This window comes from Rhizobium sp. Leaf306 (assembly GCF_001423425.1).
GTDB lineage: Bacteria > Pseudomonadota > Alphaproteobacteria > Rhizobiales > Rhizobiaceae > Neorhizobium > Neorhizobium soli.
On record NZ_LMNX01000001.1, the window covers coordinates 1,025,972 to 1,082,109 of the forward strand.

Below are 56,138 nucleotides of genomic sequence, written 5' to 3' on the forward strand. Positions count from 1 at the left end.
CGGCTTTCCCTCTGTGGGGACATGGCTAGAGACGAGAGGAAAGCGGGAAGAGTTTCAAAGGCTGGCGACGCGAAGACAGAAATCCGCTATGCCTTTGATTTAGCATCCCTTAATTAGAGATCCCGGATCTTTCCGACGGCGAGAACCGGCCCGGTCCGGTGACCGGTCGGCGAGCCGCCCAATGGTTCAAGGCTGACGGCGAAGGACGCGCCGTTCTCGACACGCTTGCGATGCCCGGCCGGCACTTCGATCGTGTCGCTGCCGCTTTCCGGCAGTATACCGAGCGAGATTGCCTCTTCACCGCTGCCGGGGACAAGCCACAGTTCGAGCGAGCGGCGTTCCGCCGTCGTTGCGGCAACGGGCGTCAGCTGCAAGCGACCGCTGGCACCGTCATACCGCGCCCTCAGGCCGAACGCATTGCCCTCGCCGCTCATCTCGGCGACCAGTTGCTTGCCCGGCGCAGAGCCACCCACAGGTCCGCCGATCCAGCCCGTTGACAAGGACGCGTATGTCACCAAAAGGGCAATCGAGGCGAATGACAGGCCGCGCCACAAAAGCAGCGAGTTCCACCATCCACCGCGTGCCAGCTCGTTTCCGAAACCGTTCTGGGCGAAGACGCGCTTTTCGATCCTGGCGTAAACGCCTTTCGGCGGACGTTCCTCGCCGTATTCCGCATCGAGGTCGGAAGACAGGTTGTCCTGCCAGCGCATCACCATGGCCGCAAAGGCCGCATCACGGACGATGCGATCCTCGACGCGGCGGCGCTGGTCAAGCGGCAGGACCCCGAGCACATATTCGCCAGCCAGAAGCTGGTCGCGGGAGCGATCGTTTTCGCTTTGGTCTGGTGTCGTCATCGGTCCAGGCACTCCCTCAGCTTGAGAAGGCTGCGCCTCAGCCAGGTTCGCATCGTATTCAGCGGCACGCCATGGCGTTCCGCCAGTTCCTGATAGGTCAGGCCTTCGACATAGGCGCTTTTGACCGCCCCTGCGCGGTCAGGATCGAGCTCCTGCATGCAGCTGTCAATGCGCCTTCCTTCACCGCGCATCACCGACGCCTCCTCCGGATCAGGACCGAGGTCGGCGATATCCGTCCTGTCTTCCAGAGCGTCCGTCACGGGCCGGCGGGCGCGAAGGCGGTCGATCGAATGGTTTCGGGCGATTGCGACGAGCCAACCGGCTGCGCTTGTTCCCGAAGGGGCAAACCGATCGGCTCTCTGCCATATCCGCACGAAAATCTCCTGCAGGGCATCTTCTGATTCGGCCCTATCCTTCAGGATACGCAGGCAGACTGCGAATAGTTTCGGCGAAACGCCGGAATAAAGCTTTGTGAATGCCGTCCGGTCGCGCAAACCTACGCGGCCGATCAATTCGGCAATCTCGCGATCACTCACCAAAACCAAAGCCTCCCCGTGCGGCACAAGACGCAACGCATCGCCGCCACATACACGCCTGACCGTAATTTTGCTCATGAATTATTTGATCTGTCAAAAACATGCGTTAAAAGGCCCCACACATTTCCCCAGAGGTATTTCCATGACGGCTTCGGAAAGCGAACTTCAGGCACAACTTCTGGCACAGGCGCTGCCCTATATGCAGCGCTACGAGAACAAGACGATCGTCGTCAAATACGGCGGCCATGCAATGGGCGATATGGCTCTGGGCAAGGCGTTTGCGGCCGATATCGCGCTTCTCAAGCAGTCCGGCGTCAACCCGATCGTCGTTCATGGCGGCGGCCCGCAGATCGGCGCGATGCTGACCAAGATGGGCATCGAATCGAAATTCGAGGGCGGGCTTCGCGTCACCGACGCAAAGACGGTCGAGATCGTCGAGATGGTCCTGGCCGGATCGATCAACAAGGAAATCGTCGCGCTGATCAATCAGACCGGCGAGTGGGCGATCGGTCTCTGCGGCAAGGACGGCAACATGGTGTTTGCCGAAAAGGCCAAAAAGACCATCATCGACCCCGACAGCCGCATCGAGCGCGTGCTCGACCTCGGCTTCGTCGGTGAGGTTGTCGAAGTCGACCGGACGCTGCTCGATCTGCTCGCCAAGTCCGAGATGATCCCGGTGATCGCCCCGGTCGCACCCGGCCGCGACGGCGCGACCTACAACATCAATGCCGATACGTTTGCTGGCGCCATTGCCGGCGCGCTGCATGCCACCCGCCTGCTGTTCCTCACGGACGTTCCGGGCGTTCTCGACCGCGACAAGAACCTGATCAAGGAACTGACCGTCGCGCAGGCGCAGGCGCTGATCAAGGACGGCACGATTTCCGGCGGCATGATCCCCAAGGTCGAAACCTGCATCGAGGCGATCCGCGCGGGCGTTCAGGGCGTCGTCATCCTCAATGGCAAGACCGCGCACTCGGTGCTGCTCGAGATCTTCACCGAACACGGTGCGGGCACGCTGATCGTTCCCTGATCAGCAGCAAGAGCTCGGCCTTCAGGACATCAGAAGGCCGAGGATACCGCAGACGATCAGCAGGCATCCCGACAGTTCCATGCGGTTCAGCCGTTCGTGGAACAAGAAATAGGACGAGGCGAAGGTGAAGATCAGCTCGATCTGTCCGAGCGCCTTCACATAGGCCACCTGCTGCAACGTCATCGCCGTGAACCAGCAGGCGGAGCCGACCACGCCAGCGAGCCCCACAAGCGCCGAGGAGCGCCAGGTGCGTACGACCTGGACGATTTCGCGTTTGTCCTTCCACAGCATCCAGATCAGCATGAAGACGGTCTGGAATATCGTGACGCAGGTCAGCGTGACGGCGGCCTGCATGATCGAATTGGGTCCGTTGAGCGACAGCGAGGCGGAGCGGAAGGAAATCGAGGCGATGGCAAAGAGGCCGCCCGAGGCCATGCCGATCAGAGCGATCCTGCCGACCATGGCGGTGCCGAGGTTGCGCCAGGAAATCGGGAGATTGGCCATCGAGATCAGCATCACCCCGACCACCCCGACGATGATCGCCACTATTCCGCCGCTGGTCAGTTTATCGCCCAGAATGATGAAGCCGAAGATTGCCGCCTGCACCGGCTCGGTCTTCGAATAGGCGGTGCCGACCGCAAAATTCCTCAGCGAAAACAGATAGACCAGAAGCATGGTCGCGAAAATCTGCGCGAGCCCGCCGAGCACGACCCAGAATACGAACTCGAGATCCGGGCTGGGCAATGCATAGCCCACACCGAAATGCAGAACGAGCACGTAGATGACGGCGAGCGGAAATCCGTAGCCGAAGCGCACGAAGCTTGCGCCGCGGGTGCCGAGCGAGCCTTGCAGATGCTTCTGAAGCGCTGACCGCAGGTTCTGGCAAAAGGCGGCAGCGATGGTGATGGGGATCCAAAGTTCCATCGCAAGGCGGTATCACGCGGCCCGATCATCGGCCAAGGTCGGCAAGGCCCGTAAATGTTCGTCGAAGCGGATTTTCTTCTCATCCAAACGCTGGCATAACACGGCGATGGACAAGACGCCGAAGACTGCCCCTGACGCCGCCGATTTCGCAGACATCCGTGACTGGGTTTTCGATCTCGACAACACGCTCTACCCGCATCACGTCAATCTGTTTTCGCAGATCGACAAGAACATGACGGCCTATGTGCAGGAACTGCTGCAGCTGGAGCATGACGAGGCCAAGCGGCTGCAGAAGCAGTATTATCACGAGCACGGCACGACGCTGCAGGGCCTGATGCTCAACCACGGCATCGATCCGGATGGGTTTCTCGACCGGGCGCATGCGATCGACTATTCGACACTGTCGCCGCATCCGGAACTGGGCGAGGCAATCCGGGCGCTTCCCGGCCGCAAGTTCATCTTTACCAATGGAAGCGTTCCTCATGCGCAGGCGGCTGCCCGCGCGCTTGGAATTCTCGACGATTTCGACGACATCTTCGATATCGTTGCCGCCGGTTACCTGCCCAAGCCCGCCGACGAAACCTACGACAAGTTTGCCAGCCTCCACACGGTCGACATGAAGAACGCTGTCATGTTCGAGGACTTGCCGCGCAACCTCGTCGTTCCGAAAGCGCTCGGCATGCGCACAGTACTGCTGGTGCCGCGCAATCTCGATACTGTCGTCATCGAGCGTTGGGAAAAGTTTTCAGACGAGGACGATCACATCGATTACGTCACCGACGATCTCACCGCATTCCTGTCAGGCCTCAAATTCGCGTAGGCCGCGCCTTACCAAAAGTTCATCTACATTACAGATGTTTAAGTGGTTTTGACCAGTTGCCGATCCTATCTTCAGGCTATCGAAGCAACCGGAAAGGACCACTCGATGATCGCGAAGAAGATAGTTTTGGCAAGCCTGAGCGCTGCTCTTATCGCTGGCGCAGCCATCCCCGCCTTCGCTGCACCAGGCCCTGACGGACCACGCCACCATGAAGGTCGACGCGGAGGCCCTGACGGCGGCCCGCATGGCGGTCCACGCGCTGCGATGATGCAGGATGTAATGTTCGTTCGCCTTCTCAAGCAGGCGGATACGAACAAGGACGGCAAGATTTCCAAGGAAGAGCTGACCGCTCGCCAGGAAGCGCTTTTCGCCGAGATCGACCTCAACAAGGACGGGTCCATCACCCGCGGTGAAATGGTTGATTTCCGTGACAACAAGATGGCCGAGTTCCGCAAGAACAACCCGCCGCCGACGCCTGAAGAGGCTGAGGACGAAGGCCCGGATGCAGACGGCCCGATGGCAGAAGGACCCGAGGGTGAAGGCCCTAAGGCTGAGGGCCCCAAGGCTGACGGACCACGTGCCGACCGCGAACAGGCCCGTGACCGCCACCACGACCGGCACGAGCGCCGGGAAGCTCGCCGAGATCGCGGTCCTAGGGGTGGACCTGGCGACGGTATGATGGGCCCCGGCATGTTCCGCATGATCGACGAGAACCGCGATCGCAAGATCAGCAAGGAAGAAGCCGCTGCTGCCACCGAAAAGCTGTTCGCCCGCATGGACACGAACAAGGACGGACAGATCACGATCGACGACCTGCCGGACCGCCCCCTCTAGTTCTACGCCCCCCTGAACTAGACCGGTAGTCGTCTGATGGACCCGCCTTCCCTTCCGGGAGGCGGGTCCAGTCGTTTCAACTGTCAGAAACGTGTCAGAGCCGCGCCTCAACGGCCGATACCTCAGGGATAGACGGCTGAGCGCCTCTCTGAAGGCATGCGAGCGAGCCCGCAACGGCTGCGCGCCGCAGGGCATCTGCAAAGCCTATCCCCTGATCGAGACTTGCAGCCAGATAGCCGCAGAACGTATCGCCGGCACCCACCGTGTCGACGGGCTCTATCTTCAGGCCCTTGGCCGACAGGATTTCACCATCAAGCATGGCAACGACCCCTTCGCCACCGAGCGTGACCACGAACGTCTGGCCGGTCTCACTGTGAAGGCGGCGCAAAACTTCTTCGCGCGCTTGGGCGTCGATGATCGTGCAACCTGCGAGCAACTCGAATTCGGTCTCGTTGGCGACTACGATATCGGCGAGGCCGGATAGTCGAACCGCATCTGCCGTCAGCGGCGCAGTGTTGATCATCGTCCGGATGCCCTTCGCCTTTGCTGCACGGAGTGCGGCCTCGACGGCTGCCGGCGGGATCTCGAGCTGCAGCATCAACGTGTCTGATGGAGACATGGCCTCCACCGCGCCCTGCGCCTGCGCCTCGCCGATCGTGCCATTGGCACCGGGCACGACGGCGATCATGTTCTCGCCGCTGTCATCGCCGACCAGGATCAGTGCTGTGCCGGTCGAAATGTTTGTCCGCGTGACCGCTGACAGGTCGGTTCCGGATGCCTGGAGCAAAGCCAGCGCCGGGTCTGCAAAACCGTCGTTTCCGACCGCGCCGACCATGCGCACGTCGCTGCCTGCGCGGCGGGCGGCCAGTGCCTGGTTCGCACCCTTGCCGCCGGAGGCCGTCGCAAAGGTCGAACCCACAACCGTTTCGCCCGGGCCCGGCAACCGCTCCGTCGTTGCGATAAGATCCATGTTGATGGAGCCGAAGACGGTGATCATGCTGTGCCTGCCTGTTTTGTGAAATGCGGGCTGACACTGCCCGAGAGGATCAGTCCTCGTCAACTACCCTCAAGCGCAGCGAACCGGTGCGGCTTTCGACTGCGCCGGATGCCGGAACTGCGGGGGTTGGTCCAGCGTGGGGTATCGGGGCGGCCACCGGTGCTTCCAGTTCGAGCGCTTCGATCCTTGCACCGCGCCGGCCGAGCTTTTCGGTCGACGTCACGATCTGCTCGACATCCTTCTGGGCTGCGAAGAAATGCGATTGCAGCTTGCGGGTCCGCTCGTCGAGGCGACCGAGATCCTCCATCAGCGAGGCCACCTCGCCCTGGATCAGATGCGCCTGCTCGCGCATGCGCTGGTCTTTCAGCACGGCCTGGATGACCTGGATTGACAGCATCAGCAGCGACGGCGAGACGATGACGATCCTCGCGCGCTGCGCCTTCTGGATCACGCCCTCGAAATGCTCGTGGATCTCGGCAAAAATCGATTCGGACGGCACGAAGAGAAAGGCGGTGTCCTGCGTTTCTCCGGCGATCAGGTATTTCTCCGAGACATCGCGGATATGGACTTCCATGTCGCGACGGAATTGCTGGGATGCGGCACGGCGTGCTTCGGGAGCAGCCGCTTCGCGAAACGCATTCCATGCCTCCAGCGGAAATTTCGCGTCGATGACGAGCGGTGGCAAGCTGTTCGGCATACGGATCACGCAGTCCGGTCTCGACCCGTTCGACAACGTCTTCTGGAATTCGAAGGCACCCATCGGCAGGCCGTCGGAAACGATCGCTTCCATCCGGCCCTGACCAAAGGCGCCGCGCGTCTGCTTGTTGGAGAGGATCGCCTGCAGTCCCACGACATCCTTGGCAAGGCTCTGAATGTTGTTCTGGGCAGCATCGATGACGGCCAGACGCTCCTGCAACTGGCGCAGGTTGTCATGGGTGGATCTGGTCTGTTCGGTGATGGTTGCGCCGATCCGGTGGGTCATGCCATCGAGCCGCTGGCCGACGACCTGGCTGAGTTCGACCTGGCGCGCGGCAAGCGTTTCGCCCATCGCCGAAAGCCTGCCCTGCATCTCACCCTGCATCCGCATCAGTTCCCCCATGCGGGCCTCGGCGTCTTCCGCCTGACGGCCGCTGCCTCCGGAAAGGCGCATGAGAAACAACATGAGAAGCATGCCGAAGACGCAGGAAGCGGCCATCAGCACCAGTGGGTGCTGGCTCTCCAGAAAACGGGAAATCTCGGGGAACAGGTCATTCATGGCGGCAAGCTAGCAGAAAACCGCGGATTGGAAAGATCAAAACGGGAACATTGATCGAAAACGGCGATCCGGGGCTGTTCCATCGGCGAAAAAGATAGGTTATGGGATCGCCATGACGATCAAGCCGCTTATCATTCTTCCAGATCCGCTCCTGCGTCAGGTGTCCAAGCCTTTCGAACGGGTGGATGACGCACTTTTGAAGCTCGCGGACGACATGCTGGAAACCATGTACGACGCTCCGGGCATCGGCCTTGCCGGGATCCAGATCGGCGTTGCCCGCCGCATTCTCGTGGTCGACGTGTCCCGCGAGGAGGACGAGAAGAACCCGATCGTCGTGATCAATCCGGAAATTATCCGCTCTTCGGATGAGCGATCGGTGTATGAGGAAGGTTGCCTCTCGATCCCGGAATACTATGCCGAGGTGGAGCGCCCGGCCTCCGTGACCGTCAAGCATCTCGGTCGCGACGGCAAGGAGCACGTGATCGAAGCAGATGGCCTGCTCGCGACCTGCCTACAGCACGAGATCGACCATCTGGACGGCGTGCTGTTCATCGACCATATATCGCGCCTGAAGCGCGAAATGGTGATCAAGAGGTTTACCAAGGCTGCCAAGGCGAAGGCGGTCTAGCGATCGTTTGCAGGCAATCTCGGTTTGAAGGCGCGTTCCTTGCGGGCGCGAAAAGGTCCATGTCTCTTCGCATCATCTTCATGGGCACGCCGGAATTTTCCGTGCCGACGCTGCAGAACCTGAAGCAGGCAGGCCACGAGATCGTCGCGGTCTATAGCCAGCCGCCGCGTCCGGGCGGGCGCCGCGGGCTCGATCTCGTCAAGTCGCCGGTGCATCAGGCCGCGGAACTTCTCGGCATTCCGGTCCTGACACCGCTCAATTTCAAAAGTGAGGACGACCGTGAGATCTTCAGGTCCTTCAAGGCGGATGTCGCCGTGGTCGTTGCCTATGGCCTGCTTCTGCCCGAAGCGATTCTGACCGGCACCCGGCTCGGCTGCTACAACGGCCACGCTTCGCTGCTGCCGCGCTGGCGCGGTGCTGCCCCGATCCAGCGCGCCATCATGGCTGGCGATGCAAAGACCGGCATGATGGTGATGCAGATGGAAAAGGGCCTCGATACCGGCCCGGTGGCGCTTACCAAGGAAGTCGAGATCGGCGAGGCCATGACCGCAGGCGAGCTGCACGACCGCCTGATGCTGACGGGCGCCCGCGCCATGGTCGAGGCGATGGAGAAGCTGGAAGCCGGCGACCTGCCGCTGACACCGCAATCTGAGGACGGCGTGCTCTACGCGTCGAAGATCGACAAAGGCGAAACGCGCATCGATTTCTCGAGGTCTGCGCGCGACGTTCACAACCATATTCGCGGGCTTTCCCCGTTTCCGGGCGCCTGGTTCGAGGCCGAGATCAACGGAAAGCCGGAACGGATCAAGGTTCTCTCGTCTGCCTTAGGCTCCGGACAGGGAGACGCCGGCACTGTTCTGGACGATCACTTGACGATCGCCTGCGGTGAAGGCGCCGTTTGTCTGAGGCGGCTGCAGAAGGCCGGCGGCAAGCCGCTCGATGCCGCCGATTTCCTGCGTGGCACGGCGATGACGGCCGGAATGCGGGTCGCCTGATGCCGCGTTACAAGATGATCGTTGAATATGACGGCACGTCCTATGTGGGCTGGCAGATGCAGGACAACGGTCATTCGGTGCAGGCCGCGCTGCAGAAAGCGATCCTGAAGCTGACCGGCGAGACGGTATCGGTCCGTGGCGCAGGGCGGACCGATTCAGGCGTGCATGCCTGGGGCCAGACGGTTCATACGGATCTTTCCCGCGAGTGGGTGCCTTACAAGCTGCGCAACGCCGTCAACGCCTATCTGATGACGGCATCGGAAAAGGTTTCGGTCATCGATGTCAGCCTCGTCGACGAGACCTTCGATGCGCGGTTCTCGGCCACCAAGCGGCACTATCTCTACCGCATTCTCAACCGGCCTTCTCCCTTAGCGCTCGAGGCGAACCGGGCGTGGTGGGTGTCAAAACCTCTCGATCATGAGGCGATGCATGCCGCAGCCCAGATGCTGGTCGGGCATCATGATTTTACCACCTTCCGCTCCACCCACTGTCAGGCGAAAAGCCCGGTCCGGACGCTCGACCGGCTGGACGTGACGCGCTCAGGCGATCTGATCGAGATCCGCGCTTCGGCTCAAAGCTTTCTGCACAACCAGATCCGCTCCTTTGCCGGAACGCTGAAGATCGCCGGACAAGGCAAGGTTACGCCTGAAGACGTTAGGGCAGCGCTCGAGGCACGCGACCGCAAGCAGTGCGGCCCGGTGGCCCCGCCGGATGGTCTTTATTTCATGAAGGTGGATTATCCCGACGACCGTCAGGACGGATAGACGCCCAGGAACCGCTGCAGCACCTCGGACAGAAGCATGTCCGGCACGATCAGCACCATCACCAGTGCCGTCACCAGCAGCGGCTGCGGGCCGCAAAGCATGTGCATCACTCGCGTCAGCGCGACGACGACGGCAACCAGCAGCGACAGATGTAGAAGCGCCAGAAATCCGGTCATGCCGATCGGCAGGATGAAGGCTGCCGCCAGAACTGCGTAGGCATAGGCAAACGGCACGGACAGCCAGTTGACCACGATCACCATCGTCGGGAATTTCTGGCCGAGCCCGAATAGCGCGCAGACGATGCCCACCAGAATGAGCGGCAGGATCCAGTCGATCGCCTCCAGCATGCCGAGCCGGAAGAAGAACAGGCCACCGGTCTTCGTCCCCGGCGGCATCGCCTGCAGAAACATCATCCGCCACCAGGCCCAGGTGACGAACATTGCCGGCAGACACCAGACAAAGGCCCAGAAGGAGCGCAGCAGGCCGCGGTCGGAGAGATCGAGCTGTTTGAACCCTTGCTCATCGCCCTTGATCAGCAGCCAGATGCCGGACACGTAAAACCGGACTTCAGCGTAGCTGGGCATCGGCACCTCTTGGATTGGGAATGCGGGAAGAATGTCCGCGGTGGGCAATCATGCGACCGTCACTCCAAGGCTTGTCTCCAGCCAGGACACGACGACCAGTTCGGTCAACACGGTGAACCCGAGCAGCGAAGCCCGCAACCATGGGGAACCGCCGACAACCGTCGTCAGGAGCCGCCAGTAGAGAAGAACTGCACCGACGAGAACGGCGAGCATGACGGCAAGCAATCCATATCGGTAAACGAGGCCCGCACCGAACAGGCTGCCCAGCGCAAGGCTGACCGGAAATGCCGTCACGTAAGACGCATAGACCAGTGGCACCGTGAACCAGTTGCGCGTCACGATCAGCGTGCGCAGCAGCGGTCGCAGTCCGAAGGCGACAGCGACGAGGCAGATGGCGAGAACCGGAACGATCCACTGCGCGATCTCCACCAGAAACATCTTTCCGGCGAATGCGAGGACACCGTCACCGCCCCTTGGATGCGCCTGCGCATATTCGGCACGCTTGAACATCCATCCCGCGACGATCGCGGGCAGGCACCACAGGATCGCGAGAAAGGACCGGGCAACGCCCTTGTCGGAAATGTCGAAGGCGCTGAGGCCGCGCGCATCGCCGCGGATCAGCAGCCAGAGACCGCTTAAGTGATGGCTGAGGTCATGAAACCGCAGCATCGCCGAACCAGCGGGAGAGGAAGGTTCCGTAGATCTGCGTCAGCGTTTCGAGGTCGGCAATCGCTACCCGCTCGTCCACCATGTGCATGGTCTGGCCGACGAGGCCGAACTCGACGACCGGGCAGTAATCCTTGATGAAACGCGCATCGGATGTGCCGCCGGTGGTCGACAGCGCGGGCACCCTGCCCGTCACCGCCTCGACGGCGCCCGAAAGCGAACTGATCAGAGCGTTGTTGCGGGTCAAAAAGACGTGGCTCGGTCGCTCGGCCCAGACGATTTCGTAACGGACTTTGTCGCGACCGGGACGCAGCGTCTGGTCGCCTGCGGCCGCATCGAGACGGCGCAGGATCTCGGCTTGGACGGTTTCGGCTGTCCAGGTGTCGTTGAACCGGATGTTGAAGGCGAAACTCGCCTTGGCCGGCACGACATTGGTTGCCGGGTTGCCGATATCAACCGTGGTGACTTCGAGGTTGGAGGCCGGGAATTCCGGTGTCCCTTCGTCGAAGGGCGGGTGCATCAGGGCATGCGCCAGGGGTAGCAGCCCGCGCACCGCGTTATCGGCGAGATGCGGATAGGCGGCGTGGCCCTGGATGCCATGGACCCTAACCTTGCCGGAGACGGAGCCGCGGCGGCCGATCTTGATCATGTCGCCCAGCACATCCGGATTGGTCGGTTCGCCGACCAGGCAGGCATCCCAGCGCTCGCCCTTGTCGGCTGCCCATTTCAGCAGCTTCTCGGTGCCGTTGACGGCCGGGCCTTCCTCGTCGCCAGTGATCAGGAAGGAGATAGAGCCCTGCGGTGCGCCGTGTTCTTCGATATGGCGGGCAACCGCTGCAGCAAAGCAGGCAATGCCGCCCTTCATGTCGACGGCGCCGCGGCCGAACATTTCTCCGCCCTCGATTTCGGCGGAAAACGGAGGATGGCTCCAGGATGCCTCGTCGCCGACCGGCACCACATCCGTGTGGCCGGCAAACATCAGATGCGGACCGGTCGTTCCAAGCCGCGCGTAGAGGTTCTCGATGTCGGGCATGCCGGGCTCGGTCGCCACCATCCGCTCGACGGTAAAGCCGAGCGGCGAAAGCATCGCCTCAAGCGCCGACAATGCGCCGCCTTCGGCGGGCGTGACGGACGGGCAGCGGATGAGGTCCCGCAGGTTTGCGATCGGATCGACAGCGGACATCGGGATTGCCTTCGGTTAGTCGCGCAGCAGTTCGTTGATACCGGTCTTGGAGCGGGTCTTTTCATCGACCGTCTTGACGATGACGGCGCAATAGAGATGCGGTGCGGCCAGGCCGTTCGGCATCGTGGCATTGCCTGACGGCATCGAGCCGGCAACGACGACCGAGTAAGGCGGCACTTCGCCGAACGAGACTTCGCCGGTGGCGCGATTGACGATCTTGGTCGACTTGCCGATGTAGACACCCATTCCGAGGACCGAGCCTTCGCGAATGATGCAGCCTTCGACGACTTCCGAACGGGCGCCGATAAAGCAGTTGTCCTCGATGATGGTCGGGCCGGCCTGCATCGGCTCCAGCACGCCGCCAATGCCGACGCCGCCGGACAGGTGCACGTTCTTGCCGATCTGTGCGCAGGAGCCGACGGTTGCCCAGGTATCGACCATCGTGCCTTCATCGACATAGGCGCCGAGATTGACGAAGGACGGCATCAGCACGACGTTCTTGCCGATATAGGCCGAGCGGCGCACGACGGCGTTCGGCACCGCGCGGAAACCGGCCGAACGGAACTGGTTCTCGCCCCAGCCTTCGAACTTCGAAGGAACCTTGTCCCACCAGGTGGAGGCGCCGGGGCCGCCCTTGACGACTTCCATGTCGTTGAGACGGAAGGACAGAAGAACCGCCTTCTTCAGCCACTGGTTGACGGTCCAGCTGCCATCCTCGCCGCGCACGGCCACACGGGCCTCGCCGGCATCGAGCAGGTTCAGCGACTGCTCAACGGCATCGCGGATCTCTCCCTTGGTCGAGATCGTCACAGTGTCGCGGTTGTCGAACGCGGTTTCGATCGTCTTTTCGAGGGAGGAGAGGTCTGCGCTGCTCATGGAGAATCCTTCGTCGTCGTCGATATCGTGATGGCCGCAAAGGCCCGGGACACAGCCGTGTGGCTGGCCAAATGGTGCCAATTGCTCTAAGCGACCGGCACTCAAGCGTCAATGCGAATTGGCGTCAACGCATATAAGCGAACGGCTCCGGAAGGGTTATTGCGATGGCACGGGTGAAGAATGACGGACCACGGCGGAAGGACGGGGTCTGGGATCCGCTGAAGGACAACAAGGCCGACAAAAGTGCCGCCGCAGTTCAGCCGAAAACACCGCAGACGCTGTCGCCGACCTATCGCCTTGCCTTTGCCGATGAGGATTTCCTGAGCCGCGAAGAATTGCGGCCGGTGCGGCTGCAGCTGGAACTCATGAAGGCCGAGATGATGCTCGCCGAGGCCGGGATCAAATCCACGGTCGTGCTGTTCGGCGGCGCCCGCATTCCGGCACCGGGCCAGGCGCCTTGGGCGGCTCACAACGAGACCCAGCGCAATAACCTGATCGCAGCCTCGGTTTTCTACGAAGAGGCCCGCAAGTTCGCGACGCTTTGTGGTGTGCATTCGGCAGCCTACGACCATCAGGAATATGTGGTCGTGACCGGTGGCGGACCGGGCGTGATGGAGGCCGGCAACCTTGGCGCGTCGGAGGTTGGCGCACCGAGCATCGGGCTCAACATCATGCTGCCGCACGAACAGGCGCCCAATCCTTACGTGACGCCGGAGCTCTCATTCAACTTCCACTATTTCGCGATTCGCAAGATGCACTTCCTGATGCGCGCCAAGGCCGTTGCCGTCTTCCCGGGCGGCTTCGGCACGCTCGATGAGATGTTCGAGGCGCTGACGCTGATCCAGACCAAGCGCATGGAGCGAATCCCGCTCATCCTGTTTTCAGAAAAGTTCTGGCGCGGCATCGTCAACTTCGAAGCGCTTGCCGATTTCGGCACGATCTCGCCGAAGGATCTTGAGCTGATCAGCTTTGTGGAAACCGCAGATCAGGCGTGGAAGATCATCGCGGATTTCTACGGGCTTTGATGGTGGGACGGTGCAGGTTCCTTACCCTCTCCCCGTGCGCGGGGAGAGGAAACAGGCCCTGATCGGGCAATGACCATTCAGCTTGCCGGTTGAGCTTGAGCCCTAGAGACGGCCGACGCGCTCGGTCAGCAGCTCGAAGAAACCATCCGCGTCGACATGGCGCATGAAGGTCGCATTGGCCGTGCGGCCGGTAACGCCCCACCAGTCGGCGACCGTCATGCCGACGGTGAGTTCCGATTCGGTCTCGATCTCGACATTGCAATGGCGGCCGGTAAAGAGGTCCGGCTTCAAGAGATAGGCGATGACCGACGGGTCATGCAGCGGGCCGCCGTCGGAGCCGTATTTCTCGATATCGAAGCGCTCGAAGAAGGCAAGCCATTCGACGAGAACCTGCGACGGGCGGTTGCCGAGTGCGGCGATCTTTTCGACCCGTGCCTTGGTGGTCAGCAGCTGATGCGTGACATCGAGCGGCATCATGACCACAGGGATACCGGCGCCGAACACGATCTTGGCCGCCTCCGGATCCACATAGATGTTGAATTCGGCTGCTGGCGTGATGTTGCCGCCTTCGAACAGGCCGCCACCCATCATCACCAGTTCCTGGACGCGCGAAGCAATGTCCGGCGCCTTGGTGAGCGCCATGGCGATGTTGGTGAGCGGACCGAGCGTGCAAAGCGTCACGGTGCCTTCCGGCTCGCGGCGCAGCGTCTCGATGATGAAGTCGATGGCGTTCTGTTCCTGCGCGACCATGGTCGGCTCAGGCAGTTCCGCTCCGTCGAGACCAGTCTTGCCGTGGACGTGTTCGGCGGTCACCTGCGGCCGGTTCAATGGCTTCAATGCACCTTCATAGACCTTGGCATCGGGCCTGCCGCAGAGCTCGCAGACGATCCTCAGGTTGCGGCTGGTAAACGACAGCGGCACGTTGCCGGCAACGGCAGTCAAACCCAGCACATCCAGCTCGTCGGGGCTCGCAAGGGCCAGCATGATGGCCGCTGCGTCGTCCTGACCGGGATCGGTGTCGATGATGATCTTTCTGCGTTGCATGTCTCTTCCCCTTGAACTTTACGGGTTTTTGAGCCGGGTTGCGGATCGTGTCAAGCGCTCGCCGGCGTCTTGCGCTGACTGCCGCAAATTCCCATATATTGACCCGTCGGCGGGCCTTATGGACGCCGGCACAGTCGCTGGATAAAAGCTGGGACGACCGATGAGCCGTATGACACCTTTCGCAAGCCCTCTCCTCCTGGGCTTCGACGCGATGGAAAAGACACTCGAGCGATTGGGCAAGGGAAGCGACGGCTACCCGCCCTACAATATCGAGCGCATCAAGAAGACAGCGGGTGACGAACCACGCGAGGACGAATGCGACCTGCTGCGCATCACGCTTGCGGTGGCCGGTTTTTCGGAGGCCGAGCTCGAGGTCATGACCGAAGAAAACCAGCTTATCATTCGCGGCCGGCAGGCCGAGCAGAACGAGCGCGACTACCTCTACCGCGGTATTGCGGCCCGCCAATTCCAGCGGATCTTCGTGCTGGCGGACGGGATGCAGGTGTCCGGCGCATCGTTGAAAAATGGTCTTCTTTCGATCGATCTGATCCGCCCCGAGCCGGAGCGTGTAGTGCGAAAAATTAACATTTCCGTCTCACAGTAGATCAATCAGCAATCGCTGATGCGTCCCCACTGTGGAGGCAGAAATGCTTATGAAAGAAGCGAATCCGAGCTTGACGGAGTCCGAACTCGCGCATCTCGGAAACGGCGAAGTCGGTTACATTCGCAAGATGAAGTCGGACGATGTGTCCCGCTGTTTTCCCGAGGCTCCGGACATCGATCCCAGCCTTGACCTTTGGGCCCTGTTCGGTGCGGACGGTACGCCGATCCTGCTCACCGACAACCGCTCCAGCACCTTTTTCAAGGCTGCCGAAGACGAGCTGAAGACCGTCACCCTGCACTGATCGGAATGAGCGTCAGACCTTGATGAATGTCAGGTAGGCGGATGACCGTCCTTCCCGGCGAGCCTTGTTCTCGTATCGCGTACCCGGCCAGCCGGCATAGGGCGTGAGCCAGTCCGAAGCCTGTTCTGCCTGCCAGGCAAAGCCGCCATGATCGCGGCAATGGATCAGCGTCCAGTTCACATAGGTATCGATGTCGGAGGCGAAGCAGAATGTTGCGCCCGGCTTCAGCACGCGGTGGAACCGCTCCAGGTTGACCTGCGACACGAAGCGGCGCTTCCAGTGCTTCCGCTTTGGCCACGGATCGGCGTAGAGAAGGTCGATCTGATCGATCGACGCATCCGGCAGCCAGTCCAGAACCTGGGTCGCATCGTCATCGTAAAGGCGGATATTGCGCAGACCCTGCTCTTCCACGCTGGCCAGAAGCTTCGCCATGGAATTGACGAAGGGCTCGACGCCGATAAAGCCGGTCGACGGATTTTCGGCGGCGCGGTGGATCAGATGCTCGCCGCCACCGAAACCGATCTCCAGCCGCATCCGCTCGACGGAGAAGTCGTAGAGGCTCTCGATCCTATCCGGTGCAGGGTTGGCGAGATCGAGCTTCAGTTGCGGCAAAAGCGTTGCCAGACCTTCCGCCTGCTTCTCGCGCAACGGCTTTCCCTTGCGGCGGCCGAAAAAGGCTTCCGTGGAACGGCTGGGATGCGGCTTGTCGGTCATGGATCGTATTCTCTCACGGTAAAAGCGGGCGCCTTCGGCAGAAGGCACCCGCTTTACTGTCTTACAGGCGTGCTCGTAAAGGGCGATCAGGCCGCTTCGAGCTGATCACCCTTGAGGGCGTCCTTCAAAGGCTTCACGAGATCGGTCTTTTCCCAGGAGAAGGAACCGTCGCGACCGGCCTTGCGACCGAAGTGGCCGTAGGCAGACGTCTTTGCATAGATCGGCTTGTTGAGATCGAGGTGGCGGCGAATGCCGGACGGCGAGAGGTCCATCGTCTTGCGGATTGCCGCTTCGATCTGGTCTTCCGTCACGTTCTTGCCGGTTCCATGCAGGTCGACATAGATCGACAGCGGCTGGGAAATGCCGATCGCGTAGGAAATCTGCAATGTGCAGCGTTCGGCAAAGCCGGCGGCCACGACATTCTTGGCAAGATAGCGGGCAGCATAGGCTGCGGAACGGTCGACCTTGGTCGTGTCCTTGCCGGAGAAAGCGCCGCCGCCATGGGGCGCTGCGCCGCCATAGGTGTCGACGATGATCTTGCGGCCGGTGAGGCCTGCATCGCCATCGGGACCGCCGATCACGAACTTACCGGTGGGGTTGATGTACCACTTGCAGTCGGCTGCGATCGGAAGTTCGCCGAGCGCTTCGCGGATATAGGGTTCGACGACGGAGCGAACCTTCTTCGAGTCCCAGCTGGGATCGATATGCTGTGTCGAGAGGACGATCGAGTCGACGGCGGCCGGCTTGCCGTTTTCGTAACGGACGGTCACCTGGCTCTTGGCATCGGGGCCGAGCTTGGCGGCTTCGCCCTCGCCCTTCTTGCGGGCCGTGGCAAGCAGCTGAAGGATCTTGTGCGAATAATAGATCGGCGCCGGCATCAGGTCCGGCGTTTCCTTGCAGGCGTAACCGAACATGATGCCCTGGTCGCCGGCACCTTCGTCGCCCTGACGGTCGCTTGCGTTATCGACGCCCTGCGCGATATCGGCGGACTGCGAATGGAGGAGGACGTCGATCTTGACCGTCTTCCAATTGAAGCCATCCTGTTCGTAGCCGATGTCGCGGATTGCCCGGCGCGCGGCCGACTTGAACTTCGACGGGTTGATCACGTCGTTGCCGTTCTTGTCCTTCTTCATCAGGCTCGGCGGCAGGCGGACTTCGCCCGCAATCACCACCCGGTTTGTCGTCGCCAGCGTTTCACAAGCGATGCGGACGCCCCAAGGATCAATCCCTGTCTTTGCGGCTTCGCGGTAGACGAGATCGACGATCTCATCGGAAATACGATCGCAGACCTTGTCCGGATGACCTTCTGCAACGGACTCACTCGTGAACAGATAACTGGCGCGCATAACGGGATTCCCCTCAAAGAACAGACATCGAATGTTTAGTAAGTTCGCCTGCCGAAAACAAGCGTACAACGACATAAATATATCTTTATGCGTCCAAGCGATTACCAATTCCTTGAGGTCACGGCATAAAAAAAGCGGCCCGGAGGCCGCCTTTCAAATAATGACCGGTCGACCGGTCATTCCGTCTCGGCATCGGCGGCAAGCGCCTTGACAAGATCCACCAAACGGCGGCGAACCTTGGGATCGGCGATCTTCACAAATGCGCGGTTCAACTGCAGCCCCTCAGAGGACGACAGGAAATCAACCACGTAGTTCGAGCTGGATGCTTCCGCCATACCGGACGCTCCACCCGCCTGATCGCCTGGCGCATCTTCGAAGAAGAAGGAGACCGGGACGTTCAAGATGGACGAAATGTTCTGCAGACGGCTGGCGCCAACGCGGTTCGTTCCCTTCTCGTATTTCTGAATCTGCTGGAATGTGATACCAAGGCTCTCCCCCAGCTTTTCCTGGCTCATGCCCAGCATTGTGCGGCGCAGACGAATCCGGCTCCCGACGTGAATATCAATCGGGTTCGGCTTCTTCTTGTTTTCAATCATAACGACGTCCTGACGAAGTTGCTGTCAATCTTCAACCCGGTCCGCGTGTGGGAGATACACTTTGGTGGCGCCGGTCACAACAAATCCGGCAAGCAAGGTGTATGGCGAGACGATAGGCCAAACCACTATGCAATTTTAGGGGTTTTGGGTCAATTCTTCCAGAATTTAAAACTTGTACGGGAAATAAGTGCAATCACAAACATGAGACATATCAGCAACCAGAAGTAAAAACGCCGTTCGGAAGCGTTCCAAAATGGGACTTCGACACTCGACATGGTTGAGTCAATCACACCCTTTTGATTGTAACCCAGGCCACGTACGACCCTGCCAAAAGGATCGACGAAAGCCGAAATACCGGTATTGGCACCGCGAATCAACGGCATGCCGTTTTCGACAGCCCGGACACGCGCCTGCTGGAAATGCTGGAAGGGTCCGGGAGTTTCACCGAACCATCCATCGTTGGTGACGTTCAAGAGCGCGCTCGAGCGTTCAATGCCGGCACCGATTTCATCCGGGAAGATCGCTTCGTAGCAGATCAGCGGATAGAAGGTTTGCCCGCCCGGGAGCGTCAGCATGGTGCGGCCCGGTGCTGCGGTAAAGCCGCCCGGCATGGCAATCGCATCGGGGATGCCGAGCGACCGCAGCATGTCCTCGTAAGGCACATACTCGCCGTAGGGGACCAGATGCACCTTGTCCGACGCCGACACGATCTGGCCGTTGCTGTCGATGACGTAGATCGAGTTGTAATAGCGGGTCGCAAAGCCCGGCCCGGCATTTTCAGCGCGGACGGCGCCGGTCACCAGAACCTGACCATCTTCCAGCACGTCAGCAATGCGCGACAGGGCATCGGGATTATCGGTCAAGATGAACGGAACCGAGGTTTCCGGCCAGACGATGATATCCGCACGCTTTGCACCATCCTTTGCGGGCAGCGCCGTCATCGCCAGATGTTCTTCAAAAATCGCACCGCGCTCGGAATCGTCGAGTTTGCGGGACTGGTCGATCATCGGCTGGACGAGGCGCACCTCGACCGGATCCTTGGCAGTGGCTGAAAGCACCGCGTCGGCACCCGCAAGCCGCCAAGCGCCGAAGCCTAGATGGGCGCAGAGGAGAAGACCTGCGAGCGCGAGGCCAAGCCCCATGCCGCGTCGGGTCCCGATCAGTGCCGGTGCGGAGAACACGAAAACAGCCAGCACCGTCACACCCGTCACGCCGAGCGGAGCGGCCGACTGCATCATCAGCGGCATCGGCATGGCGCCGTAGCCGATCGAGTTCCAGGGAAAGCCCGTCAGCATGAAGCCCCGCAGCCATTCCGCAAGGCCAAAGCCAAACGCAGCAGCCGCAATCCGGCCCAAGCCATCGGACCAGAGAATGCGTGCCGCCAGCGCCGCAAAGCCCCAGAACAGCGCCAGAAAAGCCGGCAGACCCAGAACTGCAAGCGGTATTGCCCAGGCAAACTCGTCCGCCTCGACGAGAAGCGCATTGCCGAGCCACCAGAGGCTAGCGACGAAGTATCCGAAGCCGAAGACCCACCCCAGGAAGAAGGCAGAGCGCAGACGGCTGAGGCGCCCACCATCCGGATTGCCGGTCGTGCCGTCCATCAGCCAGATGAACAGCGTGAAAGACACGAACAGGGCAGCAAAGAAGCCGAAGGGGGGAAGGGCGAGTGCGCCGACAGCGCCGGCAAAAAACGCAAGGAGGATACGCGGCCAGCCCCATAGAAGCATGACCCTGCCAGCCAGTCGCTCCATCGATGTCCCCTTCGCCCGAATCAGAAGCCGCAGTCTTTCATGAAAAACTGCGGCTTGTCCTGTTATCGGCTGTTCAAAACACCTGGAAACTCAGGCCGATGGATGATCATTGCCACGATCGGACGAGGGTGCCGGCAGAAGCACGGTCGGCGTCTTGTCAGTAATAGCCTTCTGCTGCGTCTCGGCCACGGGCTCGCCCTCGCCCTTGAGCTGCCTGCGGCGAACGAGCGCGCGCTTGCGCATGATCCGGACCCGCTTGATGCGGCGCGGATCGGCGTCGAGGATCTGGAATTCGAACCCTGGCACAGCCTGCACGACTTCACCGCGCACCGGAATGCGACCGAGCGCTGAGAAGATCAATCCACCCAGCGTATCGACGTCGTCCAGCCGGTCCCGCACGTCGAAATCGGAGCCGATCGCCTTGGAGATTTCCATCAGCTCGATACGGGCATCGGCAATGAAGATATCGTCGCCGGCACGCGAGAACATCACTTCCTCGTCGTCATGCTCGTCCTCGACATCGCCGATCACCATCTCGACGATATCCTCATGCGACACGAGACCATCGGTGCCGCCGTATTCGTCGATGACCAGCGCCATCTGCGTACGTGCGGCCTGCATCGTGCTCATCAGCTCGGATGCCAGCATCGATGGCGGTACGAACAGCAGTTTGCGAACCAGGCCTGCCTCGGCAACGGTCTGATCGAGATTGACGCGGCTGAGATCGAAGGCCGCCTTGGCGGTACGGGCCGGCTTCTCGACCGCTCCACCGGCAACGACGGCTGCTGCTGCCGTTGCACGGGTACCGGTCCGGCGCTTGTTGCGGGCCTGTTTTGCCAGATAGGACAGAAGGTCGCGGATATGCACGAAGCCGCGGGCATCGTCGAGATTGTCGCTGTAAACCGGCATGCGCGAGCGGCCGGTCTCCTCGAAATGGATCATCAGTTCGCCGATCGTCATGCTCATGTCGACGGCTTCGATATCGGCGCGCGGCACCATGATGTCCTCGACGCGAACCTCGCGGAAGCGGAGGATGTTGTGCAGCATGGCGCGCTCTTCCGGAGAAAAGGCGTTGCTGACATTGGTGTCGGTCATCAGCGCGTCGGCGAGATCCTCGCGGAGCTGTTCGCCCTGCGACGGCCGCAGCAGGCGGACCGCCCGAGACCAGAATGTATTATGGGATTTGGGGTGGTGCTCGGATCGTCCCGAACTACTTCCCTCGTCCGACGAGGGTGAGTCCGAACTGTCCTTGCCCTCGCGGGCGACATTGCTCGAATAATCGTTCATTGTTCCAAACTACACTATCGGGTCCTGCCCCGCATAGGGGTCAGATAGGCCGAGACCGGCTAAAATGCGAGTCTCGAGTGTCTCCATTTCCTCCGCCTCGTCCTTTTCCATGTGGTCGTAACCGAACAGATGGAGAAAGCCGTGGACCAGAAGATGGGTCAGATGATCGTCGAAACTCTTGTCGAGATCAACTGCCTCGCGTTCGACAGTCTGCCTTGCGATGACGATATCGCCCAGCATCGGGCCCGGCATACCGCCGGGTTCGAGCGGAAAAGCGGGGAAAGACAAGACGTTGGTCGGCTTGTCCATGCCGCGCCATTCGGCGTTGATTGCCCGGATGGAATCATCGTCGGTAAAGACGAGAGAGACTTCGGGCGGTATTTTCGGAAACGGTTGATCTTCTTCGCGGACGAGATAATCGGCGGCCGCGGCGAAAACCTTTTGCGTCAACGCCAAAAGCGACGGCTCTTCCGGCCAGCCTTCGTCGTCGATGCTGATCTGTATGTCGAGTTCGGGCATAGGGACTGGAAACCGGACTAGCGTCCGGCCTCCTCGCTTTCCTCGTGGACGGCATATTGCGCGTCATAGGCCCTGACGATGCGGCCAACCAGCGGGTGGCGCACGACGTCGGTATCCTTGAAGCGGATGACCGAGATGCCTTCGACCCCGTTGAGGATCTGCAGCGCCTCGACCAAACCGGATTTCACGCCGCGCGGCAAATCCACCTGGCTCGGGTCGCCGGTGATGATCATGCGTGCGTTTTCACCAAGACGGGTGAGAAACATCTTCATCTGCATCGATGTCGTGTTCTGCGCCTCGTCGAGGATGATCGCGGCATTGGCAAGCGTGCGGCCGCGCATGAAGGCGAGCGGCGCGATTTCGATGACCCCGGCCGTGATTGCCCGTTCGACCTTGTCGGCTGGGATCATGTCGTAGAGCGCGTCATAGAGCGGCCGCAGATAGGGATCGACCTTTTCCTTCATGTCGCCAGGAAGGAAGCCCAGACGTTCGCCCGCCTCGACGGCCGGACGCGAAAGAATGATCTTGTCGACGGCACCGCGTTCCAGCAGCTGCGCGGCATGCGCCACGGCCAGATAGGTCTTGCCGGTACCGGCCGGACCGACGCCGAACACCATCTCTGCCCGATCGAGCGCCCGCATATAGGCGTCCTGCGTCGGGGTACGCGCGACAATCGTCTTTTTCTTGGTGGAGATCTGGCTCATCGAAAGCCTGGCCTTTTTCTCGAGCGTCGGCAGTTGCAGCTGGTCGTCCGCAGCCTGTGCCATGCGGATAGCTCCTTCGACATCGGATGTTTCGATGGTGCCGCCCTTCTGGATTCGCTCATAGAGGGTATCGAGAGCCCGACGGGCCTGATTGGTGGCTGGGACATCGCCTGAAATGGCCACGGAATTACCGCGGGGCCGCGCATCAATATTGAGGCGCTGTTCGAGAAGTTTCAGATTCTGGTCGAATTGACCGAACAGCTCGCTCGCGAAGCGATTGTTCTCGAACGTCAGGACAAAGTGGTTGGCGTCGGTCGCTGCTGATTTGGGGTGGCGCGCTGTCGAAGAAACCGATTCTCGTCCGCTCAAGTAAACAAGCTCCTCACTTGCTGGTCAGGCACCCATTAAACTCTCTGCCGGCTCGGCAAACAAGCTGTTCGGGCCGGTACCAATGATTCGTACACGGATAATCTCACCGATTTGCGATGTTTTTGCATCAACATTCACAGACTGGAGCCAGGGCGAACGGCCGATCACCTGCCCGGGCATACGTCCCGGCTTTTCCAGAAGCAGATCGATCGTCTTTCCAACACAGGATGTGGCGAAATCGGCCTGCTGTTTCAAGAGCAAAGCCTGCAATCGTTCGAGACGCTCGGCTTTTACCTCTTCAACGACCTGATCGGTGAGATCCGCGCCGGGTGTTCCCGGCCGGGTCGAATATTTGAACGAGAAGGCGGAGGCGTAGTTGACGTCCTCGACGATCTTCAACGTGTCTTCGAAATCCTGATCGGTTTCGCCCGGGAAACCGACGATGAAATCTCCCGACAGGGCGATATCGGGACGGGCATTGCGGATGCGGTCGATCAGCGCCAGATATTCGGCGCCCGTATGGCGACGGTTCATGGCCTTCAGGATGCGGTCGGATCCCGACTGAACAGGCAGATGCAGATAAGGCATCAGGATGCGCAGGTCGCGATGCGCCTCGATCAGTCGGTCATCCATGTCGCGCGGATGGCTTGTCGTATAGCGCAGGCGGGCAAGGCCCGGGATTTCAGCAAGACGATAGAGAAGGTCGGCGAGACCCCAGTCGTTACCGGTTGGGCCTTCAGCGCTCCAGGCATTGACGTTCTGGCCAAGCAGGGTGATTTCGCGCACGCCGCTTTCGACCAGCCGGATGGCTTCGTCGACAATCTGGCTGATGGGGCGCGACACTTCCGAACCGCGGGTATAGGGGACAACGCAGAAGGTGCAGAATTTGTCGCAGCCTTCCTGCACGGTAAGGAAAGCCGTGACGCCGCGGGCGCGGATAAGCTTGCGGTCGGTGGCCGGCAGATGGTCGAACTTGTCCTCGACCGCATATTCCGTATCGACCACAGGCTTGCCGCCGCGGGCCTTGCGCAGTGCATCCGGCAGTCGGTGATAGGTCTGCGGGCCGATCACCACGTCGACCGATGGCGCGCGGCGGATGATTTCCTCGCCTTCCGCCTGGGCGACACAGCCGGCAACGCCGATCATCAGTTCGCGGCCTTCGGCAGCACGCGCCTTCTTCATGTCGCGCAGACGCCCCAGCGCCGAGTAGACCTTCTCGGCGGCCTTCTCGCGGATATGACAGGTGTTGAGGAGGATCAGATCCGCCTCGCCCATCTCCTCGGTCGCGACATAGCCTTCGCTCGCCAACGCGTCGCCCATGCGGGTCGAATCGTAGACGTTCATCTGACAGCCGTAGGTCTTGATGAAGACCTTGCGGGTGTTGGGGATGGTGACGGGCTCTTCTGCCGGCGAAAGGGTGACGTGTTCGTTCATGGCCGTCTCCTTACTCCAAGAAGGACCGGATTTGAAGCGGTTCTAATCGGCGTCGTACTCTCTTTGGCGAAGATGCCTGATCAGCATGCGGCGAAGCCGGGCGGTAATGGTCTGGCTGAGATGCTTGCGGTTGTCGCCCGTGCGGAAATCGACCGTCTCGCCGAATGCCACATCCACGTCGATCGCGCCTTCCTTCAGCACACCCATCAGGTGCGGCATGAGCTCGATATCCCCCGGCCAGGCCGCAAGCGGGCGGTGGAAACGACCCATCGCCATGCCGTGCACCCGCGTATAGGCGATCGATACAGGCTGGACATACACGACGCCATGGGGCGTGTGCGGCACGGCGGCAGCGGCTGCCCCGAACAGCGATGACTTTACCTCGAGCAGACGGTTGCCGTCCGATGTCGTGCCTTCCGGGAAGAGCACGACGATCTCGCCCGCCGTCATGCGTGCGGCAATCTCGTTGATCTGGTCGCCGGTTCGGCGTTTTTCCTCGCGGACGACGAAAATCGTCTTCTGCAATTTCGCGAGCGTGCCGAAGATCGGCCATTTGGCGACTTCCGACTTGGCGATGAAGACGACATCCGCGATAGCACCAAGCACGAGGATATCCTTCCACGAGACGTGGTTGGAGGCGAGCATCAGGGGGCGCCGATGCTGCAGGTGACCGTGGACGTGGATGCGGATGCCGAGCAGGAAGCAGGCGGTGCGGTGCCAGAGGCGCGGAATATAACGGCGCATCTTCAGATCGAAGGCGAGGCCGATCAGCTGAAACGGCAACAGCACAGCCGTGACCACCAGCAGACAGACGACGATGAACCCGATGCGGATTGAGGTGATCACTGTCGATCCTTGGCTGTCGTCACGCCGTTCGTGTTCAGGCTATTCGTCTTTGTCGAGCGGGATGCCGTAGAGTTCCAGCCTGTGTCCGACCAGCCGGAAGCCGAGTTCGCGGGCAATGCGCTCCTGCAGCGCTTCGATCTCCGCAGATTGGAATTCGATCACCGTGCCGGCATTGAGATCGATCATGTGATCGTGATGTTCTTCCGGCACCGTCTCGTAGCGAGAGCGACCGTCACGGAAATCGTGGCGCTCGATAATGCCCTCGTCCTCGAACAGTTTCACGGTGCGATAGACGGTCGAGATCGAGATCCGTGGATCGACCTTGGAGGAGCGACGATACAGTTCCTCGACATCCGGATGGTCGTCGGAGTCCTGCAGGATACGCGCGATCACCCGGCGCTGATCCGTCATGCGCATGCCCTTCTCGGCACACAGTTCCTCCAGATTTTTGGAAAGATCCGTCATGACGTTTTGGCCTTCAAATGCTCTCGTTTCATCACGAACTAACGAAGAACGCGGCTCATGACAAGCGCCGAGGACCGTCGTCCATCGGCACCGGTATAGTAGGCCGGGCGTTCGCCGACCTTTTTGAAACCCAGCCTGCCATAGAGCGTCACAGCGGCCTTGTTTTCGGCCTCGACCTCGAGGAACATTGTTTCGGCGCCGCGCGATGTCGCTTCGCGCAAGCCGGCCTGCATCAGCCTCCATCCGAGCCCAAGACGGCCAAACTTTTCGGGGACGGCGATCGTGAGAATTTCCGCCTCACCGGCTGCTTCGCGCACCAGCACGAAGCCCCCGAAGGGTTTTGAAAAGAACGCGTTGGTCTGGCGTGCGACGAAGCCGAACACGCCTTTCTGAAGAAGAAGATTCTGGAATTCGCCATCGTTCCAGCGGCGCGGAAAGCGCGCACCATGAAGCTCGGAGACTTCCACGCAGTCGGAACTCTCCATCGGGACGACTTCGAAAAATGGTTTCCAGCTGAGATAATCGTCAAACATCGGGCATTCGGTCGCGTGAAAGAATTGAACGACGCGGAGTTACGAGATCTGCCGCGCCAACGCAAAGCCTGTCTGCGGTTTTGCATCCGGTCCACGAAGATAAAGCGGTTTCGGCTTTTGCGAACCTTTCGGCTTTGAAGCCGCAAGCCTTGCAATGACGGCGATATCGAAATGGTCAGGCAGGACCGGCGCCTCGTGCAGGCGCCATGACCCGGCTACGTCGGCCGACAGCTGGGCAATGAGTGCTGCGGCATCGTCCGGAGACAGTGCCGTGGGTTCGCTGAGCGGGGAGCCTTCGGCTGAAAAGGCCTGGGCATAGACCTCGTCCCGCTTGGCATCCATGACTGCCACGACGGGGCGTCCGGGATGCTTTGCAAGATGTGCGGCGGCCAGCGTTTCGAGCGTGGTGACGCCGACGCATTCCACATTGAGCGCCAGTGCCAGACCGCGGGCGGCCGCAACGCCAACTCGAATACCGGTAAACGAGCCCGGGCCGATGCCGACGGCGATACGCTGCACGGATGGAAGTTGAAGGCCAGCTTCATCAAGCGCCTCGTCGACGATCGCCATCAGCCGCTCTGCATGACCCTTGCCGATCGTCTCAGTGACGGACGAAAGAAGTCTGCCGGACGCGCCATCATAGAGCGCGGCGGAACAATCAACCCCGGCAGTATCGATGGCCAGAACGAGCATGTGCGGAACTGTTTTTCGAAATCAGATGGCTTCGACGGCCTGCACTTCAGGCACGAAGTGCTTGAGCAGGTTCTGAACGCCATGCTTCAGGGTCGCGGTCGAGGACGGGCAACCGGCGCAGGCGCCCTTCATGTTGAGATAGACCGTGCCATCGCGGAAACCCTTGAAGGTGATGTCGCCGCCATCCTGGGCAACGGCCGGCCGAACGCGGGTTTCCAGCAGTTCCTTGATGGTCGCGACGAGGGTTTCGTCGTCGGCTTCGTAGAACTCGCCGTCCTCATCGGAATCTTCGGCAAGCGCAGAAGTACCGCCCATGACCGGCTGGCCGGACATGAAATGCTCCATGATCGAGCCGAGGATAGCCGGCTTCAGATGCTGCCATTCGGCGCTATCCTTGGAGACGGTGATGAAGTCGTAGCCGAAATAGACGCCGGTGACGCCGTCGATGCCGAACAGTCTGGCGGCCAGCGGAGACGCATCGGCCTCGCTCGCATTGCGGAAATCGGCCGTGCCCTTTTCCATGACGATCTTGCCGGGCAGGAACTTCAGGGTTGCCGGATTGGGTGTGGCTTCCGTCTGAATGAACATGATTTGTCTCCTTGACCCGTGCGCGCCAGCGGGCGCCGCAAACTTAGAACTCTTCCAAAGAAGATAGTCGCGATCAGCTTTTGGTTCAAGTGCGCCTTTCTGCCAATCCGGTCAAGAGAGAGGTCAGGCGAGCGCGTCGATTTCCTCGTCGGTCAGCGTATCCGGCAGAACGGTGACGGGAATGGGGAATGCAGCACCCCTGCCCGCGACGGCCGAGACCAGCGGGCCCGGCCCTTCCTTGGTCGAGCCGGCCGCCAGAACCAGGACGGCGATATCGCGGTCTTCTTCCACCAGCATGTTGATCTGCTCGGGCGCGCTTCCCTCGCGGATGACGATTTCCGGATCGATCCCGATCGTTTCGCGCACCCTCTGGGCGGCTTTCGCCATGATCGATTCCGCTTCTTCCATGGCTTCGGCGCGCATGATCTGCTCGACGCCGATCCATTGCTGGAAATCCCCATCGGGGATGACGAAAAGCAGCACCAGGCCGCCATTGGAATTCTTCGCGCGGCGGCCGGCATAGTGCACGGCAAGCTCGCATTCGGGGGTGCCATCGATGACCGCTATGAACTTGCGCCGATGTCCCTCAAGCCTGGAAAGCCGTTTCGAAACCATGCCGCCCCCTCAATTCCCGTCGGACGTTGTCGTTGTGGCGAAATTATACGAACCCGCGAAAATGAAAACCCGCCACGCGACCGTGACGGGTGCAAGATTTTCAGGCGCTCTCCCGCTCAGCGCAGGAAACCGACGATATCGAACACTTCACCCATGACCTTTTCGGCTCGGGCGCGGGCACGCTCGCCCCCATCACGCAAGATAGCGTCGATATGGGTCGTGTCGTCCAGCAGGCGGCGCATCTCGAGCGAAATCGGCGCCAGAACTTGAACGGCGAGGTCGGCAAGCGCCGGTTTGAACACCGAGAACTGCTGGCCGCCGAATTCGGCAAGCACATCCGCCTTGGTGCGATCGGCGAGTGCCGCGTAGATGCCCACGAGATTGGCTGCTTCCGGACGCCCTTCGAGGCCTTCGAGTTCGCTCGGCAGGCCTTCCGGATCGGTCTTCGCCTTGCGGATTTTCTTCAGGATCTCATCGGCATCGTCCATCAGGTTGATGCGCGACAGATCTGACGGATCGGATTTCGACATCTTCTTGGTGCCGTCGCGCAAGCTCATGACGCGCGGGGCCGGACCATCGATCAGCGGCTCGACGAGCGGGAAATAGCCGTGGATCGGCTCTTCGCCGACGACCATGTCGACGCCGGTGCCGGTCGCACGGATCTTGTCCTGGAAATCGATGTTGAATTTCTGGGCGATATCGCGGGCAAGCTCCAGGTGCTGCTTCTGGTCATCGCCGACAGGCACATGGGTGGCGCGGTAGACGAGAATGTCGGCGGCCATCAGGCTCGGATAGGCGAGCAGTCCGAGCGAGGCGTTCTCGCGGTCCTTGCCGGCCTTGTCCTTGAACTGGGTCATCCGGTTCATCCAGCCGATGCGGGCGACGCAGTTGAAGATCCAGGCAAGTTCGGCATGCTGCGGCACGGCGGACTGGTTGAAGACGATATGCTTCTTCGGGTCGATGCCGGAGGCGATGAACGCTGCCGCGATGGAGCGGATCTGGCCGCGCAGATCGTCATGCACGAGCTGGGCCGTGATCGCGTGCAGATCGACGACGCAGTAGATGCAGTCGTTGTTTTCCTGCAGGGCGACGAACTTGCGGATAGCGCCGAGATAATTGCCGAGATGGAGATTGCCGGTGGGCTGGACACCGGAAAAGACGAGCGGCTTGAAGCTGTTCATTCTAGATCCTCGATAGGCTGATGGAAGGCCTCAGGCCGTTGGACTTGCGCAACCTGACAAGTGTGCGTGCTTGCCGCTGCTGCGCCCCGCGGGCCATGTAGCTGATGGCCGGGCTTATGCACGCCCCGCCACGAGGGATCAAGAGGCTGCATCATTCGCGTGCTGAATGAGATCCCAAAGGTTGCTGTAGCAATCGGCAAACACTGCGACCGTGCCATAGGGTTCGTGGCGCGGTTCTTCGATGAAGCGGACGCCTTTGGCTGACAACCGGGCGTGATCACCGGCAAAATCGTCGGTTTTCAGGAAAAAACTTACCCTGCCTGCCGTCTGGTTGCCGATCGCCGCCGTTTCGGCGACGCCGTCGGCGCGTGCCAGCAGGAGCGCGGCCCCATCTCCGCCCGGCGGGCGCACTACCACCCAGCGCTTGGTCGCCTCCAAAGGGGTATCGGCGACAAGCTCAAAGCCCATGATTCCACAGTAAAAATCGAGCGCCCGATCGTAGTCGTCAACGACCAGCGTGACCAGAAATAGGGAACGGATCGACATCGAAACACACCTTGTTTTGTCGTGGCGGGTACAGGTCTTCGACGCTTACTGCCCGCCATGTCAAGGAACTCGAAGCAACCATAAGGTTAACGCAGTTTAACCCCTGAGGCAGACAAATCCCACTTTGGGGCAAATTCCTCCATACTGAGGTCACTTTTCGGAAAGAAATACTCCCCCACCAAGTCGACCCCAGTCGGTCGTGAGTATTTTCCGAGGTTTACCCGTATGCGCATCTTTTACCGCGTCGCGCTGTCCTGCTTCATGACGCTCTGCCTAACGCTGTCCGCGACCGCACAAGCCGCCGAAAAAGGCGAGAAACGCCGCAGCAGTTCTTTCAAACACGACTACTCTGCTTACTATACTGTCCAGCGCGTCAGCGTTCGGACCAACTGCTTTCCCGAGAAGCTGGGTGCCATCCTTGCCCATATCGCCAAGGAAACCGGCAAGAAGCCGATGGTGACCTCCGGCCACCGTCCGCGCTCTGGCACATCACAGCACAGCCATTGCTATGCCGCCGACATTCGCGTTCCCGGCGTTGCCGAAAAGAGGGTGCTTGCGGCAGCAGCGAGCGCCCCGGGCATCGGCGGCATCGGCCGTTACTGCAACGGCATCGTGCATGTGGATGTCGGCCCGCGACGCGCCTGGGCGCATTGCGGCAAAGGTGGAAAAGGTGGCAAGGGCAGCCTTGCAAGCCTGAAGCGCCGCGGAAAGTCCTGAGATCAGGACTCCGCCGGTGGTGGGACAGCAGACTTAGGCTTCCGCTTGATGTTTCGCCTGATCATGCCGAGATCGGCACCGCCGATCGCAAACGCGCAGGCGAAATAGACGACCATTGCAATGCCCAGAAGGCAGGCCAGAGCCAGCACCTGGGTCAACAGATGCGAGCCCGGTTGCAGCCATGGGCTGGCATAGGGAAGCGCATAAAACAGCGCCGCCGCCATGACCCCTGTCGCGACCAGCAAAAGGGCGGTACGCCGGGCAAGCGCCCATTCCCAGACGAGATCACCCCGCCAGACCAACGTCGAGAATAGCAGGATCGTGTTGATCCATCCCGCCGCGGCTTCCGCCGTCGCGATGCCGCGTTCGGCGATCATCGGAAACAGCGTGATGGCGAGGCCGGAATTGATGACGACCGACACCATGGTAAAGCGCATCGGCGTCTTTGTATCCTCGCGGGCATAAAAGCCCGGCTGCAGCGCCTTGATCAGCACGAAACCCGGAAGACCGATGCCGTAGATCGCAAGGATCGACGCGACGACGGCGGTGTTTTCGGCCGAGAACGCACCGCGCTCGTAAAGCACGCGGATGATCGCATCCGACAGGATCCAGAGACCGGCAGCGGCAGGAAGCGTCAGGAACAGCACGAATTCGATCGAGCGGTTCTGGATATTGCCGGCTTCCTTGACGTGGCCGCCCTTCAGCGCCCGTGACAATTCGGGCAGGAGCACGACACCGACGGCAACGCCGACGACACCGAGCGGCAGCTGGTAGATGCGGTCGGCATATTGCAGGGCAGCGATCGCACCTTCCTTGCCCGACGCAATCGCCTGGCCGATGATCTGGTTGATCTGGGTAATGCCGCCGGTGATCGCGGCCGGAACCGCAAGCCAGAGCAGGCGCTTGACGTTGGGTGTCATCTTCGGCCGGCGAAAGCCGATATTGATGCCCGCGTGGCGCACGCCCACGTAGACGACGCCAAGCTGCAACACGCCCGCAACCAGCACGCTCCACGACAGATACCAGGCGATTTCGCGCGGATCGGCGCCAACCCAGAGGCCGTAGAGAAGCGCTGCGATCATCACCACGTTCAAGAACACCGGCGCGATGGCGGCGGCAAAGAAATGATGCAGCGAGTTGAGCATGCCGCTCATCATCGCCGTCAGCGACATGCACATGAGATAAGGGAACATGACGACAGCCATGCGCACCGTCAGCGCCGTCTTTTCCGCGTCATCGGCAAAGCCCGGGGCAATGACCCACCGCACCAGCCAGGGCATGGCCAGCTGCATTGCGATGGTGATGATCAGCAGCGCAGAAAACAGGACGCCGAAGACCTCTTCGGAAAACCGCTTGGCACCATCGACGCCGTTCGCCTCGATTTCCTTGGAAAACAGTGGAACGAAAGCGGCGTTGAAGGCGCCTTCGGCAAACAGACGGCGAAACAGGTTGGGAAACCGGAAGGCGGCGTAAAACACGTCTGCCATCGGCCCCGTGCCAAGGGCCGCCGCCATGAAGGTTTCACGGGCGAAACCGAAAATGCGGCTGCCGAGCGTTGCGCCGCCGACGGTTGCGAATTTTCTGGCGAGGCTCATCGGGCTTGGCTCATCGTCTTGCGCTCATGCTTGGGGAAGCTGGGATTGTTCATGTTCTACCTGTGCATTGGCGTGCGTCATCCGTCCGGCGCCCTGCCCCACTGTTTCTGTGGCGCAAAAGAGCGGACCGAACGAAGCACCCGTTCAGCAGGGATAGCACCGGTGTCGTGTTTCAGACACCGACTTTCGACTTCCGCGGCAAGACATTTGCTCCGTCGGCGGCAGCCGGCTGGGGCGCGACGATACCATCCGGCATGGCTTCCTGAAGCTCGTCTTCCTGTTCCGCCATGACCGCCTTCAGCCGGGTGATGATATTGCCCTGGCGGTTCTCATTGGTCACCTTGTGGCCGACGAGATCGGTGACGTAGAACGTATCGATCACCTTTTCACCAAACGTGGTGATCCGCGCCGACTGAATATCCAGCGAGAGATCGGCAAGCGCCGCGGTGATTTCCGCCAAGAGGCCGGTCCGGTCGAGGCATTCCACCTCGACGACGGTGAACTTGTTGGAAAGCCCGTTGGAGATGATCGCCGACGGCGGGATATCGAAGGCCTTGTTCTTGTTCTTCTTGGCTTTCGCGCGGATGGCTATGACTTCCGGCAGTCGCTTCTTGCCGGCAAGCACGTCCTCGATCATCCGTCCGATCGTACCGCCACGGCGCATCTCGTCGTCATCGACCGCAAATTCCCGGTTGATGTGGATCGTATCGAGCGCACGGCCATCGGAGGTGGTGAAGATCTGCGCATCGGCGATATTGGCACCGGCGGCCGCGCAGGCGCCTGCGATGATCGACAGAAGACGTGGATGGTCGGGCGCGAGAACGGTGATTTCGGTGATCGCCCGGAAACTGTCGGTGCGCACCATGGTGGCGAGCGGCTTGCCGGCCTTGTCGGTTTCGCGGATGAAGCTTGCGTGGCGAACCTGGTCCTCGACGGGCACGGACAGGAGATACGGCTGGTAATGGAGCTTCACCAGCGCCTCGCGATCCTGCTGGCTCCAGTCGGACAGGGCGTTGGCGAGATCTTCCTCCGCCACCTTGGCCCGCTCCTTGCCGGACGCTTCGGAGAAGCCGCCGGAGAGACGCAGTTCCGTTTCGTAATAGAGAGTGCGCAGAAGCTGGCCCTTCCAACCGTTCCAGACGCCAGGACCGACGGCGCGGATATCGCAGATGGTCAGCACCAGCAGAAGCTTCAAGCGATCCAGCGAGCGGACTTTTTCGGCAAAGTCGGCGATGGTCTTGCGATCATGCAGATCGCGGGTCTGCGCCGTCATTGACATGATCAGGTGTTGTTCCACCAGCCACACGACGAGTTCGGTCTGCTTGGCGTTGAGACCGAGACGCGGGCAGAGTTTGCGCGCGATCCGGGCGCCGGCGATCGAATGATCCTCCTGGCGGCCCTTGGCGATGTCGTGGATCAGAACTGCGACATAGAGCGCCGCGCGCTCCTCGATCGTCGGCATCAGCTTGTTGGCGAGCGGATGCATGTCCGCCGCTCGGCCGTGATCGATCTCCGACAGCGCATCGACCGAGCGGATCAGGTGCTCGTCGACCGTATAGTGGTGATACATGTTGAACTGCATCATCGCCACGACCTTGCCGAATTCGGGAATGAAGCGGCCGAGCACGCCGGCCTCGTTCATTCGCCGCAGCATCAGGCCGGGATCCCGCCTAGAGGTGAGGATGGAGAGAAAGAGGCGGTTCGCCTCGTCGTCTTCGCGCAGGGCACTGTCGATAAGCGAAAGCGATCGGGTGATGCTTTTCAGCGCGTCAGGATGCAGTTCCAACCCGGTCAGGTCCGCCACGTGGAAGAAGCGGATCAGGCTGACCGGATCGCGCTTGAAGACGCCCGGATCAGCCAGCGTGATGCGACCGCGGTCCTCCACGAATTCGACGGAGCCGGCGATCTTGTGCAGCCGTTTGGTGAAGCGCGAGATGACGCGCTGGGTGAGGCCCGGTGCGGCCTTCGCCTGCTGGTCCTCCAGCGCTGCGCAAAGAATGCGGGTAAGATCGCCGACGTTCTTCGCGACCAGGAAATAGTGCTTCATGAAGCGTTCGACGGAGGAGAGGCCAGGCCGCGCGTTGTAACCGAGGCTTGCCGCGATATCGCGCTGAATGTCGAACGACAGACGTTCCTCTGCCTTGCCCGTCAGAAAATGCATCTGGCAGCGCACCGCCCAGAGAAAGTCGTCGGCCTTTTCGAAGGACCTTGCCTCCTCGCGCGAGAGAACGCCGAGCTTGACGAGTTCGGTCGTTTCGCGGACGCGGTAGTAATATTTGGCAATCCAGAACAGCGTGTGAAGGTCGCGCAGGCCGCCCTTGCCCTCCTTGACGTTGGGCTCGACCAGATAGCGCGTGTCGCCAGCCTTCTTGTGGCGCTGGTCTCGCTCGGCAAGTTTGGCGGCGACGAATTCCGGACCGGTGCCGGCGACGACTTCCAGATCGAAGCGCGACATCAGCTGATTGACCAGCGCGCCGCTGCCGCAGATCGGGCGGCATTCGAGAATGGCGGTGCGGATCGTCATGTCGGTTTTCGACAGGCGAATGCATTCCTCCACCGTGCGGGTGGCATGGCCGACCTTGAAGCCCATGTCCCACAGGAGATAGAGCAGGAATTCCACCGCCTTGCGCATGGCATCGGAATTCTTTTCGGGCAGCAGGAAAAGAAGATCGATATCGGACCCTGGCGCGAGCGTGCCGCGGCCGTAACCGCCGGTGGCGGCAACGGCGATCTCGCGGCCTTCCGGATAGAGGCTCTCGGTGATGGTTTCATTGAGGACGCAGATCAGCTGGTCCTGGATCCAGGATATGCGGCGGGCGCAGCGAAGACCGCTGCCATCCTGGCTCAGCAGTTCGCGTGCCTTTTCGCGACCGTCGACACTGGCCTGCCGCAGGATCGGCAGGAGAGCTGCCCGCGATTCCAGCAGCGGCCGATCCTTGGTTCCGAGCGCCTCGCGGCATTTCGTCTGCAGGCCGGCGACGTCCATCAGTTCGGAAAAATCGATGTCGTGGCGATGATCTTGTCTTGTTGCTTGCTTGGCCATGTCTTCCTGCCGGTGCCCGCCCTCTCCATTCCCGATGGAGACGACGACGGATTTCGGGCACCTCCCCTAAAGCGTTCCCAGGTCCCTGCGGCCCTGCCCCATACGCTTTAGCTCATTTTTGTTGCGCAGCCGTTACCGCAGAGCGCTCCGCATGTGAGCAGCGTGCTTACCACGGTTACGGCTTGACGGCGCCAAGTTGTTTCTTCGCGACCGGAACGTCAAGCCCGATATTGCCGGGGTCTGCGATAGACTTCGATCCGCTGCGCCACTGACGCGGGCTCATGCCGGTGACGCGGCGAAACTCGCGGTTGAAGTTCGACTTGGTCGAAAACCCGACATCGAACATGATGACCGTCGCCGGCCGGCTGGTTTCGCGAAGCTGCAGACATGCTTCCGCGATCCGGCGTCTGTTGACGAACTGCGAGATATTGAGGCCGGTTGCGCGGTTGATGGCAACCGACAGATCCCGCGCCGGCACGCCGGCCTTGCGGGCGAGTTTCGCTAGACTGAGGTTTTCGTCGCGGTAGAGACCGTCCCGATCCAAAGCCTCTGTCGCGCGCGCGACGAGACCCTCATCCTGTGGATTGGCCTCATTTGCCTTCCCGTTCGGCAGCGGGCCTTCTCCTGCTTCCGGCGCAAGATAGTAGATGCCGGTCACCACGAGAACGACGATGTTGATCGCCGTCAGGACAAGCGGAATGTCGTCCCTCCCGTTGAACGTTGTGTAGATCGAGAGGGCAGCATCGCTGACTGCGAAAAACAGCATCAGCGCGGCCGTCATTCTTGCGGCCCGCAGGGCGGGACGCATTCGCTGAAGGCTGGCTTCGACCATGAGATCGGAACCTTCCGAACGGGTCAGCCGCCAGAGGGCGACGCCGTAAAAGAGAAAGATCACCAGCAGGAGCGGATCGACCAGGATCGGTGCGAAGACGACCGAAGTGCCGACGCAAAACGGTGCGGCGAGGTGGCGCCAGGGTGCAGATCGCCCGCCGCCGGAAAGCGACTGGAAGGCGAGAAATGCGAGCGGCGGCATGACGGAGGCGGTGACCGGCTGAACCGGTGCGAGTGCCGTTATGCCGTAGCCGAAATGAAGGCCGACGACCAAGCCTTGAGCCGCATAGAGAACGACAAATGCGACGAAGTAGCGACGGCTTCCCGGCACGTCGACGCCTTTGAGGCTGTGATAGAGCGCAAGGGCAAAGACGATACCGACCAGAAACGGCAAAGGGATAGAGAGCACTGCAGTGACCCCGGCGGTAAATGGCCTGAAACATGTTTGAGGTCCGACCATATCACGATCGAGGTCGAAAGGCAGGCAGATACAGGCGCAAGGGTGGTGCCGTTCACAACCCCGATGGAGATTTCCATGGCCCTGCCCCTACCCCGCCTTCGCCTTGCAACCCTTGCCCTGATCGGTTTCGGCTATTCCGCAACCGCCTTGCCGGCCCTCGCCTTCGAGGCGGGAACCCAGTGGATCCAGATCAATCCGTCGCACCGAACCCAGCCCGAGAGGGTGCTGATCACCTATCCAGCAAAGGCCGACGGCGACCCTTATACGCTCGGTGCCGATGCTCTGTGGGTCGGCGTGCCTGCTCGCCGCAATGCCACGCCCGTGCAGGAGAAGTTTCCGCTGGTCATTCTGAGCCATGGCTCGGGCGGCAATGCAGCGGGGCTGGGCTGGCTTTCGACAGAACTCGCGCGCAACGGCTTCATCGTTGCGGCACCCAATCATATCCATTCGACCTCAGGCGATTCCATTCCGGTGGAAAGCTTCAAGATCTGGGAGCGGGCACAGGATGTTTCAGCCCTGATCGATACACTGACGACGAGCGCCACCTGGAGCGCGCTTGTCGACAAGGAGCGGATCGGCGGCATCGGCTTTTCGCTTGGGGGCAACACGATGATGCTGACCGCCGGTGTCCGCGCGTCGCTTCAGACCTTTGTCACCCATTGCGCGGAGGCAGGCGGCAGGGATGCGGGCTGCAACTGGTTTCAGAAGGGCGGGGTGGATTTTTCCCAAGTCGATCGGGAGGCATTCGAAGGTGGTTATGGCGACAAGCGCGTTTCAGCGGTGATTGCGGTCGATCCGGGTTTTGCCATGGCTTACCAGAACGAAAGTCTTGCCGGCATCGATAGACCAATGCTTTTCATCAACCTCGGCGAAGGCGACGGCATCATGTCCGGCACCAACGCCCAGTCGCTGACGGTCGATATTCCGGAGGCCAACTACGCGCTAGTTCCCGGCGCAAACCATTTCTCGTTCCTGAGCATCTGCAACGCGAATGGAGCAGAATTGCTGAAGCAGTATGAGGATGATCCGGTTTGCGATGAGGTGAGCGACATCCCACGCGAAAAGCTGCATCAGCAGATCTTCTTCAATATTGCCGTCTTTCTTCGCAGAACGCTGCTGGAACGCTAAGCGCTCAGCCGACGGCAGGACGGAGGCCTTCCGACAGGGCCTCCTTCACCGCGAGTTCCGCCATGACGAGCGTTGCTTCACGGGTTCTGGCGGCGGCGATAAAGCGGCCGTTGTGGCAGAAGGTAGCGCCTTCGACGCCGGATGCGGCTTCCAGGTCTGCATTGGTGAGGCCGGCCCATGCGGCGGGGAGATCGGCGCGCAGTTCGAAACCGTCATCGGCACGGCGGATGCCGGTGACGCACCAGTCCTTGTCGCGCGGGTGGACGACGAAGAGAAGCTGATCGGCGCCAGCCTTCAGGATGGCGGGGCGGAACGGCATGCCCATCGGCAATTCGAGGATGCGACCCTCGCCGGCCTTGGCAATGGCGTCCAGAACCAGCGTCTCTGCCCGCAGCTTTGCGGCGCGCTGCGAAATACCGGCTTCGACAAAGGCGCGGGCAATGACAAGCGCTGCATGGAAGGCGCGATCATCGGCGCCTTCGTCCTTTTCGTCGAAGGCGGGCTTCAGGGTTTCGAGAAGCGACGGCAGTGTCAGGCCGGCCATCGGACCTGCGACCGAGGGGCTGAGCGCGCCATTATCCATCAGGTCGATCGGCAGAACGAACTTGGTGTCGAAGGCTGCATGCAGCGCCTCGACATGGGCTTCCGGTACGCCGAAGGCGAGCAGGTAATCGCGGCCGTAGTGCTTCCAGATCAGGCCGAAGGAACTGAACGGCGCGCCGTCATCGCGCAAGGGCGCACCGCGCTGGTGATGATCGAAAATCTGCGCCTGCGCGTCGAAGGAGCCGCCGACGTCGTAGATGATGCGGTCGCCACCCGGCGTGATCCATTCGGGCGCCCGGCTGCGGACGATGCGTGCATCGGGGAACAGCCGCGTCAGGATGACACTGGACAGGAGTTCGTCGGCATGGAAGCCACCGGAATGGGTGACGAGATAATCTGGAGTCATGCCGCGATCAGCCTTTTCTTTCAATGGAAAGAATCAGATAGCCGGAGCGGAGGGCCTTCTCAAGCGCTGAGGTGTGGTTTCGGGAGAATGCGTCAGGAAATTGCAGTAATTTCGAGTTCATGACCGTTTACGGTCACGACATCGCCGACCGACTTGCCCAGAAGCGCACTTGCAACGGGAGAAACGTAGGAGATCGAACCTTCCTTCGGATCGGCCTCATCCTCGCCGACGATGCGATAAGCCTGCTCGCGGCCGTCGTCACGGCTGAAGCGCACCGTGTTGCCGAAGGCGACGACTTCAGTCGAAACCGGTGCAGGCACTAGCTGAGCGCTGTGCAGCCTCTCGGCGAAGTAGCGGAGGTCGCGCGCGGGACCTGCGGCCTGGCGGCGGCGCTCGTTGACGTCCTCAACCGTGTTGGCCGCGTCAAAAGCCTCCTTTGCGGTACGAAGCTGCGCCTCTAGCGCCTTCAGGCCGGCCTCGGTGACGAGGTTGGGATGCGACGAGATAGGCCTGTCCGGCAGCTGGGTTTCCGCTGCGGTTTCGGCACTTTCTTCCTTCACGAAGGCGACGCTCACGTGCGTGTTCCTTTCAACTGAGATGCGGCCTTACTTGGTCGCAAGTTGCTTCTTCAACGCATATAGGGCGTCGAGCGCATCGCGCGGGCTCATTTCGTCCGGATTGATGGCTTTCAGCGCTTCCTCGACCTTGGACGGACCGCGCTTCATCTCATCTTTCCTTACCGCCACCTGGAACAGCGGCAGATCGTCGATGAGCTGGCTTGCGGGGTTCTTGCGATCGCTGTCCTCAAGCTTGGTCAGCACATCTCGGGCACGGGCGACAACGCTGTCGGGCAGGCCGGCAAGCCGTGCGACCTGGATACCGTAGGAGCGATCGGCAGCACCGGGTCCGACTTCATGCAGGAAGATCACCTCGCCATCCCATTCCTTGACCTTCATCGTGGCATTGGAAAGGCGGTTGAGCTTTTCCGAGAGCACGGTGAGTTCGTGGAAATGGGTGGCGAACAGCCCACGGCAGCGGTTGCTTTCGTGCAGGTGCTCGACTGCGGCCCAGGCAATCGACAGGCCGTCGAAGGTTGCCGTGCCGCGGCCGATCTCATCAAGGATGACCAGCGAACGGTCCGTCGCCTGGTTGAGGATCGCGGCTGTCTCGACCATTTCGACCATGAAGGTGGAACGGCCGCGGGCAAGATCGTCGGAGGCTCCGACGCGGGAAAACAGGCGGTCGACGATGCCGATATGGGCGGACGCGGCAGGAACGAAGGACCCCATCTGAGCGAGGATGGCAATCAGCGCGTTCTGGCGCAGAAATGTCGATTTACCGCCCATGTTGGGGCCGGTCAGAAGCCAGAGGGCACCGAACTCGTCGGTTCCGGCGGGCGAGAGATCGCATTCGTTGGCGATGAACGGGCCTGATGACTGACGGCGCAGGGCCTGCTCGACGACCGGATGGCGGCCGCCTTCGATCGCGAACATGCGCGACGCATCGACCGCCGGGCGGCGGTAGTCCCACTCCTCGGCAAGCATCGCAAGGCCGGCTGCAACATCCACGATGGCAAGCGCGCGGGCGCCGGCCTTGATGGCTTCGGCTTCGGCGGTCACGGCCTCGACCATGAGACGGAAGGCTTCGAGCTCGATCGTCAGCGCCCGGTCGGCGGCGTTGGCGATGCGGCTTTCGAGATCGGCCAGCTCTGTTGTGGTGAAGCGCATCGCATTCGCCATGGTCTGGCGGTGGATGAAGCGCGCCTTGGCTTCCGGTGTATCGGTCATCGGGCCGGCATTTCCGGCGGTCACCTCGATGAAATAGCCGAGCACGTTGTTGTTCTTGATCTTGAGCGACTTGATACCGGTCTCTTCGGCATATTGCAGCTGCAGCCCGGCGATGACCCTGCGCGACTGATCGCGCAGTGCGCGGACCTCGTCCAGTTCGGCACGTGCACCATCCGCAAGAAAGCCGCCATCGCGCTTGAGGAGCGGAAGGTCTTGCGCAAGTGTGGTGCCAAGCAGGGTTTCGAGTTCCCCCGGCAGCATCTTCAGATCATCGAGCGCCTCCGACAGTTCCTGCGGCAGCATGGCGCCACTGAGGAAGCTGGCAACGCCACGCGCCGCTTCGAGACCGGCGAGGATCGCACCGAGATCACGCGGGCCGCCGCGATCGAGCGCCAGACGTGACAGGGCGCGCGGCATATCCGGCACGTGTTTCAGCGAGGAGCGCAGATCCGAACACAGGCCCGGCTCGTCCCCGAGGAAGGAGACCGAATCGAGCCTTCGGTTGATGCGGTCCGGATCCGTCAGCGGCGACATCAGCCGTTCGGCCAGAAGCCTTGCACCGCCGCCGGTGACGGTTCGGTCGATCGCTTTCAGGAGCGTGCCTTCGCGCTCGCCCGAGAGGGTTTTGGTCAGTTCCAGATTGCCGCGGGTGGCGGGGTCGATGAACAGCGTCGAGGCGCCGCTTTCACGCTCCGGCCGGCCGAGCGGCGGGCGCTCGGCCATCTGGGTCTTTTCCACATAGGCGATGGCAGCTGCGGCCGCTGCCATTTCAGCGCGCGAAAACGTGCCGAAGCCATCCAGCGTGCCGACGCCGAAATAGCGCGCGATGCGGCCTTCCGACGTGGCGCTGTCGAACAGGACCGAAGGCTGCGGCACAGCGACGCGGCCAAGCACGTCGAAGACCGGCTTCAGCTCCGCATCGTGGAACATCGTATCCGGCATGATCAGTTCGCGCGGCTCGATCCGCAGGATGTCGGCGAGCAGGCGCGACGGCTCGGTTTCCGCCAACCGGAATACGCCGGTGGAGATATCGATCCAGGCAAGCGCCATCAGCGGTTCGGCAGCACCCTTGATGCGGGCAAGCGTCATCAGGTAGTTGGATTCCGAGGCGACGAGCAGTTTCTCTTCGGTGATCGTGCCGGGCGTGACGAGCCGCACGACATCGCGTTTGACGACCGATTTGGAGCCGCGCTTCTTCGCTTCCGCCGGGTCTTCCACCTGTTCGCAGACGGCAACGCGAAAGCCGAGCATGATCAGCCGCTGCAGATAGTCATCCGCTGCATGCACGGGCACGCCGCACATCGGAATGTCCTGTCCCATATGCTGGCCGCGCCTCGTCAGCGTGATGCCGAGAGCCCGCGAGGCATCGATCGCATCCTCGAAGAACAGCTCGTAAAAATCGCCCATCCGATAGAACAGCAGCGATCCGGGATTGTTGGCCTTGATCTCGATGAACTGTTCCATCATCGGCGTTGCCGACGCGCGGCTTTCCTCCGAAGCCAGCTGGTCGGTCGTCAGGGCATCGAGCGTAGGTCTTTGAAAATGGGTCACGGCACCAATGTTTGTTGCGCAGATTTATTGTTGCGTCTGGAAAGAGGCGACACTATCGGTGATGACCCTTGAATTACAACATCCCCCGCGACCTCGAGGGGCGCTGCCCACAAAAAGCTGGAGAGGCCAATGCCTGCAAACGACAAGACGCCGGAAAAGAACACGCGCAACAGAGCGTCGGTGACCGAGCAGGAAGCGCTTGATTTCCACTCGCAGGGCCGCCCCGGCAAGCTCGAGATCACCCCGACAAAGCCGATGGCGACGCAGCGCGACCTATCGCTGGCCTATTCGCCTGGCGTCGCCGTGCCGGTTCTGGCGATCGCCGCCGACCCTTCCAAGGCCTATGACTATACGACGCGCGGCAACATGGTGGCCGTGATTTCCAACGGCACGGCAATCCTCGGTCTCGGCAATCTCGGTGCGCTGGCATCGAAGCCCGTCATGGAAGGCAAGTCTGTCCTGTTCAAGCGGTTTGCCGATGTGGACAGTATCGATCTCGAGGTCGATACGGAAAACGTAGACGAATTCATCAACTGCGTGCGCTATCTCGGCCCGTCCTTCGGCGGCATCAACCTTGAGGACATCAAGGCGCCGGAATGCTTCATCATCGAGAGCCGCCTGCGCGAGCTGATGGACATCCCGGTTTTCCATGACGACCAGCACGGCACGGCGATCATCGCCGCCGCCGGTCTCATCAACGCGCTGGAACTGACCGGCCGCGACCTCAAGACGACGAAGCTGGTGTGCAATGGCGCGGGCGCTGCCGCGATCGCCTGTATCGAGCTGATCAAGGCGATGGGCTTCAACCCTGCCAACATCATCCTCTGCGACACCAAGGGCGTGATCTACCAGGGGCGCACCGAGGGTATGAACCAGTGGAAGAGCGCCCACGCCGTCAAGTCCGACAGCCGGACGCTGGAAGAGGCCATGAAGGGTGCCGACGTGGTGTTCGGTCTTTCCCAGAAGGGTGCGTTTACCGAAACGATGATCCGCTCGATGGCGGACAAGCCGATCATTTTCGCGATGGCCAATCCCGATCCGGAAATCACGCCGGAAGAAGTGGCGCGCATCCGCGACGACGCGATCATGGCGACCGGCCGCTCGGACTATCCGAACCAGGTCAACAACGTGCTGGGCTTTCCCTACATCTTCCGCGGGGCGCTCGATGTGCGAGCCCGGCAGATCAACGATGCGATGAAGATTGCCGCCGCGCAGGCGCTGGCCGATCTAGCCCGCGAGGACGTGCCTGATGACGTGGCTGCCGCCTACCAGGGCAACCGCCCGCGTTTCGGGCCGCAATACATCATTCCCGTGCCGTTCGATCCGCGGCTGATCTCGGCCATTCCCGTCGCTGTCGCCAGAGCTGCGATGGAAAGCGGAGCAGCGCGCCGCGACATCACCGACCTTGACGCCTATGGTCGCGAGCTTTCCGCCCGCCGCGACCCGATCGCTGCAACGACGCAAGGGATCTACGACCGGGTTCGCCGCTTCCCCAAGCGCGTGGTGTTTGCCGAAGCCGAAGAAGAGCAGGTCATGCGGGCCGCGATCTCCTTCTGCAGCCAGGGTCTCGGCACCGCCATCCTGCTCGGTCGCGACGATGTGATCCGCGAGACGGCGGAAAAGGCCGGTATCGACCTCGAACGTCCCGGCATCGAGATCATCAACGCGCGCATTTCCAAGCGCGTCGATACCTATATCGACTTCCTCTACGCCCGCCTGCAGCGCCAGGGACTGCTTCTGCGTGACGTGCAGCGGCTGATCCACCACGACCGCAACCATTTTGCCGCGACCATGGTGGCCGTGGGCGATGCGGATGCGATGGTAACCGGCACGACGCGCAATTATGCGACCGCTCTTTCCGACGTGCGCCGCTGCATCGACGACAAGCCCGGACACAGGGTGATCGGCGTGTCGATCGTGGTGGCCCGCGGCCGGACGATCTTCGTGGCCGATACCGCCGTGCACGACATGCCGACTGCCGAGCAGATCGCCGACATCGCCGTGGAAGCCGCGCGCGTCGCCAAGCGCATGGGTTACGAGCCGCGCGTGGCGCTGCTTGCCTATTCCACCTTCGGCCAGCCGATCGGCGAACGGTCGGAGCGGGTCCGCGAGGCGGTGAAGATCCTCGACGGACGCCGGGTGGATTTCGAGTATGACGGCGAGATGGGTGCCGACGTAGCGCTCAATGCCAGCCGCATGGAGCAGTATCCGTTCTGCCGCCTCTCCGGCACGGCCAACGTGCTTGTCATGCCGGCCATTCATTCGGCCTCGATTGCGACCCGCATGTTGCAGGAAATCGGTGCATCGACGCTGATCGGACCGCTTCTGGTCGGTTTGGACAAATCGGTGCAGATCACCCAGATGGGTGCGAAGGACTCCGAAATCGTCAACATGGCGGCCATCGCCGCCTATAACGCGGGGTCCTGAGAGACCCCGCGCCGACGCATTTGTTGAAAGCTTCAGCCGATCGGATTAGGATGTTTCATCTGGTCCGATCGGAGTTCCCGTTTCATGAAGACCGTCAGCATTCAGGAAGCCGAAGAAAACCTGTCGCAGCTTGTCGAAGAAGCCGCGAACGGGGAGCCGTTCGTGATCGCCAGGGCGGGCAAGCCGCTGGTGACGGTGGTTGCTGTCGATGAGGCGGCCGCACCCGAGGTGACCGGGCCCAGGAAACGGCGGATCGGATTCCTTAAAGGTCAGTTCTTCATTCCGGAAGACATGGATAAGGCGCTGGACGAAGAGATCGAGGATCTGTTCTACGGCGCACGCGATTGAGGCTGTTGCCGGATTCCCATCTTCTGATCTGGCTTGTCGCCGCGTCCGAACGCTTGCCATCCTCGGTGCACGACATGGTGGGTCGCTACTGCGGACCGACCAGGCTCCAAATCTAGAGCGCTCTAGTTCGCGAAGCGACCGGCGTCGGCGCCGAAGTAGTTGATGTAGCGGCCGGAGATCGATGCGATCGGTAGCACGATCAGCACATCCGTGGTGTTGAAAGCCTGATCGACGACGGCTCCCATTCCGATCATGGCGCCGAGGCGAAGGTAGCCCTTGACCAGCGGTGGCATGGCGGAAAGCGCTTGGCGCGGATTGATCGCCTCGGCCGGCATCAGATCCATGTTGCGATTGAGATCAGGCAATGCGTGGACCATCCACTCGTCCTTCACCAGCGCATTGTGATGGAGGAAGGACAGCGCCAGCGCGTGTTCTTCCGGACGCACGCCGGGGAAAGAGGCGCAGCCGAACATGGCATTGACACCATGCTTCAGCGCATAGGCCCAGTTGCCCTGCCAGAGCAGTTCGACGGTGCGTTTGGTGCGGTATTCGGGCAGCACGCAGGAGCGGCCGAGTTCCATGAACTGCTTGTCGGGATGGCGGGCGAGAAGTGGCGCGATATCGAACTCGGACGTCGAATAAAACCCGCCATTCGCCTCAGCGACGCTCTGGCGCAGAAGCCGGTAGGTTCCGACGATCTGGTCTTCGATTTCACCGTCTATCGCGTTGTCGACGACAAGCAGATGGTCGCAGATCGCATCGTAGCTATCGATATCCCGTCGAAGCCGCATCGCCTCGGGCTCAATCGTGGCGCCCATCTCCTCGACGAAGACGCGGTAGCGCACGGCCTGGGCGGCATCGATTTCGCGCAGGTTGCGGGCAAGCCGCGTTTCCAGCGTGCCGATGCGGCCGAACACATCGCTACCAACGCGGCTATTTGCCGGATCAGCAGCCGGGGCCTGCTTTGTCTCAGAGGTCAATGTGCGGTTCAGGAGTTCGATAGCCATGGTGATTCTTCCCGTACCGGTTGGATCACCCGCGTTTAAACATGCATCTGCAACAAGAGCGTGACAGATATCGTCACAATAGGAAGTGGTGCAAGGCCCGTCAACGCGACTGTCAGGACGTGCTGGAAGCCTGCGCAAAAAGGCGCAATTCCTCAATCAGAACAGCCGGATCGAGCGGCTTCTGAAGTACTTTGCAGGCGCCCTTATCGATGACTTTGCGCCGCGCCTCGCCGCGGCTTTCGGCTGTCAGCACCATGACGGGAACCGGCTGCAGCGCGGTTCTGGAGGCGGCAGAGATGAGATCCATGATGTTGCCGCCGGGCATATGCATGTCGCAGAGAACGACATCCGGACGGCTTTCGCCAAGGGCTTCGATGAGACTTCCGAAATCCTCCACGGAACGAACCGTGTGCCCTGCCTTGCGCAGAACCGCGGCGACCAGAAGCGCACTGACGGGATCGTCTTCCCCGAGAAGAATGTCGAGGGCCTGACCGGTTTCCCGCTTGCGATCGACCGAGTTTGAATTTTCAGGTGCCGGCACGTCCATTACCGGGCGGTCGCGGGCGCCAAAACCACGCATGCGGCCACTCAGGACATCGACCAGCGATTTTTCGCGCAGTGGCCGGATCAGCCAGGCATCGAAATATTCCTGGGGTTGCGACGCCCTTTCCTCCGGATTGACCAGTAGAATACGGTGCAGCGGCGCGTGCGACGGTTCCCACGCGTAGTCGGAGGCCAGTCGGTGATCGACGATGAGATCGGTATAGGGCGAGCCTGTCGCTTTGGCCCGATCGATCAACAGCTGCACCTGGGCGGGATCGGACACATGCCTCCCACGGCCGCCGAGTGTTTCGATGCTGGAGACGGTCGCAAAGGCGGCCGGACCATCTGGCGCGAGCAGAAGCACGCGAGAGCCAAACAGCGAGCGGTTGCGAACGGCAGCACCGGCCGGCGCATCCTCGGCGAGATGCATGGGATAGCGGATGGTGAAGACGCTGCCATTGCCCTTGCGGCTGGAGACCGACAGCGAGCCGCCGAATTCGGCCAGGATGCGCGAGGCGATGCCGAGGCCGAGACCTGTGCCGCCGCTGCGCGTTTCCGCTGATCCTGCCTGTTCGAACGCACCGAAGATTCGGGTCTGCTCTTCCTCGGTCATGCCCGGGCCGGTATCGGCAACAGAAATCGCCACGGTCTCGTTCTCGATGAAGGCTCGAACCAGCACGCCGCCTGTGGTCGTGAACTTGACGGCGTTGCCGATGACGTTGAACAGAACCTGGCGAATGCGGGCAGGATCGAAGTCGAGAAGCTCCGGCACGGCGGCGGATACGGTGGCGGCGATCTCGATCCGTTTGCCATGGGCGCGGGGAGCGAGCATTTCCACGACACCTTCGATCAGCTGGCGCAGATCCGCTGCACGGTTGTTGAGACGGAACCGGCCGGCCTCCAGCGTGGAATGATCCAGCAGATCTTCGACCAGTTGAGCCAGGGCGTAGCCGGACTGGCGGATACCGCTCAAGTAATTCTGCTGCTCCGCCGTCAGCTTCGTCTGACCCAAGAGGTGGGTCATCCCAAGAATGCCGTTCAGTGGCGTTCGTAGCTCATGGACGACGTTGGCGATCTGCGGAGAGCCCGAGACGTCGGCAGCAATGGCCTGTGGGCGGCGCCATTTGAGGATTTTCGTGAAGAGTGCGCGAAGAGCGCCTGGATGTCTCTGGACGTTCGCCGCGACCGGCTGCTCCGGCGTGCGGGGCACTCCATTCCATGCGGCGTCGTCAGACCCGTCCTTCGGCGCGAGCGACGTGAAGGCCTGTGAGATACGGTTCTGTATTTCGGCGATGTCGCGCATACGGAAAGATTACCCGAGGTTTCCTTCCGAAGTCTTAGATCAATCCGGTAAAATTATGCCAATCGCTCGATTTCACAATTATCCGTCGAGCAAAATTACTTCTGCTCGTCTACGGATGCCGCCGCTTTGGGACCGAACAGCTCGTCGACAATGACGAGACCTGCACCGACGCTGATAAAACTGTCCGCGAGATTGAACACGGCAAACGACCAGGTGGCGGTGTGAAACAGGATGTAATCCACCACGTGCCCGTAAACGATGCCATCGATCAGGTTCCCGATCGCACCGGCGATGATCATCGCATAGCCGAGATGGGCAAAGGGCCGGTCCTTGGGCGTGCGGCGCCAGAGCCACAGCACGAAGGCGACGATGACGAGGCGCATGCCGATGATGAACTCCCTCTCCATGCCGGACAGAAGCGAGAAGGCTACGCCCATATTATAGGTGCGGTAGAGCGCCAGAAACGGAATGACCGGCACCATCTGCTCGAGCGGCAGCGAATTCTCGACGGCGATCTTGATCGCCTGGTCGAGTAGCACGGCAATGATGATGAAGATGACCGCACTGATCGGTCGAGACAGGAAACCAACGCGAGCGGTCATTATTTATCCTCCAGCGTCAGCAGATGGCGGCGGGCTTCAAACAGCATGACTGCCGTCGCGACCGCGAGATTGAGCGAGTCCGCCCTGCCCTGCTGCGGAATTTTGACTGTGCGATCGGCGGCGCGGGCAAGGCTGTCTGGCAGGCCGGACTGCTCGTTGCCCATCAGGAGAACGACCGGTTTGCGGGTATAGTCCGCCGTGCGATAATCGACGGCGCCGGCCAGATGGGTGGCGACGACGCTGACGCCCGCTCCCTTTTGCCAGCTTAAGAATTCTTCCGCAGAGCAGCGGATGACCGGCATTGCGAAAATCGAGCCCATCGTGGCGCGCACTGTTTCCAGCGAGAACGGGTCGGTGCTTTCCCCGACCAGAAGCACGGCGGAGGCGCCGGCGGCATCGGCCGTGCGAATGATCGTGCCGAGATTGCCCGGATCGCGGACGCGGTCGAGCGCGACGAATGTCTGGTCAGCCTGAGGCTTCAGATCGGCAAGCCGTGCCCAGCGCTGCTCGAAAATACCGACCACCATCTGCGGATTGTCGCGGCGCGTGATCGACGACAGGACCTTTTCGCTGACCTCGAGAACGAGGCCGCCATCGGCGACGGTCTTTGCTGCGACCTGTTCGACCAGCGGCTTGGCTTTGGCAGCCTTGGCATAGACGAGCGTGCGGATCGTCCAGCCCAGTTCCAGCGCATCGATGACCAGTTTCAGCCCCTCCGCCATGAAGGCACCGGCTTCTTCCCGGTGCTTCTTGTCGGTGAGAAGCTTGATGTCCTTGATGATGGGGTTGGCGAGCGAGGTGACTTCTTTCACCTGCCCGACGCGCCGTGGCCCGTTTCTGTGAAAATTATCGCTCATGCGGGTACCCAACGGCTGAAAAGAGAGGTGGAAAGCGCGCGGCCACGGACTTTGCCGTCAAGGCCCGCTTCCCGGATGACGAGTTCGCCCGATTCCACAACGCCATCTGCGCCGCGCATGGTTTCGCGCATCAGTTCATGGATGGAATAGAAGCTGGCGCGGATCGAATAGGCCGTCAGCACCAACCCGACCGCCTTGGGCGACAGGAGCTGCCGGCAGACATCGAGCATCAGCGGCAAATGGTCGAACAGATGCCAGACCTCGCCATTCGGACCGCGGCCGAATTTCGGCGGGTCGGTGAGAATGATATCGTAGGTGTTGCCGCGGCGTTCCTCGCGCAGGATGAACTTCATCGCGTCTTCGCAGATCCAGCGGATCGGTGCCTTTTCGAGACGCGACAAGGCCTGGTTTTCGCGACCCCAGCCGATCGCCTTTTTCGACGCATCGACATGGGTGACCTCGGCACCGGCGGCAGCCGCCACCAGCGACGCGACGCCCGTATAGCCGAACAGGTTGAGCACTTTCAGCGTGCGTCCGGCCTTGGCGGCTTCCTCGACGCGATCCTTCATCCACGCCCAGTGGACGATCTGTTCCGGAAATACGCCGACATGGCGAAATGCGGTGAAGCGGCCGTGGAAATCGATGCCGAGAAGGGCGAGAGGCCAGGTTTCGCCGAGCGTCTGCGCCGGAAAGCGCCAACGGCCCATGCCGTCTTCATCCGTGTCGCCGGTGAAGATCGCGTCGGCATTTTCCCAGATGTCGTCGGCAAGCGTCGGCTGCCACAGGGCCTGGGCTTCCGGGCGCACGACGCGGTAATCGCCGTATTGCTCAAGCTTCAGGCCGCGGCCGGTGTCGATCAGGTGGAAATCGCCGGCGCCGGACGATTCCAGAATGATCGGCACGCGTTCGGCTGGCAGATCGCCGCTGCGGGCAAGAAGCGGACGCGTTTCGACCGGTACGTGCGGTTGTGCCTGTGGTCTGTCAGGACGGCGCGACTGGGTGGTTTGGGCTTCGGCCCGACCTTCCGAGCGCGCAGCCTGGGGGCCGGTCGACCTGGTACGGGTTGCGGCAACGGCCGGACGGCTGCCCGCTTCGCTGCGGCGCTTGTCCGGGCTTTTGGCAGGCGACTTGGCCGCGCCCTTGGCTGCTGGCTTCTCCGGGCGCTTGCCGGTCGGCCGCCTTTCCTTGTTCATCACTGCGATCATCCGCTCGGGTTCTTGTCTTTCGCAGCAGATAGCATCTGTGCCGCGTTCTTCAAAGCCGGCAATAGCGTCAGATCTGTTTTCGCTCGCTTCGACGCCTATCTAATCAGCGAAACGGGAGATCGAGATGGATATCGAAGGGCAGGAACGGATCGCGGCGCCGCGGGATATCGTGTGGCGCGCGCTGAACGATGCCGAAACCATCCGCCAGTGCATTCCCGGTTGCGAGCGGCTGGAGTGGATTTCGGACAACGAACTTGCCGCCAGCATCAAGGTTCGCTTCAGCCTGATCTCGCTTGGCCTTGCCGGCACGATCACGCTTTCGAACATCGATGCGGGAGAAAGCTACACGCTCTCCGCCGAGGGCCAGGGAAGCATTGCGGGCTTTGCCAAGGGCGCGGCTGACGTGCGGCTTGAGGAAGACGGGACTGAGACCGTGCTGCATTACATCGCGCGTGCGCAAACCGGAGGACGGATCTCGCAGCTCGGATCCAAGCTCGTGCGGTCGACAACCGAAAAGCTGGCAGCGAAATTCTTTGCGGATTTCAACGCAGCGGTCATCGCCAAGACGGCGGAGGCCAGAACCGAGGGGCTCTGACCGCGGGTCGTTATCTGGCTGGAAGCGCGGCGTTGCTGGCCGGGGCGGGAACAATGGCCTGGTTGGCCGGAACGACTGACGGCGACGGCTTGACCGCGGCAGTGTTCTCCTTTTGCAGACGGACGGCTTCGCGAGCTTCAATCCGGGCCTGTCTGCGATGCTTGCCCTGGCTCCACCAGGTCACGAACGAGCCAAGCGCCATGCCGAACAGGAGCGCCAGCAGTACCAGCAGGAACAGCGGTGCCGTCAGCGACAGGACGCTGTCTTCCGGACGGAAGGGATTGAGTGCGAGCGTGACGCTTTGACGGTTGGCGACGGCCAGCACGATCAAAACGATGCCGAGGGGCACAAAGATCACGAGGCTCACGATCCTCTTGAACTTGGTCATGGTTTTCTCCCGGCAAGTGACAATCAAACGAAGGATCGCCGGTCATCGCTGCCGGCGTCCAGTGCAGAATAGAGGGCGGCGTCATGCTTTCAAGTGTGATGCCCGACCTTCGACGCGATCAATCGTCCTCGTCGGCAAGATCCGGGTTGAGGCGCTCGCGCAATTCCTTGCCCGTTTTGAAGAACGGCACCCATTTTTCCTCGACAAAGACGCTTTCGCCTGTGCGCGGATTGCGGCCGGAACGCGACGGGCGGTTCTTCACCGAAAACGCGCCGAAGCCACGCAGCTCGACCCGGTTTCCGCCGGCGAGAGCATCAGTGATCTCGTCGAGGACCGCATTGACGATATTCTCGACGTCACGATGGTAGAGATGCGGATTGCGCGCTGCAACGATCTGCACCAGTTCAGATTTGATCACTTCTGCCCCCTGAAAAAAGTTAGGTGCCCCCTGAAAAAATTAGGCTTTCAGTCGCTTCCAACCTGCCAAACGGAAACCAGACCGTCAAGGAACAACTTGTCGGAGCCGAAGATCCGAAGCGCTGCCGGGGAAAGCTGGTCGCCCAGTCCGGTCATGCGGAAAAACTGCGACACAGCGCTGGCGAACCAGAATGAGGAGGAGGACTTGCCATCCTTCCACTCGACCTCGGGCAGGCTTTTGGCCACGCCGCGGGTCTCCAGATAGGCACGGACCTCGTCTTCGCCGCCGAGTTCATCGACCAGCTTGACGGCAAGCGCCTGACGGCCGGTGAAGATCGTGCCGTCAGCGAGTTTGAGAACCTCATCGCGCGGCATGTTGCGGCGATCGGCGACAAGGTCGACGAACCAGGCATAGCTGTCCATCACCATGTTGCGGATCATCGTCTTGGCTTCTTCGCTGGCAGGATGGAAGGGCGACGGTTCGGCCTTGAGCGGTGCGGACTTGATCTCCTCCAGCGACACGCCGATCTTTTTCAGGGCTTCATCGACCTGCGGATACTGGAAGATGACGCCGATCGAGCCGGTGATGGAGCTTTCGCCGGCGACGATATGATCGCCAGCAGACGCAATCATGTAGCCTGCGGATGCGGCAAGGGTGCGGACCTGCGAGACGACGGGCTTGGTTTGCGCGATATGGCGGATGGCCTTGAAGATGCGCTCGCCGCCATAGGTCGTTCCGCCCGGAGAATTGATCGAGACGATGAGCGCTTTTGCCTGGCTGCTTTCGGCGATCTTCTCCAATCGCTCCAGCAATTCCCTGTCGTCGAGGATCATGCCTGAGATATCGACGCGAGCGACGTGCGCGACCGCGGAGTTGCCACTGGTGCCGACCGTGACCCGATACAGCGCGAAACCGATACCGACGAGAAACACGAGGGCCGCAACCCGCCAGAAACTCAGTTTCCGACGCAACTGGCGCCGTTCAGCAATCCCCATCTGATCCATTCTCAATCCTCAAAGCGAGCCAGCCCAAATAGGGTCCGGCTTATTGTTTCAAGCGGGCATATCACGTTTTTATGTTGTCCATTATTGTTTGTTGAACGATAAAAACCATATTGAGGCCGCAGGTGAACAACTAGCGCCGCTTCCGTCGATCTCAACGCGGGCGGCCCTGTCATCTTTACGACAAATCTTGCCGGAAAGGACCGGACGAGCAGAATGCTGCAGCATATCCGCAACCCAGCCCTGGCCGGCGCTTCCCGCGCGGTCGGGCAGTCGCCCGACGATATCTATCAGTCGGCACTTGCCCATTCCGCAAGGGTGCGCAAGCTCAAGATATTCCTGCCGATCAGTGCAGCCATCATCTCCGCCGCCTTTATCGGGGTGGCGATCGTGCGCGCCTATCTGCCGGAAAACCTGTCGATCGAAAGCGCGCGCATCGAAAATGGCAAGATCGTCATGGAACGGCCCGCGATTTCCGGCCGCAACAGCGACGGCATCAGCTATTCGATGATTGCCAACCGTGCATTGCAGGATATTCAGAACCCGAACATGATCAGCCTCGAAAACGTCAAGGCCGCCGTGCCGATCAATGACGAGGTCGTTGCGCGTGTCACGGCCGCCGGAGCCGACTTCGATCGTGGCGCCGACAAGCTGGATCTGACCAAACCATTCGACGTTAATTTATCCAACGGGATTACTGCGCGCTTCCAATCCGCCCGCCTCGATATACCGGGTGGATTGATGGATACGCCGGACCCGGTCAAAATCTCCATGGACGCGGGTTCCATTGTTGCGAACTCCCTGAAGATAACGGATAAGGGACACACAATCACCCTGATCGGCAAGGTTCAGGTCGACCTCGACCCTGCCCGCATCCGCAACCAAGGCAAATAGGGCACGGCCGCAATGACGAATCGACTCTTTCGTATCTCTTCCGCCGTGATGGCCACCGGACTCGTGTTCGGCCTTGCCTTCAGCGCGACCGCCCAGACCACCAGCAGCAAGATGGAAGGCTTGAAGCTTTCCAACGATGCGCCGATCCAGATCCAGAGCGACCAGCTGGAAATCAAGGATCAGGAAAAACGTGCCTTCTTCACCGGCAATGTGCAGGTGGTGCAGGGTACGACCACGATGAAGGCCGGCAAGATGACCGTGCTTTACAAAGGTGAAGGCGCTTCGGTGACCTCCGGCAGCACCGACATCGACAAGATCTTTCTCGACGACACCGTTTTCCTCACCTCGGGCACTCAGCAGGCGACCGCCGAAAAGGGCGAGTTCGACATGACCTCGCAGACCTTCGTGCTTTCCGGCAAGCAAGTCGTGCTTTCCGAAGGCGCCAACGTGTTTCGCGGCTGCAAGCTGACCGTGCAGATGGCGACCGGACAGGCGAAGCTCGATTCCTGCGGTGGCCGCGTGGAAATCATGCTCGACCCGAAGTCGCGACCTAAGCAATAGAAATCCAAGCCCTTGAAAATACCTTTCCTCTCCAACCGGTCTGCCGACCGGTCGCCCGTGACCGAACCTTTCATTGCACGCGACAAGGCGCGCTATGAGGGTACGCTGGTGGCGCATGGTCTTTCCAAGACCTATGACACGCGGCGCGTGGTGAACGGCGTATCGCTGGTCGTTCGCAAGGGCGAGGCTGTCGGCCTGCTCGGACCGAACGGCGCCGGCAAGACGACGTGTTTCTACATGATCACCGGGCTTGTGCCTGTCGATGAGGGCATGATTGCCATCAATGGCAACGAGGTGACGCATATGCCGATGTATCGGCGTGCACGTCTCGGCGTCGGCTACCTGCCGCAGGAAGCCTCGATCTTTCGCGGACTGTCCGTCGAAGACAATATAAGGGCGGTTCTCGAAGTTCACGAACCGAACCGCGACAAGCGCGAAGCGAAGCTCGACGAGTTGCTGGAAGAATTCCATATCAGCCAGTTGCGCAAGTCCGCGGCTGTCGCGTTGTCGGGTGGCGAACGGCGTCGCCTCGAGATCGCCCGCGCGCTGGCGACCGACCCTGCCTTCATGCTGCTGGACGAGCCGTTTGCCGGTGTCGACCCGATTTCCGTTTCCGACATCCAGAACCTGGTTCGCCACTTGACGGCGCGCGGTATCGGGGTACTGATAACGGATCACAACGTTCGCGAAACGTTGGGTCTCATCGACCGCGCCTACATTATTCACGCAGGCGAAGTCCTGACGCATGGCAGGGCCGACGATATCGTCAACAATCCGGATGTTCGTCGTCTTTACCTTGGCGACAAGTTCAGCCTCTGAGGCCAGAAAGAATCCACTTTCCCGCTTCGTGCCGCTTGACCAAATCTATCAAAAAAGCAATTCTTGTGCCAGTTGAAGGATGGCGCCGATAATCTCGGTGTCTTCCTCTCGACTATCGTGCGATGACCGCATGATTTTAAGGAGATCACGGGAGTTTCGCGTCCGCCATGGGGTTATCTGCCAGTCTTTTTCTGCGACAGAGCCAATCGCTGGTGATGACACCGCAGCTGATGCAGTCCATTCAACTGCTGCAGATGACGCATTTTGAACTCAACCAGTTCATCGCGCAGGAAGTCGAGAAAAATCCGCTGCTCGAAATAGCGGCAGGCGACGGCGATGGTGATGCGGATTTAGGCGGGCTTGATCCCCGCGATCTGGAGTTTTCCGGTTCGCGCGAGGATGACGGACCGTTCGAAGGCCAATCGGCGGCGCAAGCCGATGTCGGCTCCCTCGACTGGTATGAGAGCGCAACCCGCGACGGCACGGCCAAGCTTGGCGATCACCTCGATGCCAGCCTTGAAAACGTGTTTCCCGACGACGCACCGGCACAGCGGCCGGACGCGCCCGAACTTCTCGGCCAGTGGAAATCGATGCCCGGCGGCGATGCCGGCGAGGACTACGACCTCGACGATTTCGTTGCGGGTCAGGTGACCCTGCGCGATCATCTCGGACAACAGCTGCCTTTCGTGGTGACCACCCCGGGCGACCGGTTGATCGCCCAGGACCTGCTCGACCAGTTGGACGATGCCGGCTATTTCCAGGGCGACATCGAAGAGGTCGCGGCCCGTCTCGGCAAGGCGCCGGAGGCGGTAGAGGCCGTTCTCATTCAGCTGCAAACCTTCGATCCACCCGGGGTATTTTGCCGTAGCCTGAGCGAATGCCTGGCGATCCAGCTGCGCCAGAACGACCGGCTGGACCCGGCCATGGCAGCGCTGATCGATCACCTCGATCTTCTCGCCAAGCGTGACTTTGCGTCTCTGCGCAAGATCTGCGGCGTGGACG

General features: G+C 61.2%; 58 protein-coding genes (1 of these 58 cut by a window edge). 18 read left to right on the top strand and 40 right to left on the bottom strand.

Annotation, left to right across the window (positions count from 1 at the left end):
• Positions 1–113: 113 nt before the first annotated feature.
• The gene (locus ASG19_RS04750) at positions 114–854 is read right to left on the bottom strand and encodes an anti-sigma factor (protein ID WP_062453975.1); all 741 of its coding nucleotides are present in this window, start codon (positions 852–854) and stop codon (positions 114–116) included.
• Positions 851–1,390, bottom strand: a complete 540-nt coding sequence (locus tag ASG19_RS04755; protein WP_062454914.1) for a sigma-70 family RNA polymerase sigma factor — start codon at positions 1,388–1,390, stop codon at positions 851–853. The genes ASG19_RS04750 and ASG19_RS04755 overlap by 4 nt, the downstream gene beginning before the upstream one ends.
• Before the next feature lie 142 nt (positions 1,391–1,532).
• Here ASG19_RS04755 and argB point away from each other — a divergent pair, with 142 nt between their 5' ends.
• Positions 1,533–2,420, top strand: a complete 888-nt coding sequence (argB, locus tag ASG19_RS04760; RefSeq protein ID WP_062453976.1) for an acetylglutamate kinase — start codon at positions 1,533–1,535, stop codon at positions 2,418–2,420.
• 21 nt (positions 2,421–2,441) lie between these two features.
• Here the strand turns inward: argB and ASG19_RS04765 are convergent, their stop codons facing one another.
• Positions 2,442–3,344: an EamA family transporter gene (locus ASG19_RS04765; protein WP_062453977.1), complete on the bottom strand. Its 903-nt coding sequence runs from the start codon at positions 3,342–3,344 to the stop codon at positions 2,442–2,444.
• Between the two features lie 106 nt (positions 3,345–3,450).
• On the opposite strand from ASG19_RS04765, the gene ASG19_RS04770 reads away from it, so the two are divergent.
• On the top strand, positions 3,451–4,164 hold the full coding sequence (locus ASG19_RS04770; protein ID WP_062453978.1) for a pyrimidine 5'-nucleotidase: 714 nt from the start codon (positions 3,451–3,453) through the stop codon (positions 4,162–4,164).
• Positions 4,165–4,269: 105 nt separating this feature from the next.
• Positions 4,270–4,998, top strand: a complete 729-nt coding sequence (locus tag ASG19_RS04775; RefSeq protein WP_062453979.1) for an EF-hand domain-containing protein — start codon at positions 4,270–4,272, stop codon at positions 4,996–4,998.
• A 94-nt stretch (positions 4,999–5,092) separates the two neighbouring features.
• Here the strand turns inward: ASG19_RS04775 and ASG19_RS04780 are convergent, their stop codons facing one another.
• Both ASG19_RS04780 and rmuC read right to left on the bottom strand, forming a co-directional pair.
• Positions 5,093–5,995 carry a ribokinase gene (locus ASG19_RS04780; protein ID WP_062453980.1) on the bottom strand — a complete coding sequence of 301 codons (903 nt, stop codon included), beginning with the start codon at positions 5,993–5,995 and terminating at the stop codon, positions 5,093–5,095.
• A gap of 49 nt (positions 5,996–6,044) precedes the next feature.
• A complete protein-coding gene (rmuC, locus tag ASG19_RS04785) occupies positions 6,045–7,157 on the bottom strand; it encodes a DNA recombination protein RmuC (protein ID WP_244476113.1) in 1,113 nt (370 codons plus the stop codon).
• A 205-nt stretch (positions 7,158–7,362) separates the two neighbouring features.
• Between rmuC and def the strand changes: the two genes are divergently transcribed.
• From def to truA, 3 genes are read left to right on the top strand one after another with little or no spacing between them, the layout of a single operon-like run.
• Positions 7,363–7,878 carry a peptide deformylase gene (gene def / locus ASG19_RS04790; RefSeq protein ID WP_062453982.1) on the top strand — a complete coding sequence of 172 codons (516 nt, stop codon included), beginning with the start codon at positions 7,363–7,365 and terminating at the stop codon, positions 7,876–7,878.
• A 59-nt stretch (positions 7,879–7,937) separates the two neighbouring features.
• Positions 7,938–8,873: a methionyl-tRNA formyltransferase gene (gene fmt / locus ASG19_RS04795; protein WP_062453983.1), complete on the top strand. Its 936-nt coding sequence runs from the start codon at positions 7,938–7,940 to the stop codon at positions 8,871–8,873.
• On the top strand, positions 8,873–9,637 hold the full coding sequence (truA, locus tag ASG19_RS04800; RefSeq protein ID WP_062453984.1) for a tRNA pseudouridine(38-40) synthase TruA: 765 nt from the start codon (positions 8,873–8,875) through the stop codon (positions 9,635–9,637). Before fmt ends, truA begins: the two co-directional genes overlap by 1 nt.
• Here truA and ASG19_RS04805 read toward each other — a convergent pair.
• From ASG19_RS04805 to dapD, 4 genes are read right to left on the bottom strand one after another with little or no spacing between them, the layout of a single operon-like run.
• The gene (locus tag ASG19_RS04805; RefSeq protein WP_062454916.1) at positions 9,625–10,221 is read right to left on the bottom strand and encodes a hypothetical protein; all 597 of its coding nucleotides are present in this window, start codon (positions 10,219–10,221) and stop codon (positions 9,625–9,627) included. The two genes, truA and ASG19_RS04805, sit on opposite strands and share 13 nt — an antisense overlap.
• A 48-nt stretch (positions 10,222–10,269) precedes the next feature.
• On the bottom strand, positions 10,270–10,890 hold the full coding sequence (locus ASG19_RS04810) for a hypothetical protein (RefSeq protein ID WP_062453985.1): 621 nt from the start codon (positions 10,888–10,890) through the stop codon (positions 10,270–10,272).
• On the bottom strand, positions 10,874–12,070 hold the full coding sequence (dapE, locus tag ASG19_RS04815; protein WP_062453986.1) for a succinyl-diaminopimelate desuccinylase: 1,197 nt from the start codon (positions 12,068–12,070) through the stop codon (positions 10,874–10,876). Before dapE ends, ASG19_RS04810 begins: the two co-directional genes overlap by 17 nt.
• 15 nt (positions 12,071–12,085) lie before the next feature.
• The gene (gene dapD / locus ASG19_RS04820) at positions 12,086–12,946 is read right to left on the bottom strand and encodes a 2,3,4,5-tetrahydropyridine-2,6-dicarboxylate N-succinyltransferase (protein ID WP_062453987.1); all 861 of its coding nucleotides are present in this window, start codon (positions 12,944–12,946) and stop codon (positions 12,086–12,088) included.
• Positions 12,947–13,110: 164 nt separating this feature from the next.
• Here dapD and ASG19_RS04825 point away from each other — a divergent pair, with 164 nt between their 5' ends.
• Positions 13,111–13,971 carry an LOG family protein gene (locus ASG19_RS04825; protein ID WP_062453988.1) on the top strand — a complete coding sequence of 287 codons (861 nt, stop codon included), beginning with the start codon at positions 13,111–13,113 and terminating at the stop codon, positions 13,969–13,971.
• A 102-nt stretch (positions 13,972–14,073) separates the two neighbouring features.
• On the opposite strand, the gene ASG19_RS04830 is transcribed toward ASG19_RS04825, so the two are convergent.
• A complete protein-coding gene (locus tag ASG19_RS04830; RefSeq protein WP_062453989.1) occupies positions 14,074–15,015 on the bottom strand; it encodes a nucleoside hydrolase in 942 nt (313 codons plus the stop codon).
• Positions 15,016–15,175: 160 nt separating this feature from the next.
• Between ASG19_RS04830 and ASG19_RS04835 the strand changes: the two genes are divergently transcribed.
• The gene (locus tag ASG19_RS04835; protein WP_062453990.1) at positions 15,176–15,619 is read left to right on the top strand and encodes an Hsp20 family protein; all 444 of its coding nucleotides are present in this window, start codon (positions 15,176–15,178) and stop codon (positions 15,617–15,619) included.
• 43 nt (positions 15,620–15,662) lie between these two features.
• Complete coding sequence (locus ASG19_RS04840) at positions 15,663–15,920, top strand: DUF1150 family protein (RefSeq protein ID WP_062453991.1); 258 nt, start codon at positions 15,663–15,665, stop codon at positions 15,918–15,920.
• A 12-nt stretch (positions 15,921–15,932) separates the two neighbouring features.
• On the opposite strand, the gene ASG19_RS04845 is transcribed toward ASG19_RS04840, so the two are convergent.
• The 16 genes from ASG19_RS04845 to ASG19_RS04920 all read right to left on the bottom strand — a co-directional run bounded on the left by ASG19_RS04845 (position 15,933) and on the right by ASG19_RS04920 (position 30,107).
• Entirely contained in the window at positions 15,933–16,634 is a 702-nt protein-coding gene (locus ASG19_RS04845; protein ID WP_062453992.1) for a tRNA (guanosine(46)-N(7))-methyltransferase TrmB, read from the bottom strand.
• Between the two features lie 86 nt (positions 16,635–16,720).
• On the bottom strand, positions 16,721–17,980 hold the full coding sequence (metK, locus tag ASG19_RS04850; protein ID WP_062453993.1) for a methionine adenosyltransferase: 1,260 nt from the start codon (positions 17,978–17,980) through the stop codon (positions 16,721–16,723).
• A 176-nt stretch (positions 17,981–18,156) separates the two neighbouring features.
• Positions 18,157–18,576: a helix-turn-helix domain-containing protein gene (locus tag ASG19_RS04855; protein WP_062453994.1), complete on the bottom strand. Its 420-nt coding sequence runs from the start codon at positions 18,574–18,576 to the stop codon at positions 18,157–18,159.
• A gap of 149 nt (positions 18,577–18,725) precedes the next feature.
• Complete coding sequence (gene lnt / locus ASG19_RS04860) at positions 18,726–20,327, bottom strand: apolipoprotein N-acyltransferase (protein WP_062453995.1); 1,602 nt, start codon at positions 20,325–20,327, stop codon at positions 18,726–18,728.
• 90 nt (positions 20,328–20,417) lie between these two features.
• On the bottom strand, positions 20,418–21,614 hold the full coding sequence (locus tag ASG19_RS04865) for a hemolysin family protein (protein ID WP_062453996.1): 1,197 nt from the start codon (positions 21,612–21,614) through the stop codon (positions 20,418–20,420).
• A gap of 9 nt (positions 21,615–21,623) precedes the next feature.
• The gene (gene ybeY, locus ASG19_RS04870; protein ID WP_062453997.1) at positions 21,624–22,133 is read right to left on the bottom strand and encodes an rRNA maturation RNase YbeY; all 510 of its coding nucleotides are present in this window, start codon (positions 22,131–22,133) and stop codon (positions 21,624–21,626) included.
• Between the two features lie 17 nt (positions 22,134–22,150).
• Positions 22,151–23,206, bottom strand: a complete 1,056-nt coding sequence (locus ASG19_RS04875; RefSeq protein WP_062453998.1) for a PhoH family protein — start codon at positions 23,204–23,206, stop codon at positions 22,151–22,153.
• 24 nt (positions 23,207–23,230) lie between these two features.
• Positions 23,231–24,640, bottom strand: coding sequence for a tRNA (N6-isopentenyl adenosine(37)-C2)-methylthiotransferase MiaB (gene miaB / locus ASG19_RS04880; RefSeq protein ID WP_062453999.1), 1,410 nt, complete (start codon positions 24,638–24,640; stop codon positions 23,231–23,233).
• Between the two features lie 42 nt (positions 24,641–24,682).
• Entirely contained in the window at positions 24,683–25,483 is an 801-nt protein-coding gene (locus tag ASG19_RS04885; RefSeq protein ID WP_162237981.1) for a lysophospholipid acyltransferase family protein, read from the bottom strand.
• Positions 25,484–25,525: 42 nt separating this feature from the next.
• Complete coding sequence (locus ASG19_RS04890; RefSeq protein ID WP_062454001.1) at positions 25,526–25,951, bottom strand: Fur family transcriptional regulator; 426 nt, start codon at positions 25,949–25,951, stop codon at positions 25,526–25,528.
• Between the two features lie 38 nt (positions 25,952–25,989).
• On the bottom strand, positions 25,990–26,484 hold the full coding sequence (locus ASG19_RS04895; RefSeq protein ID WP_062454002.1) for an N-acetyltransferase: 495 nt from the start codon (positions 26,482–26,484) through the stop codon (positions 25,990–25,992).
• Between the two features lie 39 nt (positions 26,485–26,523).
• On the bottom strand, positions 26,524–27,177 hold the full coding sequence (tsaB, locus tag ASG19_RS04900; protein WP_062454003.1) for a tRNA (adenosine(37)-N6)-threonylcarbamoyltransferase complex dimerization subunit type 1 TsaB: 654 nt from the start codon (positions 27,175–27,177) through the stop codon (positions 26,524–26,526).
• 21 nt (positions 27,178–27,198) lie between these two features.
• Positions 27,199–27,765, bottom strand: a complete 567-nt coding sequence (locus ASG19_RS04905; RefSeq protein WP_062454004.1) for a NifU family protein — start codon at positions 27,763–27,765, stop codon at positions 27,199–27,201.
• A gap of 123 nt (positions 27,766–27,888) precedes the next feature.
• Positions 27,889–28,380 (bottom strand): universal stress protein, encoded by a 492-nt coding sequence (locus ASG19_RS04910; protein ID WP_062454005.1) that lies wholly within the window; start codon positions 28,378–28,380, stop codon positions 27,889–27,891.
• A gap of 116 nt (positions 28,381–28,496) precedes the next feature.
• Positions 28,497–29,561 (bottom strand): tryptophan--tRNA ligase, encoded by a 1,065-nt coding sequence (gene trpS, locus ASG19_RS04915; RefSeq protein WP_062454006.1) that lies wholly within the window; start codon positions 29,559–29,561, stop codon positions 28,497–28,499.
• Between the two features lie 138 nt (positions 29,562–29,699).
• The gene (locus tag ASG19_RS04920; RefSeq protein WP_062454007.1) at positions 29,700–30,107 is read right to left on the bottom strand and encodes a VOC family protein; all 408 of its coding nucleotides are present in this window, start codon (positions 30,105–30,107) and stop codon (positions 29,700–29,702) included.
• Positions 30,108–30,332: 225 nt separating this feature from the next.
• Between ASG19_RS04920 and ASG19_RS04925 the strand changes: the two genes are divergently transcribed.
• Positions 30,333–30,824: a DUF882 domain-containing protein gene (locus ASG19_RS04925; protein WP_062454008.1), complete on the top strand. Its 492-nt coding sequence runs from the start codon at positions 30,333–30,335 to the stop codon at positions 30,822–30,824.
• A gap of 2 nt (positions 30,825–30,826) precedes the next feature.
• On the opposite strand, the gene murJ is transcribed toward ASG19_RS04925, so the two are convergent.
• From murJ to ASG19_RS04940, 3 genes are all read right to left on the bottom strand, one after another.
• The gene (murJ, locus tag ASG19_RS04930; RefSeq protein WP_062454009.1) at positions 30,827–32,419 is read right to left on the bottom strand and encodes a murein biosynthesis integral membrane protein MurJ; all 1,593 of its coding nucleotides are present in this window, start codon (positions 32,417–32,419) and stop codon (positions 30,827–30,829) included.
• 172 nt (positions 32,420–32,591) lie between these two features.
• Positions 32,592–35,462, bottom strand: a complete 2,871-nt coding sequence (locus ASG19_RS04935; protein ID WP_062454010.1) for a [protein-PII] uridylyltransferase — start codon at positions 35,460–35,462, stop codon at positions 32,592–32,594.
• Between the two features lie 175 nt (positions 35,463–35,637).
• A complete protein-coding gene (locus ASG19_RS04940) occupies positions 35,638–36,702 on the bottom strand; it encodes an AraC family transcriptional regulator (protein ID WP_162238119.1) in 1,065 nt (354 codons plus the stop codon).
• Positions 36,703–36,828: 126 nt separating this feature from the next.
• Between ASG19_RS04940 and ASG19_RS04945 the strand changes: the two genes are divergently transcribed.
• Positions 36,829–37,881, top strand: coding sequence for a dienelactone hydrolase (locus tag ASG19_RS04945; protein WP_162238120.1), 1,053 nt, complete (start codon positions 36,829–36,831; stop codon positions 37,879–37,881).
• Between the two features lie 4 nt (positions 37,882–37,885).
• Here ASG19_RS04945 and ASG19_RS04950 read toward each other — a convergent pair whose 3' ends face one another.
• From ASG19_RS04950 to mutS, 3 genes are all read right to left on the bottom strand, one after another.
• The gene (locus ASG19_RS04950; RefSeq protein ID WP_062454918.1) at positions 37,886–38,830 is read right to left on the bottom strand and encodes an MYG1 family protein; all 945 of its coding nucleotides are present in this window, start codon (positions 38,828–38,830) and stop codon (positions 37,886–37,888) included.
• A 92-nt stretch (positions 38,831–38,922) separates the two neighbouring features.
• On the bottom strand, positions 38,923–39,405 hold the full coding sequence (greA, locus tag ASG19_RS04955; RefSeq protein WP_062454013.1) for a transcription elongation factor GreA: 483 nt from the start codon (positions 39,403–39,405) through the stop codon (positions 38,923–38,925).
• A gap of 30 nt (positions 39,406–39,435) precedes the next feature.
• Positions 39,436–42,084, bottom strand: coding sequence for a DNA mismatch repair protein MutS (mutS, locus tag ASG19_RS04960; RefSeq protein ID WP_082476245.1), 2,649 nt, complete (start codon positions 42,082–42,084; stop codon positions 39,436–39,438).
• A gap of 213 nt (positions 42,085–42,297) precedes the next feature.
• On the opposite strand from mutS, the gene ASG19_RS04965 reads away from it, so the two are divergent.
• Both ASG19_RS04965 and ASG19_RS04970 read left to right on the top strand, forming a co-directional pair.
• Positions 42,298–44,595, top strand: a complete 2,298-nt coding sequence (locus ASG19_RS04965) for an NADP-dependent malic enzyme (protein ID WP_062454015.1) — start codon at positions 42,298–42,300, stop codon at positions 44,593–44,595.
• A gap of 84 nt (positions 44,596–44,679) precedes the next feature.
• Complete coding sequence (locus ASG19_RS04970) at positions 44,680–44,943, top strand: type II toxin-antitoxin system prevent-host-death family antitoxin (RefSeq protein ID WP_062454016.1); 264 nt, start codon at positions 44,680–44,682, stop codon at positions 44,941–44,943.
• 122 nt (positions 44,944–45,065) lie between these two features.
• On the opposite strand, the gene ASG19_RS04975 is transcribed toward ASG19_RS04970, so the two are convergent.
• From ASG19_RS04975 to ASG19_RS04995, 5 genes are all read right to left on the bottom strand, one after another.
• Positions 45,066–45,950, bottom strand: a complete 885-nt coding sequence (locus ASG19_RS04975; RefSeq protein ID WP_062454017.1) for a GNAT family N-acetyltransferase — start codon at positions 45,948–45,950, stop codon at positions 45,066–45,068.
• A gap of 112 nt (positions 45,951–46,062) precedes the next feature.
• The gene (locus ASG19_RS04980; protein WP_062454018.1) at positions 46,063–47,796 is read right to left on the bottom strand and encodes an ATP-binding protein; all 1,734 of its coding nucleotides are present in this window, start codon (positions 47,794–47,796) and stop codon (positions 46,063–46,065) included.
• A 95-nt stretch (positions 47,797–47,891) separates the two neighbouring features.
• Positions 47,892–48,398, bottom strand: coding sequence for a signal peptidase II (lspA, locus tag ASG19_RS04985; protein WP_062454019.1), 507 nt, complete (start codon positions 48,396–48,398; stop codon positions 47,892–47,894).
• Positions 48,398–49,255, bottom strand: coding sequence for an RNA methyltransferase (locus ASG19_RS04990; protein ID WP_062454020.1), 858 nt, complete (start codon positions 49,253–49,255; stop codon positions 48,398–48,400). Before ASG19_RS04990 ends, lspA begins: the two co-directional genes overlap by 1 nt.
• Entirely contained in the window at positions 49,252–50,460 is a 1,209-nt protein-coding gene (locus ASG19_RS04995; RefSeq protein WP_156466407.1) for a class I SAM-dependent methyltransferase, read from the bottom strand. The genes ASG19_RS04990 and ASG19_RS04995 overlap by 4 nt, the downstream gene beginning before the upstream one ends.
• Positions 50,461–50,584: 124 nt before the next feature.
• Here ASG19_RS04995 and ASG19_RS05000 point away from each other — a divergent pair, with 124 nt between their 5' ends.
• The gene (locus ASG19_RS05000; protein WP_062454021.1) at positions 50,585–51,055 is read left to right on the top strand and encodes a carbon monoxide dehydrogenase subunit G; all 471 of its coding nucleotides are present in this window, start codon (positions 50,585–50,587) and stop codon (positions 51,053–51,055) included.
• Between the two features lie 10 nt (positions 51,056–51,065).
• Here ASG19_RS05000 and ASG19_RS05005 read toward each other — a convergent pair whose 3' ends face one another.
• The 3 genes from ASG19_RS05005 to sppA all read right to left on the bottom strand — a co-directional run bounded on the left by ASG19_RS05005 (position 51,066) and on the right by sppA (position 52,865).
• On the bottom strand, positions 51,066–51,443 hold the full coding sequence (locus ASG19_RS05005) for a lipopolysaccharide assembly protein LapA domain-containing protein (RefSeq protein ID WP_062454022.1): 378 nt from the start codon (positions 51,441–51,443) through the stop codon (positions 51,066–51,068).
• Positions 51,444–51,561: 118 nt separating this feature from the next.
• The gene (locus tag ASG19_RS05010; protein WP_062454023.1) at positions 51,562–51,861 is read right to left on the bottom strand and encodes an integration host factor subunit beta; all 300 of its coding nucleotides are present in this window, start codon (positions 51,859–51,861) and stop codon (positions 51,562–51,564) included.
• Positions 51,862–51,908: 47 nt separating this feature from the next.
• Positions 51,909–52,865 (bottom strand): signal peptide peptidase SppA, encoded by a 957-nt coding sequence (gene sppA / locus ASG19_RS05015; protein WP_062454024.1) that lies wholly within the window; start codon positions 52,863–52,865, stop codon positions 51,909–51,911.
• A gap of 213 nt (positions 52,866–53,078) precedes the next feature.
• Between sppA and lptC the strand changes: the two genes are divergently transcribed.
• The 4 genes from lptC to rpoN form a co-directional block, all read left to right on the top strand.
• Positions 53,079–53,756 carry an LPS export ABC transporter periplasmic protein LptC gene (gene lptC / locus ASG19_RS05020; protein ID WP_062454025.1) on the top strand — a complete coding sequence of 226 codons (678 nt, stop codon included), beginning with the start codon at positions 53,079–53,081 and terminating at the stop codon, positions 53,754–53,756.
• 12 nt (positions 53,757–53,768) lie between these two features.
• Positions 53,769–54,317, top strand: coding sequence for an LptA/OstA family protein (locus tag ASG19_RS05025; RefSeq protein ID WP_062454026.1), 549 nt, complete (start codon positions 53,769–53,771; stop codon positions 54,315–54,317).
• Between the two features lie 57 nt (positions 54,318–54,374).
• Positions 54,375–55,136: an LPS export ABC transporter ATP-binding protein gene (gene lptB, locus ASG19_RS05030; RefSeq protein WP_062454922.1), complete on the top strand. Its 762-nt coding sequence runs from the start codon at positions 54,375–54,377 to the stop codon at positions 55,134–55,136.
• Between the two features lie 167 nt (positions 55,137–55,303).
• Positions 55,304–56,138 carry the 5' portion of an RNA polymerase factor sigma-54 gene (gene rpoN, locus ASG19_RS05035; RefSeq protein WP_062454027.1) on the top strand. It continues 749 nt past the right edge of the window, so the window shows 835 of its 1,584 coding nt (coding positions 1–835); its start codon is at positions 55,304–55,306; its stop codon lies beyond the right edge, outside the window.

Coding starts and splice junctions, on each gene's coding strand:
- murJ (WP_062454009.1), bottom strand. CDS start 32,419: ATGAGCCTCGCCAGAAAATTCGCAACCGTCGGCGGCGCAACGCTCGGC.
- ASG19_RS05025 (WP_062454026.1), top strand. CDS start 53,769: ATGACGAATCGACTCTTTCGTATCTCTTCCGCCGTGATGGCCACCGGA.
- ASG19_RS04825 (WP_062453988.1), top strand. CDS start 13,111: ATGGCACGGGTGAAGAATGACGGACCACGGCGGAAGGACGGGGTCTGG.
- ASG19_RS04855 (WP_062453994.1), bottom strand. CDS start 18,576: ATGATTGAAAACAAGAAGAAGCCGAACCCGATTGATATTCACGTCGGG.
- dapE (WP_062453986.1), bottom strand. CDS start 12,070: ATGTCCGCTGTCGATCCGATCGCAAACCTGCGGGACCTCATCCGCTGC.
- trpS (WP_062454006.1), bottom strand. CDS start 29,561: ATGAACAGCTTCAAGCCGCTCGTCTTTTCCGGTGTCCAGCCCACCGGC.
- sppA (WP_062454024.1), bottom strand. CDS start 52,865: ATGGATCAGATGGGGATTGCTGAACGGCGCCAGTTGCGTCGGAAACTG.
- ASG19_RS04810 (WP_062453985.1), bottom strand. CDS start 10,890: ATGCTGCGGTTTCATGACCTCAGCCATCACTTAAGCGGTCTCTGGCTG.
- ASG19_RS04990 (WP_062454020.1), bottom strand. CDS start 49,255: ATGAGCGATAATTTTCACAGAAACGGGCCACGGCGCGTCGGGCAGGTG.
- ybeY (WP_062453997.1), bottom strand. CDS start 22,133: ATGCCCGAACTCGACATACAGATCAGCATCGACGACGAAGGCTGGCCG.
- ASG19_RS04995 (WP_156466407.1), bottom strand. CDS start 50,460: ATGATCGCAGTGATGAACAAGGAAAGGCGGCCGACCGGCAAGCGCCCG.
- ASG19_RS04805 (WP_062454916.1), bottom strand. CDS start 10,221: ATGCCCAGCTACGCTGAAGTCCGGTTTTACGTGTCCGGCATCTGGCTG.
- ASG19_RS04775 (WP_062453979.1), top strand. CDS start 4,270: ATGATCGCGAAGAAGATAGTTTTGGCAAGCCTGAGCGCTGCTCTTATC.
- ASG19_RS05000 (WP_062454021.1), top strand. CDS start 50,585: ATGGATATCGAAGGGCAGGAACGGATCGCGGCGCCGCGGGATATCGTG.
- tsaB (WP_062454003.1), bottom strand. CDS start 27,177: ATGCTCGTTCTGGCCATCGATACTGCCGGGGTTGATTGTTCCGCCGCG.
- ASG19_RS04920 (WP_062454007.1), bottom strand. CDS start 30,107: ATGTCGATCCGTTCCCTATTTCTGGTCACGCTGGTCGTTGACGACTAC.
- ASG19_RS04970 (WP_062454016.1), top strand. CDS start 44,680: ATGAAGACCGTCAGCATTCAGGAAGCCGAAGAAAACCTGTCGCAGCTT.
- ASG19_RS05005 (WP_062454022.1), bottom strand. CDS start 51,443: ATGACCAAGTTCAAGAGGATCGTGAGCCTCGTGATCTTTGTGCCCCTC.
- ASG19_RS04835 (WP_062453990.1), top strand. CDS start 15,176: ATGAGCCGTATGACACCTTTCGCAAGCCCTCTCCTCCTGGGCTTCGAC.
- ASG19_RS04935 (WP_062454010.1), bottom strand. CDS start 35,462: ATGGCCAAGCAAGCAACAAGACAAGATCATCGCCACGACATCGATTTT.
- miaB (WP_062453999.1), bottom strand. CDS start 24,640: ATGAACGAACACGTCACCCTTTCGCCGGCAGAAGAGCCCGTCACCATC.
- mutS (WP_082476245.1), bottom strand. CDS start 42,084: ATGATGGAACAGTTCATCGAGATCAAGGCCAACAATCCCGGATCGCTG.
- ASG19_RS04780 (WP_062453980.1), bottom strand. CDS start 5,995: ATGATCACCGTCTTCGGCTCCATCAACATGGATCTTATCGCAACGACG.
- ASG19_RS04965 (WP_062454015.1), top strand. CDS start 42,298: ATGCCTGCAAACGACAAGACGCCGGAAAAGAACACGCGCAACAGAGCG.
- def (WP_062453982.1), top strand. CDS start 7,363: ATGACGATCAAGCCGCTTATCATTCTTCCAGATCCGCTCCTGCGTCAG.
- rmuC (WP_244476113.1), bottom strand. CDS start 7,157: ATGTTGTTTCTCATGCGCCTTTCCGGAGGCAGCGGCCGTCAGGCGGAA.
- ASG19_RS04975 (WP_062454017.1), bottom strand. CDS start 45,950: ATGGCTATCGAACTCCTGAACCGCACATTGACCTCTGAGACAAAGCAG.
- truA (WP_062453984.1), top strand. CDS start 8,873: ATGCCGCGTTACAAGATGATCGTTGAATATGACGGCACGTCCTATGTG.
- ASG19_RS04950 (WP_062454918.1), bottom strand. CDS start 38,830: ATGACTCCAGATTATCTCGTCACCCATTCCGGTGGCTTCCATGCCGAC.
- ASG19_RS04765 (WP_062453977.1), bottom strand. CDS start 3,344: ATGGAACTTTGGATCCCCATCACCATCGCTGCCGCCTTTTGCCAGAAC.
- ASG19_RS04890 (WP_062454001.1), bottom strand. CDS start 25,951: ATGACGGATCTTTCCAAAAATCTGGAGGAACTGTGTGCCGAGAAGGGC.
- argB (WP_062453976.1), top strand. CDS start 1,533: ATGACGGCTTCGGAAAGCGAACTTCAGGCACAACTTCTGGCACAGGCG.
- ASG19_RS04840 (WP_062453991.1), top strand. CDS start 15,663: ATGCTTATGAAAGAAGCGAATCCGAGCTTGACGGAGTCCGAACTCGCG.
- ASG19_RS04845 (WP_062453992.1), bottom strand. CDS start 16,634: ATGACCGACAAGCCGCATCCCAGCCGTTCCACGGAAGCCTTTTTCGGC.
- lnt (WP_062453995.1), bottom strand. CDS start 20,327: ATGGAGCGACTGGCTGGCAGGGTCATGCTTCTATGGGGCTGGCCGCGT.
- ASG19_RS04905 (WP_062454004.1), bottom strand. CDS start 27,765: ATGTTCATTCAGACGGAAGCCACACCCAATCCGGCAACCCTGAAGTTC.
- ASG19_RS04980 (WP_062454018.1), bottom strand. CDS start 47,796: ATGCGCGACATCGCCGAAATACAGAACCGTATCTCACAGGCCTTCACG.
- fmt (WP_062453983.1), top strand. CDS start 7,938: ATGTCTCTTCGCATCATCTTCATGGGCACGCCGGAATTTTCCGTGCCG.
- ASG19_RS04750 (WP_062453975.1), bottom strand. CDS start 854: ATGACGACACCAGACCAAAGCGAAAACGATCGCTCCCGCGACCAGCTT.
- ASG19_RS04925 (WP_062454008.1), top strand. CDS start 30,333: ATGCGCATCTTTTACCGCGTCGCGCTGTCCTGCTTCATGACGCTCTGC.
- dapD (WP_062453987.1), bottom strand. CDS start 12,946: ATGAGCAGCGCAGACCTCTCCTCCCTCGAAAAGACGATCGAAACCGCG.
- ASG19_RS04895 (WP_062454002.1), bottom strand. CDS start 26,484: ATGTTTGACGATTATCTCAGCTGGAAACCATTTTTCGAAGTCGTCCCG.
- ASG19_RS04865 (WP_062453996.1), bottom strand. CDS start 21,614: ATGAACGATTATTCGAGCAATGTCGCCCGCGAGGGCAAGGACAGTTCG.
- lptC (WP_062454025.1), top strand. CDS start 53,079: ATGCTGCAGCATATCCGCAACCCAGCCCTGGCCGGCGCTTCCCGCGCG.
- ASG19_RS04830 (WP_062453989.1), bottom strand. CDS start 15,015: ATGCAACGCAGAAAGATCATCATCGACACCGATCCCGGTCAGGACGAC.
- lspA (WP_062454019.1), bottom strand. CDS start 48,398: ATGACCGCTCGCGTTGGTTTCCTGTCTCGACCGATCAGTGCGGTCATC.
- ASG19_RS04945 (WP_162238120.1), top strand. CDS start 36,829: ATGGCCCTGCCCCTACCCCGCCTTCGCCTTGCAACCCTTGCCCTGATC.
- ASG19_RS04910 (WP_062454005.1), bottom strand. CDS start 28,380: ATGGTTTCGAAACGGCTTTCCAGGCTTGAGGGACATCGGCGCAAGTTC.
- ASG19_RS04770 (WP_062453978.1), top strand. CDS start 3,451: ATGGACAAGACGCCGAAGACTGCCCCTGACGCCGCCGATTTCGCAGAC.
- metK (WP_062453993.1), bottom strand. CDS start 17,980: ATGCGCGCCAGTTATCTGTTCACGAGTGAGTCCGTTGCAGAAGGTCAT.